The sequence below is a fragment of the Bradyrhizobium sp. 482_C4_N1_8 genome (assembly GCF_052075965.1).
GTDB lineage: Bacteria > Pseudomonadota > Alphaproteobacteria > Rhizobiales > Xanthobacteraceae > Bradyrhizobium > Bradyrhizobium barranii.
Window position 1 is genome coordinate 1,463,726 of record NZ_CP197231.1, and the last position, 55,037, is coordinate 1,518,762.

56 protein-coding genes (1 of these 56 cut by a window edge) are annotated in these 55,037 nt (G+C 63.9%); 28 read left to right on the forward strand and 28 right to left on the reverse strand.

The genetic code is table 11. From position 1 onward, the window contains the following. Window positions 1–120 precede the first annotated feature (120 nt). Window positions 121–1,797: a mucoidy inhibitor MuiA family protein gene (locus AB7Z56_RS06860; protein ID WP_063981147.1), complete on the forward strand. Its 1,677-nt coding sequence runs from the start codon at window positions 121–123 to the stop codon at window positions 1,795–1,797. A gap of 74 nt (window positions 1,798–1,871) precedes the next feature. Here AB7Z56_RS06860 and AB7Z56_RS06865 read toward each other — a convergent pair whose 3' ends face one another. Genes AB7Z56_RS06865 through AB7Z56_RS06880 form a run of 4 tightly spaced genes read right to left on the reverse strand, consistent with a single transcriptional unit; the run spans window position 1,872 to window position 4,938 of the window. Further along, window positions 1,872–2,687, reverse strand: a complete 816-nt coding sequence (locus tag AB7Z56_RS06865) for a heme ABC transporter ATP-binding protein (RefSeq protein WP_063981148.1) — start codon at window positions 2,685–2,687, stop codon at window positions 1,872–1,874. After that, entirely contained in the window at window positions 2,684–3,778 is a 1,095-nt protein-coding gene (locus AB7Z56_RS06870) for a FecCD family ABC transporter permease (RefSeq protein ID WP_063981149.1), read from the reverse strand. The genes AB7Z56_RS06865 and AB7Z56_RS06870 overlap by 4 nt, the downstream gene beginning before the upstream one ends. After that, the gene (locus AB7Z56_RS06875) at window positions 3,775–4,725 is read right to left on the reverse strand and encodes a heme/hemin ABC transporter substrate-binding protein (RefSeq protein WP_063981150.1); all 951 of its coding nucleotides are present in this window, start codon (window positions 4,723–4,725) and stop codon (window positions 3,775–3,777) included. The genes AB7Z56_RS06870 and AB7Z56_RS06875 overlap by 4 nt, the downstream gene beginning before the upstream one ends. Window positions 4,726–4,731: 6 nt before the next feature. Beyond that, complete coding sequence (locus AB7Z56_RS06880) at window positions 4,732–4,938, reverse strand: hemin uptake protein HemP (protein WP_063981151.1); 207 nt, start codon at window positions 4,936–4,938, stop codon at window positions 4,732–4,734. A gap of 249 nt (window positions 4,939–5,187) precedes the next feature. Here AB7Z56_RS06880 and AB7Z56_RS06885 point away from each other — a divergent pair, with 249 nt between their 5' ends. From AB7Z56_RS06885 to AB7Z56_RS06910, 6 genes are all read left to right on the forward strand, one after another. Then, entirely contained in the window at window positions 5,188–7,584 is a 2,397-nt protein-coding gene (locus AB7Z56_RS06885) for a TonB-dependent hemoglobin/transferrin/lactoferrin family receptor (protein ID WP_354098299.1), read from the forward strand. A gap of 135 nt (window positions 7,585–7,719) precedes the next feature. Further along, window positions 7,720–8,055, forward strand: coding sequence for an antibiotic biosynthesis monooxygenase family protein (locus tag AB7Z56_RS06890; RefSeq protein ID WP_063981154.1), 336 nt, complete (start codon window positions 7,720–7,722; stop codon window positions 8,053–8,055). A 30-nt stretch (window positions 8,056–8,085) separates the two neighbouring features. Beyond that, window positions 8,086–8,601, forward strand: a complete 516-nt coding sequence (hutX, locus tag AB7Z56_RS06895) for a heme utilization cystosolic carrier protein HutX (protein WP_063981155.1) — start codon at window positions 8,086–8,088, stop codon at window positions 8,599–8,601. A gap of 27 nt (window positions 8,602–8,628) precedes the next feature. Further along, complete coding sequence (gene exbB / locus AB7Z56_RS06900) at window positions 8,629–9,405, forward strand: tonB-system energizer ExbB (RefSeq protein WP_063981156.1); 777 nt, start codon at window positions 8,629–8,631, stop codon at window positions 9,403–9,405. 3 nt (window positions 9,406–9,408) lie between these two features. After that, window positions 9,409–9,855 carry a TonB system transport protein ExbD gene (exbD, locus tag AB7Z56_RS06905; protein WP_063981157.1) on the forward strand — a complete coding sequence of 149 codons (447 nt, stop codon included), beginning with the start codon at window positions 9,409–9,411 and terminating at the stop codon, window positions 9,853–9,855. Further along, complete coding sequence (locus AB7Z56_RS06910; RefSeq protein WP_063981158.1) at window positions 9,855–10,682, forward strand: TonB family protein; 828 nt, start codon at window positions 9,855–9,857, stop codon at window positions 10,680–10,682. Before exbD ends, AB7Z56_RS06910 begins: the two co-directional genes overlap by 1 nt. 251 nt (window positions 10,683–10,933) lie before the next feature. On the opposite strand, the gene AB7Z56_RS06915 is transcribed toward AB7Z56_RS06910, so the two are convergent. The 4 genes from AB7Z56_RS06915 to AB7Z56_RS06930 form a co-directional block, all read right to left on the reverse strand. Beyond that, a complete protein-coding gene (locus AB7Z56_RS06915) occupies window positions 10,934–12,289 on the reverse strand; it encodes an esterase-like activity of phytase family protein (RefSeq protein WP_283017552.1) in 1,356 nt (451 codons plus the stop codon). 80 nt (window positions 12,290–12,369) lie between these two features. Then, entirely contained in the window at window positions 12,370–12,828 is a 459-nt protein-coding gene (locus AB7Z56_RS06920; RefSeq protein ID WP_063981160.1) for a DUF6130 family protein, read from the reverse strand. A 19-nt stretch (window positions 12,829–12,847) separates the two neighbouring features. Then, window positions 12,848–13,855, reverse strand: coding sequence for an alpha/beta fold hydrolase (locus AB7Z56_RS06925; protein ID WP_283017551.1), 1,008 nt, complete (start codon window positions 13,853–13,855; stop codon window positions 12,848–12,850). A 52-nt stretch (window positions 13,856–13,907) separates the two neighbouring features. Further along, window positions 13,908–14,879 carry an MBL fold metallo-hydrolase gene (locus AB7Z56_RS06930; RefSeq protein WP_063981162.1) on the reverse strand — a complete coding sequence of 324 codons (972 nt, stop codon included), beginning with the start codon at window positions 14,877–14,879 and terminating at the stop codon, window positions 13,908–13,910. Window positions 14,880–15,020: 141 nt separating this feature from the next. Between AB7Z56_RS06930 and AB7Z56_RS06935 the strand changes: the two genes are divergently transcribed. Then, window positions 15,021–15,914, forward strand: a complete 894-nt coding sequence (locus AB7Z56_RS06935) for a LysR family transcriptional regulator (RefSeq protein ID WP_063986097.1) — start codon at window positions 15,021–15,023, stop codon at window positions 15,912–15,914. A 6-nt stretch (window positions 15,915–15,920) separates the two neighbouring features. Here AB7Z56_RS06935 and AB7Z56_RS06940 read toward each other — a convergent pair whose 3' ends face one another. From AB7Z56_RS06940 to AB7Z56_RS06955, 4 genes are all read right to left on the reverse strand, one after another. Next, window positions 15,921–16,820 carry a carbohydrate ABC transporter permease gene (locus AB7Z56_RS06940; RefSeq protein ID WP_063981163.1) on the reverse strand — a complete coding sequence of 300 codons (900 nt, stop codon included), beginning with the start codon at window positions 16,818–16,820 and terminating at the stop codon, window positions 15,921–15,923. Then, entirely contained in the window at window positions 16,813–17,769 is a 957-nt protein-coding gene (locus tag AB7Z56_RS06945) for a carbohydrate ABC transporter permease (protein WP_063981164.1), read from the reverse strand. Before AB7Z56_RS06945 ends, AB7Z56_RS06940 begins: the two co-directional genes overlap by 8 nt. A gap of 169 nt (window positions 17,770–17,938) precedes the next feature. Then, complete coding sequence (locus AB7Z56_RS06950) at window positions 17,939–19,282, reverse strand: ABC transporter substrate-binding protein (RefSeq protein ID WP_063981165.1); 1,344 nt, start codon at window positions 19,280–19,282, stop codon at window positions 17,939–17,941. An 87-nt stretch (window positions 19,283–19,369) separates the two neighbouring features. After that, the gene (locus tag AB7Z56_RS06955) at window positions 19,370–20,413 is read right to left on the reverse strand and encodes a C-terminal binding protein (RefSeq protein WP_028151051.1); all 1,044 of its coding nucleotides are present in this window, start codon (window positions 20,411–20,413) and stop codon (window positions 19,370–19,372) included. Window positions 20,414–20,674: 261 nt separating this feature from the next. On the opposite strand from AB7Z56_RS06955, the gene AB7Z56_RS06960 reads away from it, so the two are divergent. Then, complete coding sequence (locus tag AB7Z56_RS06960) at window positions 20,675–22,360, forward strand: methyl-accepting chemotaxis protein (protein ID WP_063981166.1); 1,686 nt, start codon at window positions 20,675–20,677, stop codon at window positions 22,358–22,360. Between the two features lie 215 nt (window positions 22,361–22,575). On the opposite strand, the gene AB7Z56_RS06965 is transcribed toward AB7Z56_RS06960, so the two are convergent. Together AB7Z56_RS06965 and AB7Z56_RS06970 are read right to left on the reverse strand one after the other, a co-directional pair. After that, a complete protein-coding gene (locus AB7Z56_RS06965) occupies window positions 22,576–23,553 on the reverse strand; it encodes a Bug family tripartite tricarboxylate transporter substrate binding protein (RefSeq protein ID WP_063981167.1) in 978 nt (325 codons plus the stop codon). Window positions 23,554–23,643: 90 nt separating this feature from the next. Next, complete coding sequence (locus AB7Z56_RS06970) at window positions 23,644–24,579, reverse strand: DMT family transporter (RefSeq protein ID WP_063981168.1); 936 nt, start codon at window positions 24,577–24,579, stop codon at window positions 23,644–23,646. 105 nt (window positions 24,580–24,684) lie between these two features. On the opposite strand from AB7Z56_RS06970, the gene AB7Z56_RS06975 reads away from it, so the two are divergent. Continuing rightward, window positions 24,685–25,074, forward strand: coding sequence for a DUF1330 domain-containing protein (locus tag AB7Z56_RS06975; RefSeq protein WP_187388043.1), 390 nt, complete (start codon window positions 24,685–24,687; stop codon window positions 25,072–25,074). A gap of 178 nt (window positions 25,075–25,252) precedes the next feature. Here AB7Z56_RS06975 and AB7Z56_RS06980 read toward each other — a convergent pair whose 3' ends face one another. Continuing rightward, the gene (locus AB7Z56_RS06980; RefSeq protein WP_063981169.1) at window positions 25,253–26,185 is read right to left on the reverse strand and encodes a DMT family transporter; all 933 of its coding nucleotides are present in this window, start codon (window positions 26,183–26,185) and stop codon (window positions 25,253–25,255) included. A 366-nt stretch (window positions 26,186–26,551) separates the two neighbouring features. Here AB7Z56_RS06980 and AB7Z56_RS06985 point away from each other — a divergent pair, with 366 nt between their 5' ends. After that, the gene (locus tag AB7Z56_RS06985) at window positions 26,552–27,844 is read left to right on the forward strand and encodes an adenylosuccinate synthase (RefSeq protein ID WP_283017550.1); all 1,293 of its coding nucleotides are present in this window, start codon (window positions 26,552–26,554) and stop codon (window positions 27,842–27,844) included. 36 nt (window positions 27,845–27,880) lie between these two features. Continuing rightward, entirely contained in the window at window positions 27,881–29,506 is a 1,626-nt protein-coding gene (locus AB7Z56_RS06990; protein WP_283017549.1) for a hypothetical protein, read from the forward strand. Window positions 29,507–29,692: 186 nt separating this feature from the next. Here the strand turns inward: AB7Z56_RS06990 and AB7Z56_RS06995 are convergent, their stop codons facing one another. The 3 genes from AB7Z56_RS06995 to AB7Z56_RS07005 form a co-directional block, all read right to left on the reverse strand. Further along, window positions 29,693–29,959 carry a hypothetical protein gene (locus AB7Z56_RS06995; protein ID WP_028151045.1) on the reverse strand — a complete coding sequence of 89 codons (267 nt, stop codon included), beginning with the start codon at window positions 29,957–29,959 and terminating at the stop codon, window positions 29,693–29,695. 256 nt (window positions 29,960–30,215) lie between these two features. Further along, window positions 30,216–30,437: a hypothetical protein gene (locus AB7Z56_RS07000; RefSeq protein WP_283017548.1), complete on the reverse strand. Its 222-nt coding sequence runs from the start codon at window positions 30,435–30,437 to the stop codon at window positions 30,216–30,218. 37 nt (window positions 30,438–30,474) lie between these two features. Further along, window positions 30,475–30,699: a cysteine rich repeat-containing protein gene (locus AB7Z56_RS07005; RefSeq protein WP_371498100.1), complete on the reverse strand. Its 225-nt coding sequence runs from the start codon at window positions 30,697–30,699 to the stop codon at window positions 30,475–30,477. Window positions 30,700–30,869: 170 nt separating this feature from the next. On the opposite strand from AB7Z56_RS07005, the gene AB7Z56_RS07010 reads away from it, so the two are divergent. Both AB7Z56_RS07010 and AB7Z56_RS07015 read left to right on the forward strand, forming a co-directional pair. Then, the gene (locus tag AB7Z56_RS07010) at window positions 30,870–31,289 is read left to right on the forward strand and encodes a DUF5413 family protein (RefSeq protein ID WP_063981174.1); all 420 of its coding nucleotides are present in this window, start codon (window positions 30,870–30,872) and stop codon (window positions 31,287–31,289) included. Between the two features lie 67 nt (window positions 31,290–31,356). Further along, entirely contained in the window at window positions 31,357–31,899 is a 543-nt protein-coding gene (locus AB7Z56_RS07015) for a DUF4112 domain-containing protein (RefSeq protein WP_084794968.1), read from the forward strand. 132 nt (window positions 31,900–32,031) lie between these two features. Here the strand turns inward: AB7Z56_RS07015 and AB7Z56_RS07020 are convergent, their stop codons facing one another. The 4 genes from AB7Z56_RS07020 to msrA form a co-directional block, all read right to left on the reverse strand. Beyond that, window positions 32,032–32,325: a hypothetical protein gene (locus tag AB7Z56_RS07020; protein WP_063981175.1), complete on the reverse strand. Its 294-nt coding sequence runs from the start codon at window positions 32,323–32,325 to the stop codon at window positions 32,032–32,034. A 214-nt stretch (window positions 32,326–32,539) separates the two neighbouring features. Further along, the gene (locus AB7Z56_RS07025) at window positions 32,540–32,704 is read right to left on the reverse strand and encodes a DUF3309 family protein (RefSeq protein WP_014492503.1); all 165 of its coding nucleotides are present in this window, start codon (window positions 32,702–32,704) and stop codon (window positions 32,540–32,542) included. Between the two features lie 107 nt (window positions 32,705–32,811). After that, a complete protein-coding gene (gene msrB / locus AB7Z56_RS07030) occupies window positions 32,812–33,231 on the reverse strand; it encodes a peptide-methionine (R)-S-oxide reductase MsrB (protein ID WP_063981176.1) in 420 nt (139 codons plus the stop codon). Between the two features lie 45 nt (window positions 33,232–33,276). Further along, a complete protein-coding gene (msrA, locus tag AB7Z56_RS07035) occupies window positions 33,277–33,981 on the reverse strand; it encodes a peptide-methionine (S)-S-oxide reductase MsrA (protein WP_063981177.1) in 705 nt (234 codons plus the stop codon). A 244-nt stretch (window positions 33,982–34,225) separates the two neighbouring features. On the opposite strand from msrA, the gene AB7Z56_RS07040 reads away from it, so the two are divergent. Further along, entirely contained in the window at window positions 34,226–35,911 is a 1,686-nt protein-coding gene (locus AB7Z56_RS07040) for a caspase family protein (protein ID WP_283017547.1), read from the forward strand. 239 nt (window positions 35,912–36,150) lie between these two features. Here AB7Z56_RS07040 and AB7Z56_RS07045 read toward each other — a convergent pair whose 3' ends face one another. From AB7Z56_RS07045 to napE, 6 genes are all read right to left on the reverse strand, one after another. Continuing rightward, window positions 36,151–37,266 (reverse strand): ATP-dependent DNA helicase, encoded by a 1,116-nt coding sequence (locus AB7Z56_RS07045; RefSeq protein WP_063981179.1) that lies wholly within the window; start codon window positions 37,264–37,266, stop codon window positions 36,151–36,153. A gap of 89 nt (window positions 37,267–37,355) precedes the next feature. Further along, window positions 37,356–38,009, reverse strand: coding sequence for a NapC/NirT family cytochrome c (locus AB7Z56_RS07050; protein WP_063981180.1), 654 nt, complete (start codon window positions 38,007–38,009; stop codon window positions 37,356–37,358). Then, window positions 38,006–38,476, reverse strand: coding sequence for a nitrate reductase cytochrome c-type subunit (locus tag AB7Z56_RS07055; protein ID WP_028151035.1), 471 nt, complete (start codon window positions 38,474–38,476; stop codon window positions 38,006–38,008). Before AB7Z56_RS07055 ends, AB7Z56_RS07050 begins: the two co-directional genes overlap by 4 nt. Continuing rightward, entirely contained in the window at window positions 38,473–40,986 is a 2,514-nt protein-coding gene (gene napA / locus AB7Z56_RS07060) for a nitrate reductase catalytic subunit NapA (protein WP_063981181.1), read from the reverse strand. Before napA ends, AB7Z56_RS07055 begins: the two co-directional genes overlap by 4 nt. A gap of 17 nt (window positions 40,987–41,003) precedes the next feature. Next, the gene (locus AB7Z56_RS07065; RefSeq protein ID WP_063981182.1) at window positions 41,004–41,318 is read right to left on the reverse strand and encodes a chaperone NapD; all 315 of its coding nucleotides are present in this window, start codon (window positions 41,316–41,318) and stop codon (window positions 41,004–41,006) included. Between the two features lie 26 nt (window positions 41,319–41,344). Then, window positions 41,345–41,530 carry a periplasmic nitrate reductase, NapE protein gene (gene napE / locus AB7Z56_RS07070; protein WP_027532529.1) on the reverse strand — a complete coding sequence of 62 codons (186 nt, stop codon included), beginning with the start codon at window positions 41,528–41,530 and terminating at the stop codon, window positions 41,345–41,347. A gap of 329 nt (window positions 41,531–41,859) precedes the next feature. Here napE and AB7Z56_RS07075 point away from each other — a divergent pair, with 329 nt between their 5' ends. The 13 genes from AB7Z56_RS07075 to AB7Z56_RS07135 form a co-directional block, all read left to right on the forward strand. Then, a complete protein-coding gene (locus AB7Z56_RS07075) occupies window positions 41,860–42,723 on the forward strand; it encodes a transglutaminase family protein (RefSeq protein WP_063981184.1) in 864 nt (287 codons plus the stop codon). A 121-nt stretch (window positions 42,724–42,844) separates the two neighbouring features. Continuing rightward, complete coding sequence (locus AB7Z56_RS07080; RefSeq protein ID WP_063981185.1) at window positions 42,845–43,093, forward strand: hypothetical protein; 249 nt, start codon at window positions 42,845–42,847, stop codon at window positions 43,091–43,093. Window positions 43,094–43,162: 69 nt separating this feature from the next. After that, complete coding sequence (locus AB7Z56_RS07085; RefSeq protein WP_283017546.1) at window positions 43,163–43,825, forward strand: SLC13 family permease; 663 nt, start codon at window positions 43,163–43,165, stop codon at window positions 43,823–43,825. Between the two features lie 165 nt (window positions 43,826–43,990). Continuing rightward, the gene (locus tag AB7Z56_RS07090; protein ID WP_187387925.1) at window positions 43,991–45,130 is read left to right on the forward strand and encodes an AraC family transcriptional regulator; all 1,140 of its coding nucleotides are present in this window, start codon (window positions 43,991–43,993) and stop codon (window positions 45,128–45,130) included. Window positions 45,131–45,216: 86 nt separating this feature from the next. Next, window positions 45,217–46,464 carry an acyltransferase family protein gene (locus AB7Z56_RS07095; protein ID WP_283017545.1) on the forward strand — a complete coding sequence of 416 codons (1,248 nt, stop codon included), beginning with the start codon at window positions 45,217–45,219 and terminating at the stop codon, window positions 46,462–46,464. 105 nt (window positions 46,465–46,569) lie between these two features. Next, window positions 46,570–47,775, forward strand: coding sequence for an LLM class flavin-dependent oxidoreductase (locus AB7Z56_RS07100; protein WP_063981188.1), 1,206 nt, complete (start codon window positions 46,570–46,572; stop codon window positions 47,773–47,775). A gap of 269 nt (window positions 47,776–48,044) precedes the next feature. Further along, window positions 48,045–48,833, forward strand: a complete 789-nt coding sequence (locus AB7Z56_RS07105) for a helix-turn-helix transcriptional regulator (RefSeq protein ID WP_063981189.1) — start codon at window positions 48,045–48,047, stop codon at window positions 48,831–48,833. A gap of 332 nt (window positions 48,834–49,165) precedes the next feature. Next, window positions 49,166–49,906 (forward strand): dienelactone hydrolase family protein, encoded by a 741-nt coding sequence (locus tag AB7Z56_RS07110; protein WP_354265722.1) that lies wholly within the window; start codon window positions 49,166–49,168, stop codon window positions 49,904–49,906. A 346-nt stretch (window positions 49,907–50,252) separates the two neighbouring features. After that, the gene (locus AB7Z56_RS07115; protein WP_063981191.1) at window positions 50,253–51,128 is read left to right on the forward strand and encodes a L,D-transpeptidase; all 876 of its coding nucleotides are present in this window, start codon (window positions 50,253–50,255) and stop codon (window positions 51,126–51,128) included. A 337-nt stretch (window positions 51,129–51,465) separates the two neighbouring features. Further along, a complete protein-coding gene (locus AB7Z56_RS07120) occupies window positions 51,466–52,704 on the forward strand; it encodes a hypothetical protein (RefSeq protein WP_063981192.1) in 1,239 nt (412 codons plus the stop codon). A 220-nt stretch (window positions 52,705–52,924) separates the two neighbouring features. Continuing rightward, window positions 52,925–54,091, forward strand: coding sequence for a cytochrome P450 (locus tag AB7Z56_RS07125; protein WP_063981193.1), 1,167 nt, complete (start codon window positions 52,925–52,927; stop codon window positions 54,089–54,091). 81 nt (window positions 54,092–54,172) lie between these two features. Continuing rightward, a complete protein-coding gene (locus AB7Z56_RS07130) occupies window positions 54,173–54,616 on the forward strand; it encodes a hypothetical protein (protein ID WP_283017543.1) in 444 nt (147 codons plus the stop codon). 377 nt (window positions 54,617–54,993) lie between these two features. Next, on the forward strand, window positions 54,994–55,037 hold the beginning of the coding sequence (locus AB7Z56_RS07135) for a sulfonate ABC transporter substrate-binding protein (protein ID WP_063981194.1). Its footprint extends 907 nt past the window's final position; the window shows 44 of its 951 coding nt (coding positions 1–44); it begins with the start codon at window positions 54,994–54,996; its stop codon lies beyond the right edge, outside the window.

A 55,037-nucleotide genomic window follows, 5' to 3' on the forward strand; every position in this document is an offset into this window, starting at 1 on the left:
CGGCGCCCCACGGAAACCCCAATCGAACCAGTTCCTTCCCTGCCGCGTCCAACCATGTTGGCGAGGCATTTGATCGCACGCGTCCGGCTGGCGGCGCGGCGATACGGCAGGAGGGACTTTATGCGCATCACCGCAAGATGTCTGGCAACGACGAGCCTGGTTCTGGTGACCATGGCGACGGCGTCGCCATCATGGGCCGCCGATGTGGACGCCACATCGGCCATCGACACCGTCACCGTCTATCCGGATGGCGCCACCGTCACCCGTGTCATCGCGCTGGACCTCGCCTCCGGCGACAGCACGCTGGTCGCCAAGGACTTTCCGCTCTCGCTCGATCCGTCCTCCCTCCGTGTCGAGGGCGAGGCGGGCGCAAAACTGACCATCGGGACCATCGACGCGCGGCCGCCGCGCGCGGCACAACCCGCCAATCTGCCCGAGCTCGATAAGCGCATCGAGGCGTTGAAGGATCAGCGCGCCGATGTGCAAGGCGATATCGACGCGGCCAACGCCCGGCGCAAATTCGCGCAGCACTTTGCGGAGGCTTCTCCCGCCGGCCTTGGCGAGAAGGGCGAGGCTCGGCCGATCACCGAATGGCGCGCGGCCTTTACCGCGGTCGCCGAGGAGATCGCGACCGCCGATACCGCGATCCGCGACGCCACGCGAAAGCAGCGCGAGATCGATCGGCAGCTCGCGCAACTTGAAGCGGAGCGTTCGGCCAAGCCGCCGAGCAAGCTTGAGGTTCGCATCGATGTTGCCGCCGCCGCCGCGACGAAGGCGACGTTGCGGGTGACTTATGCAGTCCGCAATGCGCGCTGGCTGCCGCTGTATGATGCCCGGCTCGACACCGGTGCCAAGGACCGCAAGCCGCAGCTCGAGCTGGTTCGCCGCGCCGAGGTGACGCAGTCGACCGGCGAAGACTGGTCGAACGTCAACCTCGGTGTTTCCACCGTTCGCGTCAGCCGCGGCGGTAGCGCACCGGAGCTGAATTCGCTGGTTGTGAGGTATCCGCAACTGCCGAAGCCGCTGGCAATGGGCACGGCGTCGGACATGGCGGTGCCCGCGCAGCCGATGACGCGGCAGGCGCAATCTCCGGCGATGGCGAAAGCTGCGGAGCCCGAGCTGCGTGAGCGCGCGGACGAGCAGCAGGCCAACGCCGAGATCGGCGATTTTCAGGCCGTGTATCAGATCAGCGGCCGCGTCAGCCTCGGTGCCAATGAGGGCGCCAAGAGCCTGCTCATCTCCTCCATGACGGTGACGCCCGACCTCGCCATCCGTGCCGCCCCGGTCGCGGATCCCACCGCTTACCTCGAGGCGTCATTCAAGCTTGCCGAGGATACCAATCTGCTGCCCGGCAAGGTCGCGATCTTCCGCGACGGCACGTTCGTCGGTCGCAGCAAATTCTCGACCGCCGCGCGGAACGACGCGATCCGGCTCGGCTTCGGTGCCGACGACAAGATCAAGATCGAGCGCACCGTCATCAGGCAGAACGAAGGCACGGCCGGGGTGATCGCGTCCTCCAAGACCGACACGCGTTCGTTCCGCACCGTCGTTCGCAACGGGCACGACTTCCCGATCCGCATCGCGATCGAGGATCAGCTTCCGGTCAGCGAGAACGAGGATATTGGCGTCGAGATGCTGTCCTCGACCACGCCGCCCACGACCACCAATCTGCGCGAAAGGCGCGGCGTGCTGGAATGGGCGTTCGACGCAAAACCCGGCGAGATCAAGGAGATCAAGTTCGCCTGGCGCGTCCGCTGGCCCAAGGACAAGGGCATGGTGATCGTGCCGGCGGGGTAATGCGCCCGGTCTGAACCGAGGCGCGGCGCCGTCTTCGTTACCTCTCTCCGCAAGCGGGGCGAGGGAGTGCATCTTCACCGCGGCGGCAGTTCGGCTCGCGCCGCCGCCCGCATCGATTGCGGCAGCACGTAGGGCACGCCGTCGTCGGCCTGATGAACGACGGCGTCGATTTCGAAGATGTCGCGAATGGTCTCGCGCGTGACGATTTCCGCGCGCGGGCCGTCGGCAGCGAGCTTGCCGCCGTTCAGGACGATGAGCCGGTCGGCGAAGCGGATCGCGAGGTTGAGGTCGTGCAGGATCGCGATGACAGCGGTGCCGCCTGCCGCGCGGCGGCGCGCGGCTTCGACGAGGTCGATCTGGTGGCGCAGGTCGAGGCTCGATGTCGGCTCGTCCAGCAGCAGGAGCCCCGGCCCATGCTCGGCCTCGCCGCAGGCGAGCTGCACCAGCACGCGGGCGAAATGGGTGCGCTGCTGCTCGCCGCCCGATAGCGTCGGCAATTGCCGTTCGCGGAAATGTGCGAGGCCAACCTCGTCCAGCGCGGCGTCGACGAGCGACACGGCATCGCGCAGGCTGCGGTCGCCCGCGCCCATCAGCACGATCTCCTCGACCGTGAAGGGGAAGGTGACGTTGATGTGCTGGGACAGCATCGCGCGGCGCGCGGCAAGCTCGCGCGGCGTATAACTGCTTATGTCGCGCTGCTTCAGGTGCACCTCGCCCTCGCTCGGGCGGAGATCGCCGGAGAGCAGCCGCAGCAGCGTCGACTTGCCGGCGCCGTTCGGGCCGATGATCGCGACCATCTCGCCGGCTTCAACCGATAGGCCGACACCATCGAGCAGCGTGGCGCGGCCGGCGCGCTTGCTTAAGCGTCGCGCCTCGATCACGGCGCTCATAGCGAGGCGAGCCCGCGCTGGCGCAGCAGGATGCCGAGGAAGACAGGCGCGCCGACCGCTGCCGTCAAGATGCCGATCGGCATCTCCGCGGGCGCCACGATCGTGCGCGCCAGCGTGTCGGCGCCGACCATCAGGATCGCGCCAAGCAGCACCGAGGCCGGCAGCAGCAGGCGATGCGCAGGTCCAATAACGAGACGGAGCAGATGCGGCACGACGATGCCGACGAAGCCGATGACGCCACTGATCGACACCGCGACCCCTGTCATGGCGGAGACCATGACGATCGAGATCCGCTTGAGACGCTCGACGTCGACGCCGCCGTGAAACGCGTCGGCCTCGCCGAGCACCAGCAGATCGAGGCCGCGGGCAATATACGCGCAGGCGCCGAGCCCGATGATGAGGATCGGCGCGAGCACGGCGGCCTTGGTCCAGGTCGCGCCGCTCATCGAGCCCAGCAGCCAGAATGTGATGTCGCGAAGCTGGCGGTCGTCGGCGATGAACACCAGAAGCCCGATGCCGGCATTGGTGATGGCAGTGATGGCGACGCCGGCGAGCAGGAAGATCGCGATCGAGGTCCGCCCCGCGCGGCTGGAGATGCCGTAAAGGATCGCGGTCGTGGCCAGCGAGCCCGCAAAGGCCGCGAGCGGCAACAGCTCGGTCTGAAGGAAGCGCAGCGTCTCGCCGAAGCGCGAATCGGTGAAGACGATTGCGCTTGCGGCCGCCAGCGCACCGCCGCTGGAGACGCCGACCAGCGCGGGATCGGCGAGCGGGTTGCGAAACAGTCCTTGCATGATGGCGCCCGCCGCGGCGAGCAGGCCGCCGACCATCGCGGTCGCCGCGATCCGGGGAATGCGGATCGACCACAACACGAGCTGGTCGCGCGTCGTCACGGCGTCGGCGGTGGTGTTGCCTGCGAGACCGAGCGCAGCAGGCAGCCGGGAGAGGGGAATGCCGGCCGCGCCCACGGTCAGCGCGACGATGGCGGTGGCCGCGAGGATCACCAGGAGCAGGGGAATGGCAATCGACGTAAATCGCCGTCCTGCGCCCGCACGTCGCGGGCTCCGCGAGTCCGTCCCGATCGCCACGCTCATTGCCGGCAATTCGCCGCCGACAGAGCCGACGTGAAGGCGCCGCCCTCGGCCAATGCCGGATAGAGCTTGACGGAGAGATCACGGGCCGCCGCGGCCGTGCGCGGGCCGAAGCCGAGCAGATAGAGCCCGTCCATCGTGATGAAGCTCTTGTTGGCCGCGACCGGCGTCAAGGCGAAGCCGGGATGGGCGTAGACCGCGTCGGCCTGCAGTGAATCCTTGCCGCGCTCGATCGACAGCACGACGTCGGGTTTTGCCGCGACGATCGCCTCGTCGCCGATGTTCTTGTAGCCGTCGTAATCCTCGACCGCGTTGGTGGCGCCTGCAAGCTGGATGATCTCGTCGGCGGCGGTCTTGTGACCGGCGACCATCGCCCGTCCGTTCAGGAGCGACATCACGAACATCACGCGGACCGGCTTCGTGACCTTGGCACGCAGTGCGCGCAGCTGCGCAAGATCCGTAGCCACTGCGGTGCTCAGGCATTCGGCGCGCGCATCGACGCCCATGGCATGGCCGACCAGCTTGATCTTCTCGATCAGGCCTTCCTCCGAGAAGGTCTCGGGCACCAGCACCAGCGGCACCTTCGCCGTCTCCAGGAGGTCCATGGTCTCGCGCGGGCCCGATCCCTGGATCGCCAGGATCAGGGTCGGGTTGAGGCCCAGCACGCCCTCGGCCGAAATCTGGCGCATGTAGCCGACATTGGGTTTGTCGTGCAGCGCCGCTGCCGGATAGAGGCTCGTGGTGTCGACGCCGACCAGGCGGCTCTCCAGCCCGAGCGCATAGAGGATCTCGGTAATGGCGCCGCCGATCGAGACCGTGCGGGCGAAGTCGGCAACGGCGACATCGCGATTGCGCGCATCATGCACCGTGATACCGGCGGCGTGCGCGGTCGAGGCGAGCGCGATGGTGCCGGTGAGCAGGAGGTTTGCGAGGGTGCGACAAAATGTCATTGCAGGTTACTTCGTCAGGATCAGCTTGTTCTGCGAGGTCAGGCGAAGGCGATAGGCGTCCTCGCCATGCGCGATGATGATCTCGCGCTCCGCCGCAAACAGCTCGCGGCTGTCGATCCGGCTCCCGCGTATGGTCAAACTTCTCGTTGTTGCAGAAGGGCTTTGTGTCGGCCCTGCCGCATCGCCGCTATTGTCTCCGGACGTTGCTGACATGGTAGGTGTGATGCGCTTTCGAAATTTCAGATGCGTCTTGTTTGTATAAGCGGCATCAGGCGCATTCCAACGGCGGCAATTTACAATCGATATAAACTGCAACCCGATGACATTGACCGTCAGGGTGTTGCCACGTAACCAAATGGAACAATGCGGGCCGGGGGGCCTGCACCAGAGAATAGCCAGCCAGTCGCTCGCCGCGCGAGCGCACGCCAGCCAAACAAGACATATCATGATTGGGTTGGGTGTATGGCTGACGGGGCTAGGTATTCGCGCGCGCTGATTTTGGGCGCGTCGGTGGTTTCAATTGCGGCGGTGTCGCCGGTGAGCAGCTTTGCGCAGACCGCGGATCAAACCGCGCAATCATCCAAGCCGGCGAAGCCCAAGCAGGCCAAGCGCAACCCGGCCAAGCCGCAAGCTGTTCAGCAGCAGCAGGCCAGCACCAGCGTGTGGGATGCACGCGCGCAGGCGATCGTCGGTGTTCAGGCGCTCGACACCATCACGGCTGCCGCCTCCAAGACCGACGAGCGCGCGGTCGACGCGCTCGCACCGGTCAGCGTCGTGACTTCGGCGCAGATCGAAAGCCGCCAGGCCAGCACGGTCGGCGATCTCATCTATAATGTGCCGGGCGTATGGGTTCAGAACCGCGGCGACGAGCCGTCGACCTCGATCAATATCCGCGGCTTGCAGGATTTCGGCCGCGTCGCCGTCGTCGTCGACGGCGCGCGGCAGAATTATCAGCGCACGGGCCATTTCGCCAACGGCTCGTTCTTCCTCAACCCCGAACTGATCAGCGGCATCGACATCGTTCGTGGTCCGACCGCCAACATCTACGGTTCCGGTGCGATCGGCGGCGTGGCGTCGTTCCGCACCAAGGATATCGAGGACGTCGTGCGTGCCGGCGAACGTTGGGGTGTTGACGTCAAGACCATTCTTGGCAGCAATTACGGGCGAGCGCTCGGTTCGGCCTTCGGCGGTGTTCACGTCAATCCAAATGTGGACGTGTTCGCGGGCGGCACCTATTCGACGCAGGAGAGCTACAAAGACGGCACCGGCTTCGAGGTCGCCAACACCGGCAACCGGCTCACCAGCGGCATCGCCAAGCTGACGGTGCGCCCGGCCGATGGGCACGAGATCAAGCTCGGCACCATCTTCCAGGAGGACATCTACAGCGTGGGTCAGCCGCCACGCCGTGCCGGCGATCCCAACTCGACCAATGCGAACGGCGCCAACAACCTGAGCGGCACGTCGATCTACAGGTCCGACGTCAAGAACTACACCACGACGCTCGGCTGGAAATATTCGCAGCCGGATGACCAGTGGTTCGACTGGGATGCGAAGGTCTACTGGAATCGCACCGAGAACGACCAGGTCAAGACCGCGCATACCAGCACGACGCCGTCGGTCTTCTGCAGCGGCGTGCCCGGCAATGCCGTGTCCGGCTGTATCGGCAGCAACCGTGGATATCTGCTCGATACGGTCGGCGTCGACGTGTACAACACCACGCGCTTCGATACCGGCAGCTGGCGTCACGCGGTGACCTACGGACTGGACGCGTTCCAGGACAAGGTGTCGACGCAGGACAGGACCGGCACGTCGGAAGTGACGACGCCCGGCGGTCAGCGTACGGTCTCCGGCGGTTTCGTGCAGTGGAAGGCCAATTACACCTCCATGCTCGAGGTGATCGGCGCGCTTCGTTACGACAATTATCAGCTCTCCTCGGCATCCTCGTCGTCCGGCGGCGACCGTTTGTCGCCGAAGATCACCGTCGGGCTCGTTCCCACGGCGGTCGTGACGCCCTATGTCAGCTACGCCGAAGGTTATCGCGCGCCGTCGATCACGGAAACGCTGGTCAGCGGTCCGCATTCGGGTGCGACGGTCAACGACTCGTTCTTCCGCTGTCCGTCGGGCACGCCGGGTCCGGGAGCGGATTCGACCTTCTGCTTCGTCCCGAATCCGAATCTGCGGCCCGAGGTCGGCAAGAACAAGGAGATCGGCTTCAACATCAAGAAGAACGATCTGTTCACGGCGGGCGATACGCTGCGCGGCAAGATCAACGTGTTCCGCAACGACATCTCCGACTTCATCGATCAGGTCGCCTATGGAAATCCGCTGGTGGTCCCCACCGGCCCGCCGCCGGCGCCCTCCATCACCGTGCTTCCGTTCCTGCAATATCAGAACGTCGCGTCCGCCCGCATCCAGGGTTTCGAGGCCGAGGCGATGTACGACGCGAACACCTGGTTCTTCGGCCTCTCCGGCAGTTACCAGAACGGCAAAAACCTCCAGACGGGATTTGGCCTGTACAGCGTTCCGCCGCAGAAGGTCACGACGACCGCCGGCGTGCGGTTGCTGGACCGGACCCTGATCCTCTCGGTGATGTGGACGTCGGTGATTGCGAACACCGACATCCCGCCGACCTATACGCCGGCGACGTCGTACGATCTCGTCAACCTCTACGCCCAGTATCAGCCGCGGCCCGATCTCACGCTCAACTTCTCGGTCGAAAATCTTCTCAACCAGTACTACCGGCCCTACGCCATTCCGGTCGGCAGTACGGGCGATACGCAAAACGACGTGAAATGGGCGAGCGCCGGCCCCGGGCTCGTGGTCAAGGGAGGCCTGAAGTACCACTTCGGCGGCATCTAAGGAGTACGCCGACGACAGCAAACGGGACGCCGTATTCACCGCCAGAGCCACGCTGATGTCCCAGCGTGGCTTCGGCACGTTCTGAAACATCCGCTCGGCATTCGCCGATCAACAAGACTGACAGGAGAAAATCTGATGTTCATCGCCATGAATCGTTTCCAGGTGAAGCTCGGCTCGGAGGCTGCTTTCGAGACCGTCTGGCGCACCCGCGAATCCTATCTCGGCAGCATGGCCGGCTTCGTTGAATTCCACCTGCTGAAGGGGCCGGCGCTCGAGGACCACACGCTGTATTCTTCGCACACGGTCTGGGTCGACAAGGCGGCGTTCGAGGCCTGGACGCGGTCGGACGAATTCCGCCGCGCCCACGCGCGCGCCGACAACAAGACCGGCGAAAGCCTCTATCTCGGCCATCCCAAGTTCGAAGGGTTCGAGGTCATCATGACCGAGCGCAAGACGAACGCGGCCGCCTAGATCGCGGCGGATCAGGAAAGGGAGCCGGACATGCTGAGCACCGATCTCGCCGATCTCAAGGCGTACATGGCTGACAATCCCGGTGCGGTGATCGAGGACGTTGCGCGCGAGCGCAAGGTCACTCCGCGGGCGGTGATCGAGGCGCTGCCGTCGTCCATGGTGCGCGTTGGTGGCGGCGAGCATTTCGCCGCCGCCATGCAGGACATCGCCGCGTGGGGCGAGGTCACGCTCATCGTGCACACGGATGACGCGATCTTCGAGTTCACGGGCGCGGTCCCGGCGGGCGAGGTCGGCCGCGGCTATTTCAACCTGATGCAGCCGAAGGGATTGCACGGCCATCTCCGCCACGAGCGCTGCGCGGCCTTGGCCTTCGTCGAACGCCCCTTCATGGGCAAGACCTCGGCCTTCGTTGCGTTCGTCAATGCCGACGGCGGCATCATGTTCAAGGTCTTCGTCGGCCGCGACGAGACCCGGGCGCTGCGGGCGGACCAGCTCGTGCGATTCCGGCAGCTGGCGGACCGGGTCGCGGCGCAAGGCGTGGCATAATTTCCTTCTGTCTGTCGGGAGATCAGGATGCAGAGCAATTTTGGGCTTCGGCATGTGATCCTAACAATTGGGCTGGTGCTTGCGCCGGCCCCGGCCTTCGCGATCGACGAAGCGCTGTTGCCGCGCAATCTGTCGCCCTGGGGCATGTTCCTCGGTGCCGACATCATCGTGAAGACGGTGATGGTCGGGCTCGCCATCGCCTCGCTGGTGACGTGGACGGTGTGGCTCGCTAAGACCATCGAGCTGCGCCGCAAGAGCGCGCTCGCCGTGCAGCGGACGCGTGCGCTCGAGGGCAGGATGAAGCTGGCCGAGGCGGCGGAGCGGACCGGCGACGCGCATGATGCGGTCGCCCAGCTCATCCAGTCCTGCGCCAAGGAGGCGGAGCTCTCCGGCGGCATTGTCGATGACGGCCTCCAGGAGCGCGTCGCGCTGCGGTTGGAACGGGTCGAGGCCGCGATGTCCAGGCAGATCGCGCGCGGCACCGGCGTGCTCGCGACCATCGGCGCCACCGCGCCGTTCGTCGGCCTGTTCGGCACGGTCTGGGGCATCATGAATTCCTTCATCGGCATCTCCGAGAGCCACACCACGAGCCTTGCGGTGGTCGCGCCCGGCATCGCCGAGGCGCTGCTTGCGACTGCGCTCGGACTCGTCGCCGCGATCCCGGCCGTGGTGATCTACAATCAGCTTGTCCGCGGCATCGCAAATTACCGGGCGTTGCTCGGCGACGCTTCGGCGCAGCTCATGCTGCTGGTCAGCCGCCAGCGCGACCACAGAGAGTTCCGCCTGGCGCGGGCGGCGGAGTAGGCCATGGCCGCGAAGCTCGGCGCACGCGGGGGATCGCCGCTGAGGCGCGGCGACCCCGGCGATCTCGACGTCACCCATGAGATCAACGTCACGCCGTTCATCGACGTGATGCTGGTGCTGCTGATCATCTTCATGGTGGCGGCCCCGCTCGCCACCGTTGACATCGGCGTCGAGCTGCCGGCCACCGCCGCCGAGCCGGCGCCGCGGCCGGACAAGCCCACCTTCGTGACGGTGAAGCCGGATCTCACCGTCGCCGTCGGCGAGGAGACAATGGCACGCGAAGGCCTCGTCACGGCGCTCGATGCCGCCACCAAGGGCCGCAAGGACGAGCGCATCTATCTCCGCGCCGACAAGGCTGTCTCTTATGGCGACCTGATGGAGGTGATGAACACCTTGCGCAATGGCGGCTATCTCAAGGTCGCCCTGGTCGGCCTCGACGGACGCAGCTGATGTCGGCGAGCGCTTTTGCCCTGCATGAACCGCTCGGCGAGCGCGAAACGGCGCGTTGGGGCGTTTCGGCCGCGGTGATCGTGGCGTTGCATGTCATCGCTGCGGTGATCGCGATGAATTGGGTGCGGTCGCAACCGGAGCAGGGCGTCACCCTGCCTGCGGTCATGATCGATATGGCGCCGATCACGTCGGCGCCTCAGGCGACGCCGGATGACGTGGTGCCGGGGCCGGTGATGAAGGAGGCCGATGCCTCACCGCCGGAGCCGATGCAGCGGCAGGCGGTCGAGGAGACCATCGCGCCGACACCGCCGCAGGAGAAGCCCGACGTGGTGGCGCCGCCGGAGCAGAAGCTCGAGCCGACACCGGCCAAGCCGGAGCCCGCGAAAATCGTGCCGCAGGAAAAGCCGGCGCCCGAAAAGCCGAAAGTAGTTCGTCCGGAGGCAAAGAAGCCGTCGAACGCGACGCCCGCGCCTCGCAACAGCGCGCCGCCGCGCGCCGAGCGGGAGGCGCCTGCAGCGTCCGCCATGAGCGCGGGCGCGGTCGCATCGCTGGTTGCGACCTACAATCAGCGCGTCCGTGCGCACCTGATGCGCCTTCACTCCTATCCGTCCGGCGGCAACGGTCAGCGCGGGCTGGTCCGGGTGAGTTTCACGATCGGCCGTAACGGCCAGGTCACGTCCAGCCGCATCGCTTCGTCCGGCGTTGCCGCGTTCGATGCCAAGGCCACGTCGATGATCCACCAGGCCTCGCCGTTCCCGCCGATCCCGGCGGAGATCAAGAACAGCTCGATGAGCTTTACCGTTCCGGTGGACTTTATCGTGCGGTAGCCCGCTCTTTCTACCTCGCCCCGCGTGCGGGGAGAGGGTGGGGTGAGGGGCGGTCTCCGCGCACTCATCGAGAGTGTGGGAATGGAGTTCTATCCTCGTCATTGCGAGCGCAGCGAAGCAATCCAGACTGCCTCTGCGGAGAGACTCTGGATTGCTTCGCTGCGCTCGCAATGACGGAGGGTGAGGCGCCACTGTCGGTTCCTTCCCTCTCCCCGTAAGAACGGGGGAGAGGGAGAGGAGAGAGCGTCGGCTTACTTCGCCTTCAGGAAATCCGCGACCTCGAGCAGCATGAACTCGTCGTCGTCGGCCTTGTTGGGATCGCGGCTGGACGAGAACGGCAGATTGTTGTCGTTGCCGACGATGATGTGGGTCTCGTCGACGCGATCGACGTTCTCGATGGTGAAGAACGGGAAGGTGTAGACGCCGTCATTGAGCGGCTTGCGGGCCTTCTTGTCGGGGTCCTGGATCTTCATCAGGTCGATATAGCCGATCTTGCGCACGGGCTTGCCGACATTGGCGTCGGTCAGCTCGATCTTGTAGACGCGCTTGAACTTGGCGATGTCGGGGAAGCAGTTCTCGCCGCGGGTGCCTTGCGGGCAGGCCTTGTCGGCGGTGCCTTCGCCGTTGTCGCGCTCGATGATCAGGCCGCCGGTCGGGTCGATCATGTTGAAGTCGCCGATGGCGTTGCCGTTCTGCTCGAACACATACTGCCAGTAGCGGCCGGTGAATTTTTCGGCAGCGACGTCGAATTCGAGGATGCGGCAGGCTTCCTTGCCGTCGACCTTCTCCCAGTCCTTCTTGTCGGCGTCCCAGATCGGGCCCTCGAGTAGGCCGTAGAGGAACTTGCCGTCCTTCGAGGACGCAAAGCCCTCATAGCCCTTGGAGCGACGGAGGTTGACGTTGGTGTAGGTCGCGCCGGGTGCGCCGGGTGTCGCCACGGCCCAGTTGTCCGGCGAGCGCACCGGCTTGCCGTCGGTAACCGTCTCGAACACGCCGAGGATCTTGCCTGATTTGTCGGCCTTCAGGATATAGGGGCCGAACTCGTCGCCGATCCAGAAGGTGTCGCCGATGATCTGGAAACCCTCGGTGTCGAAATCGGAGCCGGTGAGATAGCGCTTCTGCGTATCCTCATGCACGATGCGGAACGGCACCTTCTTGTCGGGATCGTGCAGGAAGATGGTTTCCTGGCGCTCGATCTTGCCGCTCGCCCAATCCATCTTGTAGCGGTTCAGGTACAGCATCGAATCCGGCGAGTTGGCGCGCGCGCCCATGCCGTTGTCGGTGATGACCCAGTAGCTGCCGTCGGGCATGTGCTTGATGCCGGAATGGCCCTGCAGCGGCTGGCCCTTGAACGGCAGCGACACGCCGGTCGCACGCTCATAGGACTTGCCCATCACGGTGCCGAGCGCGTCGACGCGCTTGCCGGTGGTGTATTTGCCCGAGGTCTTGAGATCGGCAGGCGCGTCGGCCGGCGCGTCGATGAAGGTCGCGGCCGGCATCACCACGTGGCCGGCGAGCTTCGCCGGGAATTCGCCCTCGTTCTGTGCAAGCGCGGTGCTCGCGGTGAGAATGATCGTTGCGACGGTGCTGAGAAAAGTCGCGCGCATGTGCGTCTCCTGTTAGTGGACGACGCCTTATGCGGATCGCATGTTGCAGTTTTGTGAAACCGGGCGAAACGCCGCAGCAGCTATTGTTTCGGCGGTGTCGGAGAGGGCGCCGGAATCTCGAAGCTGACGGTCTTGCTATCGATCACGCGGTGCGTGGGATCGGCCAACTCGAACAGTACCTTGTGCGGGCCCGGAGGCAGTCCGACCACGATCACGGTCTCGCCACTGGCATCGACAAAATGCCAGGGCGCATCATCGACCGTGATGTGGATGTGACCGATGCGCGGCGACACGTCGAGCGCGCCCTTGCCGAACACCGGTACGATCCGGAGATTTTCCGTGGTGTACTGGATGAAGACGAGGCCCTGCGCCAGTTGTTCGGCCAGCGGTGGATCGACGATCAGGCGGGCGGGCGCCTGCTTGTCGATGGCAACCAGCGGAGAGGGCCCGCGCACGTCGCGGGCGCTTTGGGCGACGGCGGCTGCCGCAAACATTGTGGAGACCGCCAGAGCGGCCACGACGTCGAGGGCCGCGTTCATGTTCGTTCCTTCCAGGTTATCAGGCGATCTTGCGGCCGAGGAAGTCGCGGATCAGCGGAACCATCTCGTCGAATCTGTCCTCGAGCGCGAAATGACCGGTGTTGATCAGGTGAAACTCTACTTGCGGCAGGTCGCGCTTGTAGGGATGGGCGCCGTCGGCCGGGAAGATGAAATCGTTCTTGCCCCAGACGATCAGCGTCGGCGGCTTGTGCTTGCGGAAGTAGGCTTGCACCGCGGGATACAGCGGCAGATTGGTCCGGTAATCGTAGAACAGGTCCATCTGGATATCGCTGTTGCCGGGCCGGTCGAGCAGCGCCTGATCTTGTACCCAATTGTCGGGTGAAATCCGACTTACGTCCGACATGCCGTCGGTGTACTGGAATCTCGTCGTTTCCAGCGTGACCAGCTTCATCAATGCCTGTCGGCTGGTATCAGACCCGTCGGCCCAGTATTGCTTGATCGGATTCCAGAACTCCTTCAGCCCTTCGTCATAGGCGTTGCCGTTCTGCACGATCAGGCCGCTGACGCGCTCGGGATGCTTGAGCGCCAGCCGCCAGCCGACCGGGGCGCCGTAATCCATCACGTACATCGCATAGCGGGTGACACCAAGTTGGCCGAGCAGGCCGTCAACGAGTTCGCCGAAGCGATCGAAGGTGTATTTGAACGACGTGCGCGGCGGCATGTCGCTCTGGCCGTAGCCGGGATAGTCGGGAGCGATCACGTGATAGCGGTCCGCCAAAGCCGGGATCAGGTTGCGAAACATGTGCGAGGAGGTCGGAAAGCCGTGCAGCAGCAGCACCACCGGTGCATCCTTGGGCCCCGCTTCGCGGTAGAAGATCTTGATCCCGTCGACGGATTTGGTTCGATAGTAGACGACCGGATAAGAACCGGTGGCGCCGCGGCTGTCGCGCTGCGGTTTCGCCGATGCATCCGGTGAAGCGGTGGCAACGGCCATTCCGGATAGTCCGGCGACCAGGCGACGACGATCAATGTGGCTCTGTGGCGGCGGGACGTCTGCACTTTTCATGTCGATCTCCTGTCAAGAATCGATAGCTCGCAGACGTCCTTCGTCCGCCGCTTCAAACGCCTTCGTAGACCAGCCGGGTGAAGAAGCCGGGATCGATCACGAACTGCCCCCATATCGCATCGAAGGCCGCGGTCGGTTTGGCGGCCACGGCTTCGTCCCGCGTTCGTCCCTGGCTCTTGAGACGGGCGACGTTGTCTCGGATTGTGATCAGCATGTCGCGAAACGCCTGGAGTTCGGCTCTGTTGCCGACCGGCTTGCCGTGACCGGAGATCACGATCGTATCCTGTCCGGTCGCTGCGAGATTGGCTTCGGAAGCCGCGATCATCCCGTTGATGCTGCCGCCGGTCGAGTAGTCGATGAACGGATAGATGCCGTTCCAGAAGGTATCGCCGACATGAACGACGTTGGCTTCTGCAAAAGTGATGGAGATGTCGCTATCGGTATGCGCGGGCCCGTAATATTTCAGGTCGATCGAGCTTCCATTGAGCCTGAGCTTGTGGTTGCCGGCAAAGACTTCACTGGGGATTCCGCCCGCGCCGAGCGGAAGGAAATTGTAGTCCCAGTCCTCTACGCGCTGAACTTCGAGGAGGTACTTTCGCGTGTTCTCCTGCGCGATGATCCTGGCGCCAGCGGAATGGAGCCATTCGTTGCCATCGGCGTGATCGAAATGCCAGTGGGTGTTGACGAGATGGGTGACGGGATCGGCGCCGAGATCGGCCATCGCTTTGGTGAGCTGGGGACGCGAGACGCGGATGCCGGCATCGACTAAAACCTTGCCGTCGGGACCGGTCAGGACCGCGACATTTCCGCCGGAGCCTTCGAGCACGGCTATGTTGCCTCGGAGTTTGTGCGTGGTGATCGGCGATGTCGCCGCACTGTCCTTGATCAGGCTGACAAGGCCTCGCGCTTCAGCGTAGGCCTGCCGCGGCGAAAGCCAACCGTTAGTAGCGGCAATCGTCGCGCCGCTCAGGCAGCAGAGACAGAAATTGCGGCGCGACAGCAGGGCTCTGGTCTCTAACTCCATAGCGTCCTCGATTGACGGCCGGGCGACGGCATTCAAAACGCACGGCGGCTTTGCGCATATCCACCGCGTAGCCGATTGTCGCTGTAGGGAGCAGACGGTATGCTTGAGAAGCACCTTCTCAAGATATGGAAAGCGTATCCGATGGACCGGTTGGAGGCAATGTCGGTGATCGTCGCGGTCACTGAGACAGGAAGCTTTTCAGCCGCTTCGCGGCGCCTCAACACGCCGGTCGCGACAGTCAGCCGCACGGTCGCCGAGCTGGAGGCGCGGTTGAAGGCCCAACTATTTCAGCGATCCTCGCGCCAGATGAAGCTGACCGATGTCGGACGATCCTACATCGAAGCCTGCAAGCGCATTATCGGGCAGGTAGACGACGCGGAGCGCGAGGTCTCCGGCGAGTACAGGATTCCGAAAGGAGATCTCGCGGTCACGTCGCCCTGGGGGCTCGGACACATGCACCTGTTGCCGATCGCGCTCGAATTCATGGATGCCTTTCCAGACATCGCGCTACGGCTCGTCCTGACCGACCGCATTGTCAACACGGCCGAGGAGAATATCGACATTTCGGTCCGCATCGGCAACCTCCCGGACAGCAACCTGATCGCGACCCGAGTCGGCTCGGTCCGGTTCGTGCTCTGTGCGAGTCCCAGTTATGTTGCCAAGCACGGCCAACCGAAGGTGCCTGCCGATCTGGCTGCTCATGACTGTATCAGTATCGACAGCCTCGCGGCTCAGCGGAACTGGAAGTTCGTCATCGACGGCCGCGAAGTAGCGGTGCCGATCCGGTCGAGATTGACTTTGAGCGACTCCGAGGCTGCGGTCGAAGCCGCGATCGCGGGTGCCGGCATCACCCGCGTCATGTCGTACAAGATGGAAGCCGCACGGCGCGCCGGAAAGCTCGCTTTGATGCTGGAACCATTCGAACAGGCGCCATGGCCGGTGCATATCGTCTACGCGGAGCGCAAGCCCGAGCCACTCAAGCTCAGATCTTTTCTCGACTGGGCCACGCCGCGCCTTAAGGAGCGGCTCGCTTAGCTCGTGTTACTCCTTCACCGCGCCGGTCAACGAGGAGACGTAATAATCCACGAACAGCGAATAGAAGATCGCAACCGGCAGCGAGCCGAGCAGCGAGCCGGCCATCAGCGCGCCCCACTGGTAGACGTCGCCGGTGACGAGCTCGGTCAGGATCGCGACCGGCACGGTCTTGTTGGCGCCGCTCTGGATGAAGGCGAGCGCGTAGATGAACTCGTTCCAGGACAGCGTGAAGGAGAAGATGCCGGCCGAGATCAGCCCGGGCACCGCCAGCGGCAGCGTGATCCGCCGCAGGATCTGCAGGCGCGTGGCGCCGTCGACCAGCGCGCATTCCTCGAGCTCGTAGGGGATCGACTTGAAATAACCGATCAGGAGCCAGGTGCAGAACGGCACCAGGAAGGTCGGATAGACCAGGATCAGCGCCAGCGGTGAGTCGAACAGGCCGAACTGCACCACGACGGTGGCGAGCGGGATGAACAGGATCGAGGGCGGAACGAGATAGGCGAGATAGATGCCGAGGCCGACATAGGGGCTGCCGCGGAAGCGCAGCCGCTCGATGGCATAGGCGGCGAGCGTGCTCGCGATCAGCGACAGCGTGGTCGACCCGATCGCCACAATCATCGTTGTCCACAGCCAGCGCGGATAGGCGGTGTCGAACAGCAGGTGCTTGACGTGAGCCAGCGTCGGCGAGGTGATCCAGAACGGGTTGTGATCCTTGAAGTTCATCAGCTCGGCGTTCGGCTTGAACGACGTGATCGCCATCCAGTAGAACGGAAACAGCAGGATCAGCACGAAGCAGCCGAGCGGCAGGTAGATCATCATCAGCCGCCGCAGCCCGGAATCCCAGGCCATGGTATCGGGCGCCGCCTTCGCGTCGGCCACGGCAGGTTGGGCGACGGTATCAGTCATTGCTCTCTCCCTGCTGCCATTTGCGGCGCGCCAGGCCGAAATATGAGAACAGCGTCGCGAACACCAGGAACGGGATCATCGACACCGCGATCGCGGCACCTTCGCCGAGCTCGCCGCCGGCAATGCCGCGCTGGAAGGCCAGTGTCGCCAGCAGATGGGTCGAATTGACCGGCCCGCCGCGGGTGATGGCATAGACGAGCTGGAAGTCGGTGAAGGTGAAGATGATCGAGAAGGTCATGACGATGGCGAGGATCGGCATCATCATCGGGAAGGTGATGTAGCGGAAGCGCTGCCAGGCGCTGGCGCCGTCGAGCATCGCGGCCTCGTAGAGCGAAGGCGAGATGGTCTGCAGGCCCGCCAGCAGCGAGATCGCGACGAAGGGAATGCCGCGCCAGATATTGGCGGCGATCAGCGAGAAGCGCGCCGGCCAGGGCGCGCCGAGGAAGTCGATATTGGTGGTGCGCCAATGCAGCACGTCCACCAGCAGGTAGGAGATGATCGAGAATTGCGGATCGTAGATCCACCAGAACGCCAGCGCCGAGAGCACCGTCGGCACGATCCAGGGCAGCAGCACGATGGCGCGGAGCAGGCTCTTGAACGGAAAATGGTTGTTGAGCAGCAGCGCGAGCCAGAAGCCGAGCGCGAACTTTCCGAAGGTCGCGACCGCCGTATAGAACACGCTGTAGAACACCGCGCCCCACCAGAGGGGATCGGTGAGCAGATACTGGAAATTCTCAAGGCCCACGAAGACGCCACGTCGGCCGATCGTGGTGTCGGTGAAGGCGAGCCAGATGCCGAGACCGAGCGGATAGGTCAGAAACACCGCGAGGAGCCCGATCGCGGGCGCCAGGCACATCACGATCAGGAACGGCTTGTAGTCGAACAGCCGCACCAGCCAGGATTGCTGCCGGTGCGCCAGTACGGGGGAGGAGAGGGTGGTCACGGACATCGGGTCGTTGTCCTGTTCTAGGCTGTTACCACACCGCCATTGCGAGCGAAGCGACTTGTCCGCCGTAGCTTTGGCGAAGGCAGAAGCAATCCAGTCTGTCTCCGCAGTTGCAGTCCGGATTGCTTCGTCGCGTCGCTCCTCGCAATGACGGCCGCGTTGTCGTCGGCCGCTACCTCTGTCTGCGGAAGTACCGCTTGCAGCGCTGTTCCGCTTCCGCAGCCGCGGCTTCGGGCGTCGCCGCACCGGTCGCGACCGAGGCGAACATCTGCACCGTCACATAGTCCGCGCGAACAGCACCGGTGGCGGTCGAAATCGGACCCTTGAAGCCGGCGTAATACGTGCTGTTCATGGTGTCCCTGAAGATCGCGACCTTGGGATCGCCCTTCCACACCGCCGCATCGGCGTAGGCCGCAAGCGGTTGCGACCAGTAACCGCTGTTGGCGTTGAGCCACGGCTCGTACTGGTCCTTCTCCAGCATGAACTGCAGGAAGGCCTTCGCCGCGTTCGGATACTGGCTGTGCTTGAACACCATGGCGTTCAGCGTCAGTCCCGACATCGGCGAGATCGGTGCAAGGCCCTTCGGCAGCAGCTGATGTTCGGAATCCTCGGCGATCGCCGCGGTCGCCGGATCGTTCTTCAGCGAAAAATACAGCGAGACGCCGTTCGCCGTCAGCCCGATTTCCTGCGAGGAATAGGCGCGATTGTTGCTGACGTCGTTCCAGGACGGCGTACCGGCGATGAAGGTCGGGTAGAGCTCCTTCACGAAATTCAGCGCCGCGATGGTCTCCTTGCTGTTGATGGTGACATTGCCTTCCTCATCCAGCAGCGAGGCATTGTGCGACCACATCATCCAGTCCGCAAAGCCGTTGCCGTCGCCGACGGCATTGCCCAGCGCAAAGCCCGCGGGCTTGCCGGCTTTCTGCAGCTTCTTGCAGAGGTCGAGGAGTCCGGCATGGTCCTCCGGCGCCTTGTCGAACCCGACGGATTTGAGGATGGACTTGCGATAGATCAGGGGACCGGCGGTGGCCCCGAACGGGAGCCCGATCCAGGTATCGCTCTTGGCCTTTTTGCCGTAGGCCTTCGCAAGGTTCTGCCAGCCGCCATACTTCTTGCCGAGATAGTCGGCGACGTCGGTCAGCTCGATCAGCTTGTCGACATAGATGTGCGGCGCGTCGGAGAAGCCGATGATGATGTCGGGGCCGGCGCCGGAATTCGAGGTCACCGCGGTCTGCTGGTTGATGTCCTCCCAGCCGACGAAGTCGACCTTGACCTCGACCCCGGTCTCCTTGGTGAATTTTGCCGCATTGGCGCGGAACACGTCTTCGTCGGCCTGGACGAAGCGCACCGGCCGCAGCATGCGCAGGGTTGCGCCTTTTTCGATCGGCAATTTCGGTGCGGGGACGTCCGCGGCCTTGATCGCGGATTGAGCGTGCGCTGCAACACCGGTTGCCGCGAGCGCCGTAGCGGACAGGCCCAGAGCCAAGGCATCACGACGGGTGATGTCGTTCCTCATCAGTTCCTCCCTATGATGTCTCCCTTCCCGGCGTTGATCGCCGGTGAAGGGCCGTTCCGATTCCCGGCGCGTTTTGCGGCCGGCCGCCTAGCTGTTCGGTCCGCGATCCATGCTGACGGGCTGCCAGCGGCGGAGCGCGGTGTTCTGCAGCACCGACGGATTGACGCAGCTTACCGGCCACATGCCCTGAAGCACCAGTGACAATTCGTAGCCCACGCGGCGCTTGCGCGCCTCGTCGAACCGTGCCGAGGCCGAGGCGACATGGGCGGTCAGCGTCACGTTCTCCATGCTGAGGATGGGATTGTTGTGCGAGGGGGGCTCCTTCTCCAGCACGTCGAGGGCGGCGTGGGCAATCCAGCCCTCCTGGAGCGCCTTGATCAGGCTTTCCTCGTCGACGGTGGCGCCGCGGCCGGTATTGATGAAAACCGATCCCTTCTTCATCTGCCGGAAGTGCTTCTCGGTCAGCATGTGATGCACCTCGGGCCTTGCAGGGGCGTGCATCGAGACGAAGTCGGATTGCGACAGCACCTCGTTCAGCGTCGCCGGGATCACGCCATGGTCGTACATCAGCGTTTCCTGGATGAAGGGATCGTAGGCCATCATGCGCAGGCCGAACGGGGCGGCGCGCTTCGCAACTGCACGCGCGACGCGGCCGAACGAGATGAAGCCGAGCGTCTGGCCCATCAGCCGCGGGATCTTCAGCAGCGCTGGCCGGCCTTCGGCCCAGCGCCCGTCGCGTACCATCCTGTCCTGCTCGACCAGGCGGCGGAAGCCGGCGAGCAGCAGCATCATGGCGTGGTCGGCGACCTCCTCGATGAAGGTATCGGGAATGTTGGTAACGGGAATGCCGCGGGCGGTCGCGGCCTTCACGTCGACGCTGTCGACGCCGACCGAGCCGAGCGTGATCACCTTGCAGCTATCAAGTGCGTCGATGATCGACTTGGTGATGGGGATGCCCTTGGCGTAGATGGCATCGGCGTTTTTCGCGGCGGCGATGAACTCGGCCTCATTGGCGGGGGCTTCGACGATCTCGGCATCGATCGGATCGAGCGCCTCTCGCTCGAAGGAATAGTCGCTGCCTGCGACCGTGAAGCTCGCGCCCTTCGGCGTCACCACCCTGTATTTCGGCATTTCCTGCTCCCGATTTGGTCTGTCGGTTCTTGTTGTGACCCGCACCTTGTGGGCGGGCCTTTGCGTCTTTTACGCGAAATCGGAGCGGTCGCGTACAATCGTCGGTTGCCGCTGCGGCGATTTATTCGACTGTTTCGGCCTTCCGTCCGGGCTTCTACGGAGCCGCCCGTAACAGGTTGATAAGAGGTCACACACTAAAAGTTGAATCAAATTTATCGATTCCCTTGCGCGCCCGTATCCCATTATTGCCGGAGCTGTCCCGTGAAGTTGAGCAATCTGAAGATCGCCCCGAAGCTCGGTATCCTTGTCGGCGTCACCCTGTTGGGCCTTTGCGTCTCCGGTGTTCTCGCCGGCTATCTGATGAAGCGCGAGATGGTCAATGCGCGCATCGACCAGGCCAAATCGATCGTCGACCTCGGTCGCAACTACGCCGCGGCGCTGAAGAAACGCGTCGATGCCGGCGAGCTGACGAAGGATGCGGCGATGGCCGACCTTCGCCGCTACGGCAACGCGATGACCTACGACAACGGCTCGGGCTACCTGTTCGGCACGTCCTATGACGGCATCACCCAGCTCGCGCCCGATCCGAAGCAGATCGGTAGCAACCGCATGGATGTCGTGACCAACGGCCGCAAGCTCTCCGTCGAGCTGATGGACGGCGTCAAGGCCAACGGCTCGATCCTGCTCTATTATGATTACGTGAAGCCCGGCCAGGAGACGCCGATCAGCAAGATCGGTTACGCCGTCGCGGTGCCCGGTTTCGACATGTATCTCGGCACCGGCGCCTATCTCAGCGACATCGACGCCAAGATGGGCCCGGTCTACTGGCTGCTAGGTCTTGCCATGCTCGGCATCGTCATCGTCGCCGGCGGCGTTGCCTGGCTGATCAGCCGCGGCATCAGCCGTCCGCTGGAGCTGCTCGGCGCCCGCATGAAGGATCTCGCCGACGGCAAGCTCGAGGGTGAGATTCCCGGGGTTGGTCGCGGCGACGAGGTCGGCGCGATGGCTTCGACCGTCCAGATCTTCAAGGACAACGCGGTCCGCATCCGCGGCCTCGAGAAGACCGAGGCCGATGCCAAGGAGCGTGCCGCGGCGGAACGTCGCAGCGCGATGGAGGGCATCGCCAGCGATTTCGAGCGCAGCGTCAACGGCATCGTCCGCTCGGTCTCCTCGGCCGCCGCCGGCATGCAGAGCACCGCGCAGTCGATGACCGCGACGGCCAGCGACGCCTCGTCGCGTGCGGCGACGGTCGGCGCCGCCTCGCAAAAAGCCTCCGGCAATGTCGGCACGGTTGCCGCGGCCGCCGAAGAATTGTCGAGCTCGGTTGCGGAGATCTCCCGCCAGGTCACGCGTTCGACCGAAGTCGCGAGCCGGGCCGTCAGCGATGCCGAGCGCACCAACGCCACCGTACAGGTGCTCTCGACCGGCGCCGAGAAGATCGGCGAGGTCGTCAAGCTGATCCACTCGATCGCGGCGCAGACCAACCTGCTCGCGCTCAACGCCACCATCGAAGCGGCGCGCGCCGGCGAGTCCGGCCGGGGCTTCGCGGTCGTGGCCTCCGAGGTCAAGGCGCTGGCGAACCAGACCGCGAAGGCGACCGAGGAAATCTCCGCCCAGGTCGCGGCGATGCAGACCTCGACCAGCGACGCGGTCACGGCGATCTCCGGCATCACCCAGACCATCGCCGAAATGAGCGAGATCACCGCCGGCATTTCTGCCTCGATCGAGCAGCAGGGCGAAGCGACCCGCGAGATCGCCCGCAACATCCAGTCGGTCGCGGCCGGCTCGAACGAGATCAACGCCAATATCGGCAGCGTCACCTCGGCCGCGGAAGCGACCGGCACTGCCGCGACCGACGTACTCACCAACGCCCGCGAGCTGGACAGCCAGTCCGGCGCGCTGCGCAGCGCGGTCGACGGCTTCCTCGCCAAGGTCCGTGCGGCGTAAGGCCGAACGCACGGAATTCGTAGGGTGGGCAAAGGCGCGCAAGCGCCGTGCCCACCTTTTTTCATTTTCAACTTTTCGGCTGTCATGCCCCGCGAAGGCGGGGCATCCAGTACGCCGCGGCCCATCGGGTCAATCACCAACGTCTCGGAATACTGGATCGCCCGCCCCAGTGCGCAATTGCGCACAAGGCGGGCGATGACACCTTCCTAGACCCCCTACTGCTTCTCGATCTTCGCGTTCGTGATCAGCTTCTCCCACAGCACCAGCTGCTCGTTCACGAACGTGCCGAGCTGCTCCGGCGTGCCGGAGAAGGCGTCCATGCCGAGCGTGGCGAGCTGGGCCTTGATCTCCGGCTTCTCGACGATCTTCCTGATCTCGGCGTTAAGTCTGGTCACGATCTCCTTGGGCATGCCGGCGGGGCCGAAATAGCCCTGCCACGACGAGATGTCGAAATCCGGCACGCCGGCCTCCTGCATCGAGGGCAGGTTCGGCACCAGCGGCGAGCGGTCCTTGGTGGTGACGGCGAGCGCGCGCAGCGCGTTGCCGTTGACGTGCGGCAGGCCGGTCAGGATGTCGACGAACATCATCGAGACGCGGCCGCCCATGACGTCGTTGAGCGCCGGCGGCGAGCTCTTGTAGGGCACGTGCAGGAGGTCGAGCCCGGCATTGTGCGCAAAGGTCGCACCCGACACGATCGCCGAGGACGAGCCCGACGCGTAGCTCAGCTTGCCCGGATTGGCCTTGCCGTAGGCGACGAGCTCGCCGACGGTCTTGGCCGGCACCTCCGGGTGAATCACCAGCATGAAGGGCAGGTCGCCGGTCCGCGCGATCGGGGTGAAATCCTTGACGGGATCGTAGGTCAGGCTCTTGAGCAGGTAGGGATTGGCCGAATGCGTGGTGTTGGTCGTCACCAGCAGCGTGTAGCCGTCGGGGGCGGCGCGCGCCACATAGGTCGCGGCGATCATGCCGTTGGCGCCCGCCTTGTTCTCGATCACGATGCCGACGCCGAGTGCCTGCGACAAATGCTGCGAGATCAGCCGCGTCGTGGTGTCGGTGCCGCTGCCGGCCGCGAACGGCAGCACCAGCGTGATGTTGCGGCTCGGATAATTGTCGGCCTGCGCGGCGGATGCGGCGGCGAGACAAAGTGCGGCTGCGCCGGCTGTGCGCAGAGCGCGGATCAGTGATGACAGCATGTCTGGACGTTCCCTCTTTTTCGTTGGCGGGGAACCTAGCTTCTCTTCGCAAAAATCGGAAGACGGGAGTTTGCTGCCCACCTCGCGGAATTATTTCACCGCAGAACCCTGGCGAGAGGCGAACACGACGCCGGCGAGCACGAGCGTATAGCCGATCAAATGAAACGGCTGGAGTTTTTCGCCGAGCAGGACGATCGCCATCGCCGAGCCGAACACCGGGACCAGATGGAAGAACGGCGCGGCGCGGTTGGGGCCGATCAGCGCCACGCCGCGGTTGAAGAAGAGATAGGCCAGCGTCGAGGGAAAGATCAGGATGTAACCCAGCGTCGCCAGCGTCACCCCGTCGAGTTGCAGGACACGGCCGCTTAGGGCTTCCCAGATCGCGGCGGGCAGCAACATCGTCGCGCCGCAAAAGGTGGTGAAGGAGAGAAACGAGAGCTGGTGGATCTTCGGCCGTCGCGGGATGAAGGCGGAGTAGAGCCCGAACGCCACGAGCGAAGAGGCGAACATGATGTCGCCCCTGTTGAAGCTGATGCTCGCGAGCGCGGCGAGATCGCCGCGCAGGATGATGATCAACACGCCGAGAAGCGAGATCGCGATGCCGGCGAGCTGCGCGCCCGTCAGCCGCACGCCGAACAGCACCAGCGACCACAGCGCCACGAACAGCGGTCCGGCCGACTGGATCAGCAGCGCGTTCAGCGCCTCCGTGTATTGCATCGCCCAGTACGAGATCGCGTTGTTGAAGGCAAAGCCGACCAGCGACAGGAACAGCATCAGCGGCAGGCTCTTGCGCAAATTCGGCCAGTCGCGCTTCAGATGCGGCCATGAGAACGGCAGCAGGATCAGGAACACGCCGAACCAGCGGATGGTGGTCACCGTCAGCGGCGGCACATGCGCGCCGACATGGCGCGCGAGCACGATGTTGCCGGCCCAGAACAGCGAGCTCAGGCTGAGCAGCAGGTAAGGCTGGTTGTTGAGCCAACTGGCCGGATTCGAGGCCTTTGGCGCGGGCGAAACAATCGTCATTGGCGTTGGATGCGACCTTGCGCCGGATTCTTGTTGTGACACAAGTCTCGCGGCCGCAAGGCTACAATGCAGGCATGGCTTGAGGAGGTGTCATTGGCGGTTAATATGTTGAACATCGAGGGCCTGGAGCGGCTCGATGCAAATGCACCGGTGGTGATGCTGAACCTGATGCGTTTTCACGCGCACTCGCGCGATGGCGACGGTTCGGGCTGGGACGCATATCTTCGTTACAGCGCGATCACGGTGCCCATGATCAGGGCACGCGGCGGCACGCTGCTGTGGACCGGCGAAGCCAAGGCGGTCGCGCTCGGCCCGCAAGATGGCGACGACTGGGATTTCGTTGCGCTGGTCTATTACCCAACGGTTGCGGCTTTCATCGACATGATGACGTCGGAGGCTTACGAGACGCAGGCCGACCCGCATCGCGTCAACGGCTGCGCCGAGCACGTGATCATCGCGACGAACGAAGCGTACAGCAAGTTCAGGACGAAGTAGCGCTGTCGCGCGGCACGCTCTTCTCCTCTCCCCTTGTGGGAGAGGGTGGCTCGCCGCGTAGCGGCGAGACGGGTGAGGGGTCTCTCTCCGCGAGTCCGCCTCTCGATTTGAGTCTGCGGAAGCAACCCCTCATCCGGCGCTTCGCGCCACCTTCTCCCACAAGGGGAGAAGGAAGAAGCTACGTCGCCTGCTTCCTTGACGCCACGAATACGCCGGCCAGCACCAGCGCAAAGCCGATGAAATGGAACGCCTGCGGGTGTTCGCCGAGGAACGCCATCGCCATGATCGAGCCGAACACCGGCACGACGTGAAAGAACGGCGCGGCGCGGTTGGCGCCGATCAGGCGCACGCCGCGATTGAAGCAGAGATAGGCGAGCGTCGAGGGGAACACCGCGACATAGAACAGCGTCAGCAGGTTCGGCCCGTCGAGCTTCATCACCGGACGCGCTGACAGCTCCCAGATCTCCAACGGAATCAGGCAGGCGGCGCCGGCGCCGAAGGTGAAGGCGAGGAATGACAGGCCGTGCATCGGCGGCCGCTTCAGGGTCAGCACCGAATACAGCGCGAAGATGATCAGCGCGACAATGAAGATGAGGTCGCCCTTGTTGAACGCGATGTTCGACAACGTGGTGAAATCGCCATGCAGCAGGATCGTCAGCACGCCGCACATCGAGAGAGCCACGCCGAACGCCTGTGCCGCGGTGAGGCGGACGCCGAGGATCGCCAGCGACCACAGCGCCACGACCAGCGGCGCGGCCGACTGCAGCAGCAGCGTGTTGAGCGCCTGGGTATGTTCCAGCGCCCAATATTGCAGCGTGTTGAAGGCGCCGATGCCGGTGATCGACAGCACGATCATCAGGCCGAGCCTGCTGCGGATCGCGGGCCAGTCCTGGGCGAGATGTTTCCAGGCGAACGGCAGCACCAGCAGGAAGGCGAAGGTCCAGCGCAGGAACGACAGCGTCACCGGCGGGATGTGGCCGGCGGCCAGCCGCCCGACAATGGCGTTGCCGGCCCAGCACATCGCGGTGATGCTGAGCAGGAGATATGGCTGGTTGGCGATCCAGCCGTGACTGGATGATTCGGTGCTCGTGGTCTGGCCGGTGGCGGACATTGTGGTTGTTATGGCCCCCGCGTGGAGTACGCCGAGGCACCGGCCCGGCAAGCTCGGGCCGGCTGATAGCCCGGCATGCCCAAAGACACGGAAATCGAAGTGGCATCAACGGGGGGCGGACGCATCGCGACCATGCAGCGGCGGATCAGCCTCGCGCTTTGGCCGAAGCTTACGAAATGGCCATGGAAGGCTTCTGGATTTTACGGGGATATCAAAGGGTTAAAGTGCGTCTTGAGCCCCGAAAAAGCCCCGTTCTTGCTTGCCTAGAGAGGCTGCTTCCTTTATCCGGTTGGCTGCCTCGCGTGCGAACGGCTCCGGCCGTCAGCTGGGCTGGCGCATCTAAAATCTTCAGAGGATTACCCGCGAATGGCCAACGTTGTCGTCGTCGGAGCCCAGTGGGGCGACGAAGGGAAGGGCAAGATCGTCGACTGGTTGTCGGAGCAGGCGGACATCGTCGTCCGCTTCCAGGGCGGTCATAACGCCGGCCACACGCTGGTCATCAACGGCAAGACCTACAAGCTCGCGCTGCTACCCTCCGGCGTGCTGCGCGACCAGAAGCTGTCGGTGATCGGCAACGGCGTGGTGTTCGATCCGCAGGCCTTCCTCGACGAGGTCACCAAGCTGCGCTCGCAGGGCGTCGCGATCTCTCCGGACAATCTGCGCGTCGCCGAGAACGTCACCCTGATCCTGCCGCTGCACCGTGAGCTCGACGCGCACCGCGAATCCGCCAATGCGGCAACCGCGATCGGCACCACCCGCCGCGGCATCGGACCGGCCTATGAAGACAAGGTCGGCCGCCGCGCCATCCGCCTGATGGACCTCGCCGATCTCGACACCCTCCCGCACAAGATCGACCGGCTGCTGGCGCATCACAATGCGCTGCGCCGCGGCTTCAACCTGCCGGAGTTCGACGGCAAGGTGATCCTGAAGGAATTGACCGCGCTGGCGCCTGAACTGCTGCCTTATGCCGAGACGGTGTGGCGGCTGCTCGACATCAAGCGGCGCGAAGGCAAGCGCATGCTGTTCGAGGGCGCACAGGGCGCGCTGCTCGACGTCGACCACGGCACCTATCCCTACGTCACCTCGTCCAACACGGTGGCGGCGCAGGCCGCGACCGGCTCGGGCCTAGGCCCCGGTGCGGTCGGCTATGTGCTCGGCCTGTGCAAGGCCTATACGACCCGCGTCGGCCAGGGCCCGTTCCCGACCGAGCAGGACAACGAGATCGGCCGCAAGATCGGCGAGCGTGGCCGCGAGTTCGGCACCAACACCGGCCGTCCGCGCCGCTGCGGCTGGTTCGACGCCGTGCTGGTCCGCCAGGCGGTCCGGACCTGCGGCATCAACGGCCTGGCGCTGACCAAGCTCGACATCCTCGACGGCTTCGACACGATCGAGGTCTGCACCGGCTACAGACTGGACGGCAAGGAGATCGACCACTTCCCGGCCGGCGAGGGCGCCCAGGCCCGGGTCGAGCCGATCTACGAGACCATCGAGGGCTGGAAGGAGCCGACCGCCAATGCCCGTTCCTGGGCGGACCTGCCGGCCCAGGCCATCAAATATGTCCGCCGGATCGAGGAATTGGTGGGGTGCCCGGTCGCACTGCTTTCCACCAGCCCGGAACGCGAGGATACTATTCTGGTGCAAAATCCGTTTGAGGCTTAACGATATCTTACCGGGACGTGCGCTAGTTGAGTTGAAATGGCTGATTACTATCCGCTGATCGCCCGCGCTATTTCCGCCCTGGACCCCAACGCTCCCGGCGAAAGCCGTCGCGCGCTCTATGAGCGTGCGCGCACGGCCCTGATCGCGCAGCTCCGCAGCGTGCAGCCGCCGCTCTCCGAATCCGAGATCACCCGCGAACGGCTGTCGCTGGAAGAGGCCGTCCGCAAGGTCGAATCGGAGGCCGCCCAGCGCGCCCGGGAGGCCTCGCGCCCCGGTCCCGGTGGCGGCGCCCGCAGCGGCGGCAGCGGGGACGCCTTCCGCCGGGCCAGCACCCGCGCCGCCGAGGGCAACCCGCCGCCGTCTCAGCCGGCCGCTCCGCGCACCCGTCCGGCTCCGCCGCCGCCGCGTGCCGACCGACCGTCCTTCAATGTCGATGACCAGGGCGACGCCCCGCGTGCGCCGCGGGCCCCGCGTTTCGACGCGCCGCGCCAGCCGGGTCCCCCGGCAGCGCCGCCGATGCCGGAGCCGCCGGCTGCTCCCCCGGCCGGACGCGATCGCCCGCCCGGGCGCCGTCCGCCCGACATCGGGCCGCCACCGCCTCAGCCGCCGGCACCGGGCGTACGCGGTTTTCGCGACATCACCGCCGACGTGAACGATCTCGGCAGCGCTGCCGCGCAGGCCAACCGCGCCGCGCGTCGCACCTACGCCAATGTGCCCTCGCCCTCGCCGGAGTTCGACCGGCTGGAGCCGAGCCTGGAAAATCGCGCCGGCGAGCAGGACGCGCCCTATTCATACGACGAGTCGATCGAGGAGGCCGAGCGCTACACGCCGCAGCCGCCATCGTCGCGCCCGCGCGTCGCGCCCGAGCGCGAAGCCAAAAAGCGCGCCCGCACCGGCTCCGCCTTCCCGTTCAAGAGCGCGATCGCCGTCGGCATCGTGCTGATCCTGGTCGGCGCCGGGATCCTCTGGGGCAAGCCCCTGATCCAGACCGTGAGCGGCCTGTTCAAGTCCTCGCCGACCCAGGTGGTGGAGGCGCCGAAGGATCCGGCCCAGCCGCAGAGCAAGCCCAAGATTCCGGATCGCGTCGGCCAGCCTTCGGCCAGCGACCAGCCGGTCGCGCCGGTGGCGCAGAAGGTCGTGCTCTATGACGAGGATCCGTCCGACCCGAAGGGCAAGCAATATGTCGGCTCGGTGGTGTGGCGGCTCGAGCCGATCAAGGCCTCGGGCAACCAGAAGGCCGACGTCGCCGTGCGCGCCGACATCGAGATCCCCGACCGCAAGTTCAAGATGACGATGTCGTTCCGCCGCAACACCGACTCGTCGCTGCCGGCGAGCCACACCGCGGAATTGACCTTCATCCTGCCGCCGGACTTTCCGGGCGGCAGCATCTCCAACGTGCCGGGCATCCTGATGAAGTCGAACGAACAGGCGCGCGGCACGCCGCTCGCGGGCCTCGCGGTCAAGGTCACCGACGGCTTCTTCCTGGTCGGCCTCTCCAATGTCGACGCCGACCGCGCCCGCAACGTCCAGCTCCTGAAGGAGCGCTCATGGTTCGACGTGCCGCTGGTCTACGCCAACCAGCGCCGCGCCATCATCGCCATCGAGAAGGGCGCACCCGGCGAGCGCGCCTTCAACGATGCGTTCGCGCAGTGGGGCGACTAGAGCGTTTTCGAGCGAAGTGGATACCGGTTCGCGTCAAGAAAACGCGTCAAAACAAGAATCTAGAGCCCCGTTCCGATTCCATAGGAACGGGAAAGGCTCTAGGGCCGGCGCGTGACCGATCTTCACCTCTCCAGACGAGAGAGGTGAATCGAACTCTCAAACGATCCGATCGGGATTGAACCGGCGCTACTGCGCCGCCGCCTCCCGCTTGCGCGCGGCCGCGTGCTCGCGGTCCATCACGGCGCGGCAGCCAGGGCTGACCTGCGCCTTCTTCTGCACCATGCAGGCCCTGACGCGCGAGATGTCGGGAATCTCACTGGAGCACAGCCGCATCGCATCACCTGTGCACATCTGCTGTGCTTCGGACGAGAAGGCGAGGCCGGGCGATGTCTGGAGTACGATGGCGGTGGTTGCGAAAGCGAAGAGCGAAACGATGGTCGTGTAGCGTGTCATGACGAATGCGTCCCCGAGTTCCGTGGTTTGAACCACTTGGTTTTGGGGCGCCGCACGCGGCTTGATCTGCCGCATGTCACAGCCTTCACGCCGGGAACTTTGGTCCCGCATGTGGTCGCTCGATCTCTCGTGGTGTTCGAATCGAAAAGTGCTGCGCCGCCCGATTCGAGTATGCGCGATTGTCACACGGCCGCAATGGTCCGCTCGAATGAATTCGCAATTGTTGCGTGTCCGTCACGCAGCATGCGGCGCGAAATCAGATCAACCGATCGGACGACGCGTTCGCTTCTTCCGCATCGCTCGCTGCGGGGTGTTCCTCGACGGCCGTGACGCCTTTCGCAGTGAGCTCGAACAGATCGCCGTCCTTCATCACGTAGCCGTCGGCGATCAACTCGCCGATCTTGCCGTGCCGGTCGTCGGCAAAGGCGACCGACTGGCTGATGTCCCGCAGGATCGAGAGCTGTTCCTCGCGCAACATGGCTTCACTCTCCGTGCGCCGGGGATCGTTCCCGGCCTTACATGCCGTGGCTCTGAAACACCTTGCTGCAGGACTTCGACAGCTTGGCCCGGTTGGCCTGCAGGCACGCCTGCACAGCGCCGTCATTGCCGAGGTCCTTCCGGCAGAACCGCGAGGCGTCACGCGAGCAGGCGTTCTGCTCCTGCGGCGTACCCATGTGGCCCTGCGCGAGAGCAGGCGTGATCGACATGCCGCTCAGGGCTGTCAGGGCCAGCGTCGCCATAAGGACGGATTTCGGGGACATCGACAAACTCCAATCTGACTGCAGGTATGAATTTCAGTCCTGTCTGAACTCGTCGCCTTGCCGCTTGTTCCCGTCAGGACGGGCCGGCGCCCCGCTATTCAAGGTTCCCGCGTCGCTGCTATAACAGCGGCGAAGGATGAGGATACTTGATGAAACGCTATCTGGTGTTTGCGCTGGTCGGTCCGTTCGTCGGCGGGTTCCTGCTGCTGCTGACGACGACCTATCAGTCCGGTTATTGGGCCCAGACCAATCTCGGCGAGGTCGGAAAGCTGTTCGCGGTGTTCTTCAAATCGCTGCAATACAGCTATCTGTTCGGCTTCCTGCCCTCGCTGATGATCGGTGCGGTCGACGACATCCTGATCCATGTCCGCCGGATCGGCCCGGTGCTGCGGATGCTCCTGGTCGGCCTGTTCGCCTTCGTGCTGGCGTCGCTGACCTACAGCTCGCGCGGGCCGGATTCGGGCACGGTGCAATTCATCCTGTACGGCCTCGTCGGATTCGTGCCGGCGGTGCTTTCATCCTGGCTCGTGCATAGATATGTCGAGGAGCCGCAGCCGGCTGCGGCTTAGACCTGAACGCGCGACGTTCGGGCGCGGCGCGGCAACTTCCGCCACGCCAGTGCGTTCTCCAAAGGCCATGACCATGTCCGATGACGACATTCTTGCTCCGCACAGACCCCGTTCCGGGTCCCGCGCGCGCGGGAGTTTTTCGGACACCGAAGCGCGCGGGCCGATCATCGACCAGGACGGCCACGAGATCCGTCCCGAAACACTGGAGCAGGGGTTTCGCGAGTTTCGCTTCGAATTCGGCCAGGGAAACCCGTTCGGCAATCTGACGCGGGAGCAGCGGGTGGCGCGGATCGAGGCGATCGCAAAGCTGCTCGATGTCGCCTTCATCCTGCCCGGCACGAATATCCGCTATGGCATCGACGGCCTGATCGGGCTGATCCCGATCGTCGGCGACATCATCACCACCGCGATCTCGCTGTGGCTGGTGCGCGAGGCCCGCGCGCTGGGCGCGCCGTGGTATCTCACCGCGCGCATGCTCGGGAATGTCGCGGTCGACGGCGTGGTCGGCATGGTGCCGTTCGCGGGCGATGCCTTCGACGTCATGTTCCGCGCCAACATGCGCAACGTCCGCCTGCTGCGCCGCTGGCTCGACAAGCAGCCGCGGATTTAATGGGGCGCTTCTTGCGTCGCTTCTCCCCGTAAGAACGGGGAGAGGGAGGAGAGAGAGCACCGCTCCAAACGCAAAAAGCGCGACGGCCTTTCGGCCATCGCGCTTTCAGCGCAAATCGGGTTGAGCGAAAACTTACGCCGCGTCGGCGTCGGTCTCGGGGGCTGGCGCCGGCCGGGGGCGGCGCGGCAGCGGGAAGGCTTCGCTCTCGTAGAGCGAGCGGATGCCGTTCTGGTCGAAGCGCGCTTCCTCGACCTGGAGATAGGCGCCGTTCAGCGAATCCGTCGGCAACTGCTCCATCGCGAACTGCACGGCTTCGGCCGCGGTGCCGAACCGGCGATAGGTGAAGCCTGCACGCTTCTTCTTGCGGATCGCGGCGGGGAAGAGCTCGGCAGAAGTGTTGAAGTTGAACGGACGCAGTGGACGCATGGTCAAAGACCTCGTGATCTTGTCTGGGGCTTTAAGCGCGTGGGGTTTTGAAAGGCAGGGGCCACCATCGAGTGGGCCCGCCGCACATGTCATTTTCGCCCTCTAATATAGGCTGTTTTGACAGAAATGCGACCCCCGCGATGGGAGATGATGAATCCGCGCATGGCAGCTCCGCGAGCGCCGTAAACCAAATAATTTCAATATGTTAGATGGTTTACAGTTTGCCAAGCAGCAGCAGCACGACCAGGACCACCAGCACGACGCCGCCGATCCCCATGCCGGAATGGCCCATGCCATAGCCGTAACCACCGAACCGGCCGGACATGCCGCCCAGCAGATAGATGATCACCAGGATGATCAGGATGGTCCCAAGCGTCATGGCATCCTCCCTGGCGGCTGCCGGATTGCGCGCATCGGCCGCACCGCCGGAAGAGAAAAGCACATCGCGCCGCCGGGTTCCATGACGGAACCGGGCGGCGCGCAATGTTATTTGGGCTCGAGCTTCAGCGCGGCCGAGTTGATGCAGTAGCGCAGGCCGGTCGGGCCGGGCCCGTCGGGGAAGACGTGGCCGAGATGGCCGCTGCACTTGGAGCACAGCACCTCGGTGCGGACCATGCCGTGGCTGGCATCGTGCTCCTCGTCGACATGGCTCTCGACCGCGGGCTGGGTGAAGCTCGGCCACCCGCAGCCGGAATCGAACTTGGCATCGGACTCGAACAGCACATTGCCGCAGCCGGCGCAGACATAGGTGCCGGCGCGGTGGTCGTGCTCATATTCGCCGGAGAAGGGACGCTCGGTCGCCTTCTCGCGCAGCACCGCGTACTGCATCGGCGACAATTCGCTCCGCCACTGCTCTTCGCTCTTGATGACCTTGTCGTCGGTGGTTTTCGTCTTGGTGTCGGGCATGGGTCTCCCGTTTGTTTGGTGAACTTGTTTTCGGTGATCTTGCGATCAGTTGGTGGCCTTGCTGGCGCTCACCAGCGTCGGCTTTTCAATGTAGTTATCCGCGAACAGCTTTTTCAGGTTCTCGACCTTCGGAATGTCGTTGTAGGCGATGTAGGGCTGGTTCGGGTGCAGCGTCAGATAGTCCTGGTGATAGGCCTCCGCCGGGTAGAACGCTTCCAGCGCGCCGACCTTGGTCACGATCGGCTTGCTGAATACTTTGGCGCCGTTGAGCTGGGCGATATAGGCGTCCGCCACCTTCTTCTGCTCATCGGAGGTGGTGAAGATCGCCGAGCGATATTGCGTGCCGGAGTCGGGGCCCTGCCGGTTGAGCTGGGTCGGGTCGTGCGCCACCGAGAAGTAGATCTGGAGGATCTTGCCGTAGGAGATCTTCTTCGGGTCGAACTTGATCTCGACCGACTCGGCATGGCCGGTCCGGCCGCTCGAGACCGTCTGGTAATCGGCGGTCGCCTTGGTGCCGCCGGCATAGCCGGAGACTGCATTGACGACGCCGGCGGTGTGCTGGAAGACGCCCTGGACGCCCCAGAAGCAGCCGCCCGCGATGACGGCGGTCTGGATCCCGGTTGCGGGCGACGCATCCACGGTGGGCGCGGGGATCACGACGGCATCCTCCGCGGCCCTGGACGGCACGGCGAAGGCCAGCGTCAGTGCGGTGGTGGCGGCGAGCAGCGAGGCGAGGGCGGTGCGGCGCATGGCGATCCTCTTCGGAAGGTCTGACAGTGTAGGGCGGCCGGGGACGGGCGAACAGCCTGTTTGGCCGCGTTTTCGGACATCTGAGATACGGGCGCAGACGGCGATTGTTACGGGGAAACGGACACGAGTCTGTGAAAAATAGCCTCAGACGGCGCGGCTTGGCGAGGCCGGGAACTCCGGGCTAGATGAACGCGCGCGATCGCGCTCGACTCAATCATGTGGTGGCTGGAGCTGACCTGACAACATGCTGCGTGTCATTCCCCTGACCCTCGCCATCCTGATCTCAAATGCCGCGATCGCCGCGGCCGAGCCGCAAGCCGGCGAGGACCTCGCCACCTGTCGCGACCGCCAGGCGGAGGCCCAGGCCCGCGCGACGGCCTGCGACAATCTGTTGAAGGCCGATAAGCTCGGCGGCAAGGACAAGTCGCTCGCGCTCGTCGTGCGTGGCAATGCGCTGATCAACAAGCGCGACTATGACCGCGCCATCGAGGCGCTGTCGTCCGCCATCGATCTCGATCCGGACAATGTCGGCGCCATCAACCTGCGCGGGCTCTCCCATGAGCGCAAGGGCGAGGACGATCTCGCCATGGTCGACTACAATCTCGCCATCCAGAAGCGCGCGAATTTCGGCTATGCCTACAACAATCGCGGCACCATCCATCTGCGCCGGGGCGCGCTGCAAAGCGCGCTCGACGACTTCAACCTGTCAATCAAATACACGCCCACGTTCCTGCTCGGCTGGACCAATCGGGCCCGCATGCGCACGCTGAACAAGGATTTCGACGGCGCGATTGCCGACTTTGCGGCAGCCGAGAAGATCGACCCGGCCGCGCCGCAGATCGCCGGCAACCGCTGCATCACCTACGGCATGATGGGCAAGTACGACCAGGCGTTCGCCGACTGCGACGGCCTGATCCAGAAGCAGCCCAGGAATACCTTCGCGATCAACAATCGCGCCGAGGTCAACGTGATGAAGGGCGACCTCGACGCCGCGCTGAAGGACTACAACACGGTCATCCAGCTCAATCCGAACAGTGTGCGCGCCCATTCCGGCCGCGGCCAGATCTACGAGCGCAGGAAAGATCTCGCCCAGGCCCGCGCCGACTACCGCGCGGCGGCCTATTCGCTGACGAGGTTCGACGAGCCCGACGTCGCGCGCGCCCGCGCCATCGCGCAGGCGCGCTTGGCCGCACTGACGCCGCAGGCGCCGGCCGGGTCCACCGGGCGCCGCGTGGCGCTCGTGATCGGCAACGGCGCCTACAAGAACGTCCACGCCCTGCCCAATCCGCCGCGCGACGCGAAAATGATTGCAAACGTGCTGCGCGATGTCGGCTTCCAGACCGTGATCTCCGTCAGCGACCTCTCCCGCGACAAGTTCTTCGAAGCGCTGCAGACGTTTGCCACTGAGGCGGAGAATGCGGATTGGGCGGTGGTCTATTACGCCGGCCACGGTTTCGAGATCGGCGGCGTGAACTATCTCGTCCCTGTGGACGCCAAACTTGCCGCCGACAGGGACGCCGAGACCCAGGCGGTCGCGCTGGAGCAGGTGATCGCAGCGGTGGGCGCCGCGAGAAAAGTGCGTCTGGTGATGCTGGATGCCTGCCGCGACAATCCCTTTGCGCCGGCCATGCAGCGCACGCTGTCGCTCAAGCTGGTGGACAAGGGCTTTTCCAACATCGAGCCCGGCGCCGGCTTCATGGTGGTCTACGCCGCCAAGCACGGCGAGACTGCGCTGGACGGCGATGGCGGCGCCGACAGCCCCTTCGCCACCGCGCTCGCCCGCGAGATCAAGGTGCCGAAGGTCGAGATCCGGAAACTGTTCGACATCGTCCGCGATGACGTCTGGTCCGCCACCAAGCACGAGCAGCAGCCGTTTTCATACGGCTCGCCGCCGGGACGCGAGGATTTTTATTTCGTGGCGGGGAAGTGAGGGGTTGCAGAGACCGTAGCCCGGATGGAGCGCAGCGAAATCCGGGAATCGCGAGCGCGGACCCGACCCCCGGATTACGCTTCGCTCCATCCGGGCTACAACAGTGCCGTAGGGTGGGCAAAGCGACTTGTCCGCCGTAGCTCGAAGAGCGAAGGCGGAAGCGTGTCCACCATTCTTATTGAATGTGTGGAGAGATGGTGGGCACGGCGCGTTGCGCCTTTGCCCACCCTACGGCAGCGTCACACAACGATACTCAACCGCTTCGCCGCCCGCGTAATCCCCGTGTACAGCCACCGCGCCCGGCTATCCTGGAACGCGAAGCTCTCGTCGAACAGCACGACGTCGTCCCATTGCGAGCCCTGCGATTTGTGCACGGTCAGCACGTAGCCGTAGTCGAACTCGTCATACGGCTTGCGCTGCTCCCAGGCGATCGCCTCGACGCCGCCCTCGAAGCAATCGGCGCGCACCGAGACCTTTGTCACCTTGTGACCGAAGTCTTCATCCGGCGACAGCCGCATGCTGAGGATGCGGGATTTCGAGCGCGAGGTGTTGCGTGATTTCACGCGCCACAGGCCGCCGTTGAACAGGCCCTTCTTGCGGTTGTTGCGCAGGCACACCAGCTTGTCGCCGGCGACCGGGAAGACATCCTCGATGTTCTGGCGCTGGCGCACCCGCATGTTGTAGGCGCGGCGCGTGTTGTTGCGGCCGACAAGCACCTGGTCGGCGCCCATGACGCGGTCCGGATCGAGCTCTTTCCGCGACACCACCTCGCTCTCGCCGTAACGGCCGATATCGAGCTCGCGGCCCTCGCGGACATCCATCGACATCCGCACGATCGGATCGTCCTGGGCCTGGCGATGCACTTCGGTCAGCATCGCGTCGGGCTCGGTGTTGGTGAAGAAGCCGCCACCCTGGATCGGCGGCAGCTGCGCGGGATCGCCGAGCACCAGCAGCGGGCAATCGAACGACATCAGGTCGCGGCCCAACTCGGCATCGACCATCGAGCATTCGTCGATCACGATCAGCTTGGCCTTGGAGGCCGGCGCGTCGTCCCACAGCTCGAAGCTCGGCTGCTCCTCGCCGGATTCGCGGGCGCGGTAGATCAGCGAGTGGATGGTGGAGGCCTCGTCGCAACCCTTGTTGCGCATGACCAGCGCGGCCTTGCCGGTGAAGGCGGCGAACTTCACCTCGCCGTCGACGCCTTCGGCGATGTGCCGCGCCAGCGTGGTCTTGCCGGTGCCGGCAAAGCCAAACAGGCGGAACACCGGCGGCGTGCCGTTGCGGCCGGGTTTTGCCTTGAGCCAGTCGGCAACGGCTTTGAGCGCGGCATCCTGATGCGGGGTGAAAGTGGCCATGTCTGTCTTGAGGAAGGGCAGAATCGAGGCGATTCGCCATCCCTCGAAACTAACCATTCGGCCCAAGGGTTCAAGCGGCCCAGCCGCCCCTATTGCCAGCCGGGAACGCCGCGCATGTCGGGCAGGTGGTGGGCGATGCCCTTGTGGCAGTCGATGCAGGTCTTTTCCTTCGTGAACAGGAAGCGCTGGTGCGCCACCGAGGCCCGTGGCGACTGTTTCGTGATGTCCATGGAATCGGCGCTGTGGCAGTTGCGGCACTCCAGGGAATCGTTGGCCTTGAAACGCGCCCATTCGTGTGCGGCGAGCTCGAGCCGGTGGTCCAAGAATTTCTCGCGGGTGTCGATCGTGCCGAAGATCTTGCCCCAGACCTCCTTGGAGGCCTGCATCTTGCGCGCGATCTTGTCGGTCCAGTTGTGCGGGACGTGGCAGTCCGGGCAGGTCGCGCGCACGCCGGAGCGGTTGGTGAAGTGGATGGTCGACTTCAGCTCGGCGAAGACGTTTTCGCGCATCTCGTGACAGCCGGTGCAGAATTTTTCGGTGTTGGTCAGCTCCAGCGCGGTGTTGAAACCGCCCCAGAAGATCACGCCCGCCGCAAAGCCCGCGAGCACCAGCACGCCGAGCCCGAACACCGAGCTCGGCCGGATCAGCACCTGCCAGAGCTCGCGCGCGAAGTCCCAGCAGCGCAGGATAAAGCTACGCTTGGCTTCCACCTTTCCCTTGGGCTCGTCAGCAGCCGTCGTCATCGGCGGCCACCGGGGCTGGCGCGCGAGAGCAGCGTGTCGATGTCGATGAAATCGTTGCTCACCGGCGGCGTCGCGGTGTTCTGCGGCACGTGGCATTCCGTGCAGAAGAAGCGCCGCGGCGAGATCGAGGCCAGGAACTGGCCGTCGCGGTCCATGAAATGCGTGATCGAAACCATCGGCGCCTGCGATTCCGCGATGCGTGCCCGCGCATGGCAGGACAGGCATTTGTTGCCGTTGAGGTCGATCTGGTAGCCGTCGATGGTGTGCGGGATCACCGGCGGCTGCTCCGGGTAGTTGCGCACCTCTCTCTCGGACGTATTGCGGTTCGGCAGCATCGGTGGCGCCGCGCCCTCGTCATTGAGGGGGGCCGGGCCCCGCAGGCCTGACGTCACCGTCTGCGCGGTGAGAGAGCTCGCGCCCGCGGCGATCGCGACCGCGAGCAGGGCTATGCCAAATCGTTTCATCATGACAGGTTCACCCGCTCGATGCGCACGGCGCATTTCTTGTAGTCGGTCTGCAGCGAGATCGGATCGGTGGCGTCCAGCGTCACCTTGTTGATCATCTTGGATTCGTCGAACCACGGCACGAACACGAGGCCACGCGGCGGCCGGTCGCGGCCGCGCGTCTCGACGCGGGCGCGGATGAAACCGCGGCGGGATTCCACCTTCACCTCGTCGCCGCGCCGGAGTTTTGCTTCCGACGCATCGTCGGGATGCATGAAGCAGACGGCCTCGGGGAACGCCTTGTAGAGCTCGGGCACGCGGCGCGTCATGGTGCCGGAATGCCAGTGCTCCAGCACGCGGCCAGTCGAGAGCCAGAACGGATATTCGTTGTCGGGTGATTCCGCCGGCGGCTCGTAGGGCAGGGCGAAGATGCGCGCCCTGCCGTCGGGATAGCCGTAGAACTGCACGTCGGTGCCCTGCTTGACGTAGGGATCGCTGCCCTCGCGGAAACGCCATTTGGTTTCCTGGCCGTTGACGACGGGCCAGCGCAGGCCGCGCTCGCGGTGATAGGCCTCGAACGGCGCGAGGTCGTGACCGTGGCCGCGGCCGAACGAGGCGTACTCTTCAAAGAGCCCCTTCTGCACGTAGAAGCCGAACGCCTTGGATTCCGTGTTGGCGTAGCCTTCCTCTATCTCCGAGGTCGGAAACTTGTCGACCTGGCCATTCTTGTAGAGCACGTCGAACAGCGTCTTGCCGCGAACCTCCGGCTTCTTGGCGATCAACTCCTCCGGCCAGACTTCCTCGATCTTGAAGCGCTTGGAGAACTCCATCAGCTGCCAGAGATCGGACTTGGCCTCGCCGGGCGCGTTGACGAGCTGGTGCCAGAACTGCGTGCGCCGCTCGGCATTGCCGTAGGCGCCTTCCTTCTCCACCCACATTGCGGTCGGCAGGATCAGGTCGGCGGCCAGCGCCGTCACCGACGGATAGGCGTCCGAGACCACGATGAAATTGTCGGGGTTGCGGAAGCCCGGATAGGTCTCCTCGTTGGCGTTGGGACCGGCCTGGAGGTTGTTGTTGACCTGCACCCAATAGGCGTTGATCAGGCCGTCCTTCAGCATCCGGCTCTGCAGCACGGCGTGGGCGCCGTTCTTGTCGGGAATGGTGCCTTCCGGCAGCAGCCAGAGATGCTCGGCCTTGTCGCGATGCTCCTTGTTGGTGACGACCATGTCGGCGGGCAGGCGGTGCGAGAAGGTGCCGACCTCGCGCGCGGTGCCGCAGGCCGAAGGCTGGCCGGTGAGCGAGAACGGGCTGTTGCCGGGCGAGGAGATCTTTCCGGTCAGGAGATGGATGTTGTAGACGAGGTTGTTGCACCAGACACCGCGGGTGTGCTGGTTGAAGCCCATGGTCCAGAACGAGACCACCTTTGTCTTGGGATCGGCATAGAGCTCGGCGAGCGCTTCGAGCCGGTTCATCGGCACGCCGGACATCTCGGCAGCTTTCTCCAGCGTGTAGTCCGAGACGAATTTTACGAATTCGTCATAGCTCATGTCGGTGGAGTCGTTGGCCTTGGCCGCACCGGTTGCTTTTTTCTGCAGCGGATGCTCGGGCCGCAATCCATAGCCAATGTCGGTCTGCCCGCGCCGGAAGATCGTATGCGCAGCGACGAAATCCTTGTTGACGCGTCCGGTCTTGATGATGTGGTTGGCGATGGCGTTGAGGATGTAGAGATCGGTCTGCGGCTTGAACACCATGCCGATGTCGGCGAGGTCGAACGAGCGGTGCTCAAAGGTGGACAGCACGGCGACGCGGACATGCGGCGCGGACAGCCGGCGGTCGGCGAGGCGCGTCCACAAAATGGGATGCATCTCCGCCATGTTGGAGCCCCACAGCACGAAGGCGTCGGTCGCCTCGATGTCGTCATAGCAGCCGGCCGGCTCGTCGATGCCGAAGGTGCGCATCATGCCGGCGACGGCAGAGGCCATGCAGTGCCGCGCGTTGGGGTCGATGTTGTTGGTGCGGAAGCCGGCCTTGTAGAGCTTCGAGGCGGCGTAACCTTCCCAGATCGTCCACTGGCCGGAGCCGAACATGGCGAGACCGTTGGGCCCGCGCTTCTTCAGCGTTTCCTTCCACTTCACCTCCATGATGTCGAAGGCTTCGGTCCAGCTGATTGGCGTGAACTCGCCGTTCTTGTCGTACTTGCCGCCGGTCTTGCGCAGCATCGGCTGCGTCAGCCGGTCGTGGCCGTACATGATCTTGGAAAGGAAATAGCCCTTGACGCAATTGAGGCCGCGATTGACCTCGGCCTTGATGTCGCCATGGGTGGCGACGACGCGGTTGTCCTTGGTCGCGACCATCACGGAGCAGCCGGTGCCGCAGAAGCGGCAGGCGGCCTTGTCCCATTTCAATTCGCTGTTGTCGCGCTCGGAGACGAGATTGGCGGCGAGCGCCGGTGCCGGCATGCCTGCTGCGGCAGCCGCAATCGCGGCGGCCTCGAGCTTCAGCATCTGGCGGCGGTCGAGCTTTGGCGATGTCATGATGGCTCTCCCGGCCGTTAGGCGGTTTCGATGGCGTGGAAGACCAGCGCCGCGGAATAGACGTTGGGCAGCGACTGGATGGTGTTGAGCAGGGTGCCGAGGCTGCCGGCATCCGGCGCTTCGGTCACGACGACGAGTTTTCCGCGCGGGTCTCGTCCGTGAATTTCGCAGCCGGGAAGTGCTGCGATCTCGGCTTCCAGTTCGTCCAGGCGCTCGGGGCGGGCCTGCACGATGATGCTGGCGATCTCGCAACCTGGCGGCGCGACGACGCGGTCGGCGGTGAGCACCCGGCCGGTGATCAATGCGCGGCGGTTGAGTGTGGATTGGGCCATGATGCCTGTCTTTCGCTGTTCGGAGGTCAATGCGGGGAGGGTGGCGGGCCGGGAGGGCCGGCGAACATCTGGTAGATCCAGACGCCGAGCCCGTATGAGCCGACCGTTCCGACCGCGAGGACGGGCATCACGACCGCGGTCAGGAACAGGAAAGCGAAAATCTCCATGCGCTTACGGCGCACGCGCGAAGTCGTGTCGTCAGGGGCCGACATATTCGGTCTCTCTGAAATGGTGCTGGAATCGGGACGGCATCCGGGCCGTTGCCTTACTGCACTTTAGATGCAGCAGGGCCGCTGCCGCGTTGATCTGGATCAACCCGTCGACTTGACCGGATGTCGCGGCGCGGCCAACGGACCGAGCCGCGGCGCTCCGTGCGCGCGAGAGAAGCAAGCGGCAACGATCGTTACCCAAAAGCGAAGATGCTTTGCGGCTCGGGGGTCAGGCCGCATACATCTTCTCTTGCCTCGGAAATGCCCGCGACCTACTACCAGTGGTAGCGGGCGCCGCAACATCCATCGCTGCTACGTGGCGGGAGCTACATATGAGGCGAATCCGAATCATTCATAAGACCGAATATTTTTACAATCAGCCGGTCACCTTCGGCACTCATCGAGCCATGATGCGGCCTCGCGAGGGACATGACGTCCACATCGTGAGAGGGTCGATCGATATCGAGCCGAACGCGGAAGTTCGCTGGTTGCGCGACAATTACGACAATGCCATCGCAGTCGTGACCTTTTTGGAATTATCCGACACGCTCAGGATCGCAAGCGAGGTCGACGTCGACCTTTACCACGACGACCCCATTGAATGGCGGATTGCGCCATTCGCCAGTTCATTTCCCTTCCAATATCCCCCGGAGGAGCAGCTTGAGCTGACGGTGTATCGTCTCCCGAGCTATCTCTACGACGCCACCGCCCTGCTCGAATGGTTGCGCGATCTCTACAAACCCGGTCAGTTGATCGGCACGCTGGACCTTCTGAACAATTTGAATACTCACATCTACCGATCGTTCAAATACGTTTCCCGCGAGGCTCTCGGGGTTCAATCACCCAACGAAACGCTGCGGCTCGGCAGCGGGACCTGTCGCGACTATGCGGTGTTCATGATGGAAGCTGCCCGCTACTGGGGATTTGGTGCGCGCTTTGTCACCGGCTACATCCAGATGGCCGAGGGACAACACGGCGCCACGCACGCCTGGACCGAGATCTATATCCCCGGAGCCGGGTGGCGCGGCTATGATCCCACCAACAACAAGATCGTCGGCAGTGAACACATACCCGTCGCCGTGACGCGCGAACAGGAAAGGGCCTCTCCGCTTTCCGGGACGTGGGATGGTCCGGCGGATGCATTCAGCCGGATGAACGTCTCGGTGCAAGTCATATCAATTCCAGCATCGCCATGATCGTAGTCCACGGTCGATCACGGCAAGCGCGGGTTGGCGGCCAGTCGGTGTGTCCCTGATCCCTCGCCCGTCTTGTCATCATCATTTGAATTGAAGTCGGCGACTTCCATGGCAGGCATCCATGTTTGATCCGACGATTGTCTTGGTCCTTCTCGGGGCTGCGATCCTGATGTTCGCGATCAACAGGCCGCGCCTGGATGTGGTCGCACTGATCATGCTCCTTGCGCTCCCCTTCACCGGTGTCCTCACCATGAGCGAAGCATTGGCAGATTTCAGCGATCCGAACATTGTGCTAACGCCGGCAACCCGAACCTCTCGGTCTGGATCGATGAGTACAAACTCGCGGACCGCGAATAACGGCTGCGCGTGACGGAACAATCGTCTCTCGCCGGCATGACCATTGAAGCCCCGGACCTTCGCGGCTCGGCCGGAGCAAGCATTGTGGCCGTGGAACGCAGCCGCAGATTTGGTCACCATCAGCCTGCCCCGCCGAGTCCAAGCAGGTTCTCCAGGTGCCGGGCAAGGCGCCGCAGGCGGTGATTTGCCTGGCGCCCGTCGTTTGATGGTCAGCGGCCTGATCCCGAATGTGCAGGCCGCCCTGATCGAATGCATGCTGATGAGCGCACTGGGCTGTATCGACATTACCAGCGCTTACCGTTCGGTCGACTGGAAGACCATTGTCCTCATTGTTGGAATGTTGCCGTTTTCAGTCGCCCTGGAGAGAACCGGCGGGGTTGAACTTGCGGCTGATGGGCTAAGAGCCATCACCAGCGGTGCCGGCCATCACGTCATGCTCGCCACGCTCTTTGCCATGACGGCGCTGCTTGGGATGTTTATCTCGAATACCGCGACGGCAGTATTGATGGCCCCCGTCGCTATCGCTGTCGCGAAGGAAATGCATGCCTCGCCTTATCCGTTTGCAATGACGGTGGGCCTGGCTGCTTCGACTGCTTTCATGACGCCTGTGTCGTCGCCGGTTAAGACGTTGGTGGTCGCCCCCGGACATTACACGTTCGGTGACTTTGTGCGCATCGGCGTACCGTTTTCCCGGGTCGTCTTGATCGTCTGCACCTTGCTCGTGCCCTGGCTGTTGCCGCTCTGAACCGGGCAACGTCCTGAATTTGCTAAACGTGATTTGCTTCGCGATCTCGTCGGTCACCGCGGGGAGATTGGCGGGCCGGGACCACCGCCGCAATTTTGGATTGTGCCCGCGCAAGGGCGGTGCGAGAGTCTGATCTCGAACGGGGAAACGCGGATTGTGAACGCGATGGGGCTCACGGCCATCGATCTCGGGCTTCGCGGCGCGGCGAGCGGCGTGTTCCTGATGATCGTTCTCATGGTGCTGCAGCGTCGTGCCACCAATCAGCTGGCCTTGCTGGGCACGGCCATGGCCGCCGGCGGTGCGTTCTATGCGATCGTCACCGCGCCGGTCTTTCCCAAATCGTCATTGTGGTGGACGTTGCCGATCCTGTCCTCGCTGCCCGCCGTCTTCTGGTTGTGGGCGCGCGCGTCGTTCGACGACGATTTCGTGCTCCGGCGACGGCATGGCGTCCTGTGGCTGACCATCTTGGCCGTCGGATTTGCGGTGTCGCTTGGCTGGACGACCTGGCCCAACTTGGCCAGGGGTGGCAGCAAAGTCCTGTCGGCCGTGGCCGTGCTGCTGGCGCTCGCGGCCGCGGTCCAGACGGTCAAGACTTGGCGTGTCGATCTGGTCGCGCGGCGGCGCCGGCTGCGGCTGGCTGTGCTCGCGATCAATGTCGTGTTCATCGGGGTCGTGGCCGGAGCGGGCGTCGCCGCGGTCCCCGTCGCGGTTCCCGGCGAGCCCGGCAGTCTTCCGACCGCGATCAGCCTGTTCGTGTTGGCGATGCTCGCCGGCCTCGGCGTTTTGGACCTGCGGGCGATTGTCACCGTCAATGATGCCGCGGCGGCGATCAGACCCGGCGACACGGCCGGGCGACCGGTGACCGATCGTGCACCCACAGGGCGGGGCACGGCCGACCCCGTTCTGTTGCGGCGCCTCGACCATCTGATGACCGTGGAGCGAATCTACCGGCAGGAAGGTCTTGCGATCGGCGCGCTCGCGGCGCGGCTCGATGTTCCCGAGCACCGACTTCGCCAGGCCATCAACGAAGGGCTGGGTTATCGCAACTTCAACGCGTTCCTCAATCACTATCGCATCGAGGATGCCAAGCTGGCGCTGTCCGATGTGACGCAACGGGAGGTGCCGGTGCTGACCATCGCCATGGATGCAGGCTTCCAGTCGATCGGGCCTTTCAATCGCGCCTTCAAGGCCGAAACCGGCGTAACTCCGACCGAATTCCGGCGCGAGGCGCTGATCCGGCCGCAAACGGCGCCGGATGCCGACCGCCATTTCAAAATCGGCCAGCCGCGCCGAGAAATCGGCTAGCCGATTATGGGATTGGGCAAGAGAGCCCTGACATGATCGGGCAGATTGCCGGAAACAAGCCTTTCACCAGCAAGCCGAGTCCGTCCATGTCCCGATCGACCGCCATCGCCCCCGCATCGGAACGGTTGCACGCGCTCGACGCGGTCAGGGGTTTTGCCCTGCTGCTCGGCATCGTCCTGCACGCAACCCTGTCGTTCGTGCCGGCCCCGACCAGGATCTGGATCATACAGGATACCCATCAAAGCCTGGCCCTGGGCCTGCTGTTCTTCGTCATCCACGTCTTCCGGATGACGACCTTCTTCCTGATGGCGGGTTTCTTCGCTCGCATGAGCTTTCATCGCCGGGGAATCTGGGGCTTCGTCACGGACAGGTTGCAGAGGATCGGACTGCCGCTAGTGGTCGGCTGGCCGATCGTGTTTACGCCGATGGCCCTGGTGGTCATATGGGCCGCGGGCTTTCCGAACGGCGGCCCGATCCCCGGCGCACCTCGCTGGCCGCCGGTGCTGCCGAATTTCCCGCTGACCCATCTCTGGTTTCTCTATGTGCTGCTGGAGCTATATGTCGCCATGCTCCTGCTGCGCGGCGCAATTGTCTGGCTCGATGTATCAGGCACGCTGCGAACGGTTGTCGACCGCCTCTTTGCGCAGATTATGCAAAATCCGCTGGCGCCCCTGGTTCTGGCGATCCCGATCGGCATCGCTTTCTGCCTCGATCAAAGATGGATCAATGTGATGGGCGTGAGGACGCCGGATCAATCGCTCGTCACGAACCTCCAGGCGTGGGTCGGCTTCGGCACTGCCTTCGGCTTCGGTTGGTTGCTGCATCGGCAGACCGATCTACTGCGGATTTTGGAGCGACGCTGGCTGTGGAATCTCTTGCCGGCGCTCGGCCTCATTCTGATCAGTTTCGTGCTTGTCGGGGTGATGATGTCCGTGCCGGGTGCGCCGAAATTGCCGGTTAGTTTCGCCACGCTCAGGCTTGTCTCCGCCATCCTATATGCGCCGGCGATATGGATCTCGACCTTCGCTGTCCTCGGCCTCGCGCTCCGCTTCATGTCCGGCCTCAGCCCGACCCGGCGCTACCTCGCCGATGCCTCCTACTGGCTCTATCTGATCCACACGCCGATCGTGATGGCGCTGCAGGTCGCGCTGTCGCAGCTCGACTGGCCCGGGCCGGTCAAGTTCGCCATCATTCTCGTCGTCGCGATTCTCCCGATGTTGGCGAGCTATCATCTGCTGGTGCGCTTCACCTTCATCGGTGCGCTCCTGAATGGCCGCCGCGCACGGCGCGAAGCGGCGCCTGCCGCCGCGGTCACAGGCCCCGCCGTGCCATAACGCGAAGTGTCGGGTCATTCTCCCGCACGGCGGAATTGCGGCTCCATAGACAGCGCCTCCCCGCTCACTAAGATGAGTGCAACAAGAATAAGCGGGAGAGGCGTCATGAAGTTCGGCATCTTCTATGAGCTGCAGCTGCCACGGCCCTGGGTGGCCGGCGACGAGCTGAAGCTCTACCAGAACGCGCTCTCGCAGATGGAACTTGCCGACAAGCTCGGTTACGACCACGCCTGGGTCGTCGAGCATCACTTCCTCGAAGAGTACTCGCACTCGCCCTCGCCGGAATCATTCCTCGCCGCCGCGAGCCAGCGCACCAAGAACATCAGGCTCGGCCACGGCATCCTCCAGCTCACGACGAACCACCCGGCGCGCGTCGCCGAGCGCGTCGCGGTGCTCGACCTGCTCTCCAACGGCCGCTGCGAATTCGGCATGGGCGAAAGTGCCTCGATCACCGAGCTGACGCCGTTCGGCCGCGACATGGAGACCAAGAAGGAGGTCTTTGAGGAGGCGGTGCAGGCGATCTTCCCGATGTTCAAGGATGCGGGGAGCGAGCACCACGGCAAGTATTTCGACATTCCCTTGCGCAATGTCGTGCCGAAGCCGGTGCAGAAGCCGCACCCGCCGCTGTGGATGGCCTGCTCGCAGCTGCCGACCATCGAGCGCGCCGGCCGCCACGGCTTTGGCGCGCTGGGCTTCCAGTTCGTCAGCGCCGACGCGGCGCACGCCTGGGTGCACGCCTATTACAACGCGATGACCAAGCGATTGCACAAGCTCGCCGACTACGAGATCAACCCGAACATGGCGCTGGTCTCGTTCTTCATGTGCGCCAAGACGGATGAGGAGGCGCGTGCGCGCGCCGACGGCGCCACCTTCTTCCAGTTCGCGCTGCGGTTCTACGGCGCCTCGCAGAACCGCCAGCGTCCCGCGCCCTACACCGTCAACATGTGGGACGAGTACAACAAGTGGAAGCGCGACTATCCGGAAGCGCAGGAGGCGGCGCTGCGCGGCGGCCTGATCGGCTCGCCCGAGACCATCCGCAGGAAGCTGAAGCGCTTCCAGTCGTCGCATATCGACCAGGTCATCCTGCTCAACCAGGCCGGCAAGAACAGCCACGAGCACATCTGCGAATCGCTCGAGCTGTTCGGCCGCGAGGTGATGCCGGAGTTCCAGAACGATCCGGCCCAGGCGGCGTGGAAGCAGGGCGTCATGAGCGGCGAGATCAAGCTGGAAGAGATCGACACCGAGGCGTTTACGGATCGCTACGGCAAGCTCGCGATCAACGTCGCGCCGGCGAAGGCCGCCGCGGGGTAGGGGCGCTGCATCCGGCATGGGCCCCGGCTTAGCAGCGCCATAGCGCGTCGAAGACGCGCGTAATCGCGCTTATGTCACGCTGCGCTGCGTCCGGGGCACGAGACCTTTTCCGCATCGGCCAGCAAGACTCTCGTGTCCCGGACGCGCTGCAACGCGTAGCGTTGCTGCGCAGAGCCGGGACCCAGAAGCGGCATAAGCCGCCGTCTCCGACTTTCGGTCAAACCCGGCTGCTGATATCGTCCGCCAAAAGAACTTTTGCGGAGGAACCAATGCGGCCCCACGGCATGGCCTCAACTCCAGCGGCGAACGACATCGCGCCGGCGGTGCTCGCCATCGGCCGACCTGATTTCCCGAATGTCCTGATCGACACGTTGCGCCGGCAGGCCGGCGTCGGCCATTGCATGGTGTTCGCGCTGACACGCACCGGCGCGGCGAGCTGTCTGCTCGACGCCGGCAACATCCCGATCGGCAGCGATCTCGGCGCGGCCTATGCCGGTCAGTTCCACGAATCCGATCCCAATCGTGATGCGCTGTTCGAAGGCGAGGGCAGCGCGCCGATCATGCTGCCGTCGTTCGCGCCGCGCATGTATGGCGCGCGCTACCGGAAAATCTTCTTCAACGACTCTGATATCGTCGACAAATATGCGACGGCGATCTGGGTCGGCGACACCTGCTTTTATGTCAATTTCTACCGCATCACCGCCCAGGGCTGCTTTGGCGACGTCGAGCGTGCGCGGCTCCAGGTTATTGCGCCTGCGATCGGCGCCAGCGTTGCGCGTCATTTCCAGCAGGCGGCCACCGCGACGCCCGACCAGAACCTCGCCGCGTTGTTCGCAACGCGCGCGCCCCTCTCCGCACTGACGCCGCGCGAGCAGGACGTCTGCCGCCGCATCCTGCTCGGTTTCAGCTCCGAGGCGATCTCGCAAGCGCTGGGCATCAGCCTGCATTCGACCCTGACCTACCGCAAGCGCGCCTATGAGCGGCTCGGCATCTCCTCGCAGAACGAGTTGTTTGCGATCGTGCTGGGCTTGCTCTCGGGGCCGGGCCACCTGAACTAAAGGGGACTCTAGATCCGCGATATCTGCTTCCGAGAGCAAAGCCGACGCGCAGCCGGCCCTCCGGGGTCGTCGCCTTTTGACCCAAGGCCGACATCCGCGGCGCGAATCCTCTTCAAGGATACTTACGCTTTCCCAAGTCGGATATGGTGTTGACCAGAATCAAGGGGGCAAAGGTGCAATTTCCAATGAGGCAAATCATACTCTCAATAGTCGCTGTTTTGTCGTTCTCATCTGCGCGTGCTGAGATGGTCAAGATACCTTGGCATACTTCAGCGCAGTCCCTGCCTTGGATTCCCGGCAACGAATACATCGACGGCAGGTCGAAAAACTTCATGGATGGCACCGTCGAGGAAAAGGGTAAGGTAAAGGCCGAGGGCGAACTGTCGGCGGACATTATACGGCCGCAGGGCGCCAAGGGACCAGACCCCTTCGTGATCATGCTGCACGGCTGCGACGGGTTCGGCCGGGTCGAGAGGAAATGGGGGCGTGACTACGGCGGCAGATTAGTCGGAGCAGGCTATGGTGTTCTCCTGCTCGACAGCTTCGGCAGCCGGGGATTGGGACCCGACGGCGTCTGCTCGGATCCCAGCCAGTTGACTTGGGCGCGGCGCCGGGCTGACGATGCGTATGCGGCGCTGGACTGGCTAATCGGACAGAAGATCGCCGATCCCAAGCGGGTCTACGTCCTTGGCCGCAGCAACGGTGCGACCACGACCTTGATCATCATGAACCGGGCGATCGGCGACCTGCACGAGCACATGTTCGCGGGCGGCTTCGCGATGCAGCCGTCCTGTTATTTGATGAAGAACGTCGAGTTCTACGCCCCGGTCCATCTCTTCCTAGCAGAGAAGGACGAGGCGACCAGCCCCATCCTCTGCGGCCAGATGGCCGAGAGCAAGCGGTCGATTCCCGTGAAGACGGTGCTGTGGAAGGGGGCGAACCACAGCTTCGAAGATCACGAGCCAATCCACGTTTTCCATGGCTACCATGTCGGATACAATGCCGCGGCTGCGGAAGGCACCATCAAGGCAATCATTAGTGCGTTGAACGAGGCCAAGAAAGCGGAAAACTGACCGCGCGGAGTCGCACAGCCTGTAGGTATGCGACGACGGCCGAATGGCGGCGGATAGATGCGGGAAGTCCGCCTGAACGACTTCCGCTCGTGGCCCGAAGCCGCCGTCAATGAAGGAGCGGAGCGCGTTCGCTCCGCCCGGCGATTTAGACCCCGACTCGTTCCGCGATGAGAAGCGCGTCGTCCGCATCGCAACCTCAATATCAAGCGGTACGCCCAATTTTCACGTCGCCGAACAAGAGTTGGGCGTTAACCATCGCCAACGGTTCCCCTCTGAGCGACATCGCTTCGAAGTTTCTTAAATCTTGCCGGGTACCTCTTCCAGGCATGGTGACCTGGGGAAAGACATGAGTAAGCGGGCCAAACGTAAGAAGGCAGAGGCCCTCGCAATACCCATGGCCGCGAGAGTCGCAATTGGCGCCGTGGCCGTCGCCGTCGTGGGGTATAGCTTGCTGTCTAGCCCGGCGGACGTGCAACCGATACGAAAACCGTCAGCACAACAGGCCCAGGCGTCGTCAACTCCGGTTTACGTGTCGACTCCAGTTCGTGCATCAGCGCCAGCTCCGGCTGCGATTCCGGTTCCGGCTCCGATCCCGGCCCCTCTGGTCGAACCACCCAAAGCCGACGCTGGCGTTCCCGGAGCACTTGTCCGGCAGGTGGTTGACTACGCCAGCCGTCAGGCGCCGGGCACCGTGATCATCGATACCGGAAACACATTCCTCTATTTCGTTCTGAACGACAGGCAGGCGATGCGCTACGGCATCGGTGTTGGCCGCGAAGGTTTCACATGGTCCGGTGAGCAGACTGTGGCCCGCAAAGCAGAATGGCCGGATTGGCATCCGCCTGTGGAAATGGTCTCGCGTCAGCCTTATCTGCCGCGGTTCATGGCGGGCGGTCCGGGCAATCCGCTCGGCGCCCGGGCGATGTATCTCGGCGAGACCGAATATCGCATTCACGGCACCAACAATCCCGATACGATCGGGAAGAAGGTTTCGTCCGGCTGTATCCGGCTGACCAATGACGACGTCGCGGACCTTTACGAGCGGGTGAAGATCGGAGCGAAAGTGATCGTGCTTCCGGCAACCGCAGCCCGCAGGCCCTCCCAGGGAGCGCCGGCCGACGCCGCTTTCCGGCTGCCGGACCCGGCATCGCCGTCGAAGCGGCCCCTGGCGGCTAACGCGCAGATGTTGTCATCCGGACCGAAGATCGCCGAAGCTCGGTAAGTCAGTCCTCGGTCCTCGGTCTGCAACCGAGGACAAGGAGGCAATTCAAGTCGTCGCGTTTAAGTCAGTTGCGGGCACTTAACGAACGTTCGCTCATGCGCTTGCCGATGTCCGCCGTCGGGGAATCGCGAATCGACTAAAGCGAGCGGTTTATCGCTTCGATGACTTGGGATAGCATCGTATCATCCCCGCCCTATCGAGGGGTGACGGGTAAGGCCGGCATTTGAATTGGAAGACTTAGGTTTCAAATGCCTCGCTTACGGCCCTCGGAATGTGAGGCATTTCGCAGACAGATCTACGCGCGCATTGTCAACTCCTGAGAGGAGCGAGTCCCGACATGAGACGTCGCGAGTTTGTCACGCAACTAGCCGGTGCGGTGGCGGCTTTGCCAATCGCGGCGCTTGTCCTTGCCCTTGCGAATTCCAAAAGCCTTGCACAGGCAGCCAAGAACGAGCCGAGTACTGAGGCCCTTCGGCTTGAACTCGACAAGGAAAAATGGCGCGACGAACGTGAGATGCGGGTGCGCGAGCTTGCTCTAAAGGAGCGGGAGCTTTCGCTTCGGGAAGGCGAGCAAGTCAGCTCTAAATGGTTCAATCCTCTCTTTGTCGCGATTTGCGCCGCCGCTCTGGCTGCATTGGGAAACCTCTTGGTCACCTTTTTCAACGGGAGGACCCAGCTAAAGCTTGAGACAAGCAAGGCGGAGTCCACGCGCATTCTTGAAATGATCAAGACCGGCGACACGGAAGCCGCGGCCAAGAACTTGGAATTCTTGCTCGGAGCAGGCTTGGTCGTTGAGAAGGACCAGGCAATCTCTCTTCGAGAATATCTTGATCGTCGGCAGCCGGGCAAAGGTCCGTCGCTACCATCGCCGGGACGATTTGCCTTTGAGGCTACAACTGATCTGACGGCCGACATTCAAACCGAGCTACAGGGAAAACTCGAGGCATACATTGCTTACCTCGACAAGATTGGTTCGCCGCCCGACTTGGTTCAGGCGAAGATCAAGATTGGTGCGGTGCCCGGGCAGTATGCCCGGTACCAAAACAACACGCTCGAAATTGACTCCAGGATCGCCCGCGATGTTTTTGTGGCCTTGCGAGAATATAGCCATCACGCTCTAACGTCCAAAACCAACAATCCATGGACGGGAAACTTCGCCGGGATCGAGTCGGGTCTTGCCGACTACTTTCCAGCAAGCTTCTTGAACAACCCACGGGTAGGTGAAATTTCCGCTGAGATCATCCGCCCGGGTCAGCCATATCTCCGTTGCCTCGACAACAGGCTGAAGTTCAAGACGACAAAGGCTTTGAAAGATGATCCCTGGACTACCGGCGAGATTTGGGGCGGTGCGTTCTGGGAAATGCGCAATCGACTAACTGGGGATGTGATCGATCCGATTCTTATGAAGGCATGGTGGTCTTTGTTGGACCACCCGTCCAAGACCAGCGCGCCAAAGGCGTTTGCAGCGGAGGTGCTTGCCGCCGCAAAGCTGAATCAGCACGACAAGACGATCCAAACGATTCTGCGAAATCGTGGATTTTCGCTTGATCAGGCAGCGTCCGTCCCTGGCCCTTAGACGCGATCGGTAGATGCTTTGCGTGGGCTTCGCGGATGGCGGCTCGATCCCCGGCCGTGAGAAGCTGTAGGCGCAGGCCATACAGACCGTCCTTACGGCGGCCCGATTCTTTCCCGATGCTTGGCTGAATCTTTGCCGGCTTGTCCCAATCGCTGGGGACAGACAGACGCCTCCGAAAACGGTAACTTGAGGGATCGAGGAAATTACAAGGGAGCAACGCTTGAGCACCGCGCCGCGCATCGACATCGACCCTGCCGCATTCTGGGCCGACCCCTATCCGATGCTCGCAAAAATGCGCAAGGAAGCGCCGATCGCCTTCGTGCCGCAGCTCGGCTCGACGCTGCTTGCGAGCCGCGACGACATCTCGATCTCCGAGAAGCAGATCGACGTGTTCTCCTCGCACCAGCCCGCCGGCCTGATGAACCGGCTGATGGGCCACAACATGATGCGCAAGGACGGCGAGGCGCATCAAATCGAGCGGCGCGCGATGTTTCCGACGGTGTCGCCGAGGACGGTGAAGGCACACTGGACCGCGCTGTTCCAGGCCCATGCCGACCGCATCATCGGTGCGATCGAGCCGGGGCGGATCGATTTCATGCGCGACTTCGCGCTGCCGTTTTCCGGCGAATGCCTGAAGTCGATCACCGGCCTCACCAATATCGGCTTCCAGGACATGGATTCGTGGTCGCAAGGCATGATCGAGGGCATCGCGAACTATGGCGGCGATCCCGCGGTCGAGGCGCGCTGTCATGCCGCGACATCAGGGATTGATGCTGCGATCGACGACATTCTGCCTTTGATGCGCAAGCATCCCGATCAAAGTATCCTCGGCGTACTCCTCGCTGCGGGCATGCCGATGGAGAGCGTGCGCGCAAATGTAAAACTCGCGATCTCTGGCGGCCAGAACGAGCCGCGCAAGGCGATCGCCGGCACGGTGTGGGCGCTGCTGAGCCATCCTGAGCAACTCGATCTCGTGCGCAAGGGTGAGGTGACCTGGCTCGAGGCGTTCGAGGAATATGCCCGCTGGATTTCGCCGATCGGCATGTCGCCGCGGCGCATCGCAAAACCGTGGAGCATCCGTGACGTCTCTTTCGAGCTGGATGAGCGCGTGTTCCTGATGTTCGGCTCCGCCAATCGCGACGAGAAGCATTTTGAGCGCGCCGACCAGTTCGACGTGCGGCGCGACACCTCCAAGAGCGTCGCCTTCGGCGCCGGCCCGCATTTCTGCGCCGGCGCCTGGGCCTCGCGTGCGATGATTGCCGACGTCGCGCTGCCGACGGTGTTCGCGAGGGCGAGTCGTCTCGAACTTGCCGACCATGAGCCAGTGCGGATCGGCGGCTGGGCGTTTCGCGGCCTGCAGAACCTGCCGGTGAGGTGGGTGCACTGACCAGACGACGGTCGCCGTGACGGCGAACTCGTGTCGTCGGACGATTGAACCGCATCGTTCCCCGGCGACACATATGGCGTCATGTCCATCCAGTTCTGGCCCAAGCCGTGGCTTGAATCGTCTCTGGCTGCCGCATCGGCGCTGATCGCGTTGCTGGTCGTCGTACCGGCGCGCGCCGCCGGACCGTCCTCCATTTCCGGCTGCTGGACGCAGACCTCGCTTGTGCCTTACGCCCAGACGCCGCCCGGCAAGGAGTGGGGTTCGCGGACCTGGTGCTTCAGGCCAGATGGGACGATGACCAGTGTCCACATCGCATGCGGCCGCGGCGGTTGCGACGGTTGGGATCGGGACGGACGTTACCGCTGGCGACGGCCGAACGTGTGGATCTCCGACGTCGATACGTCAGACGACGGCAAACATCAGACAATGGTGTGGCGTCGATGTCGCGTCAGTTTCCGCGCCAGGGATCGCATGGTGCTCGAGAATTGCTATTTCTCGTCCGATCCCTGGGTGCGCGACCACTGACCGCGCCTTGTCGGAGGCCCCGATCCACACACTGCCATGATGCCATCATGCTCCTGTTTTGCCCGACGTGTCAAACGAATTTCGGATAATACGTAAGTCATTGATCGGACTATTGTCGGCTACTGCGCATGGGGTTGTTTTCGACATTTCATGTTCTGGTGCTGGGAGCGTCGACCAGATTCCCGCGGCTCTCACATTCGCGTGCGGAAAAGAATCCCTCTGCATGAGCGCGCCCGCTTGAAAGATTAATCATGCGCTTCGCCACACGCGCAGTGCTCGCATCGCTATTTTCCCTGGCGTCTCGACACCTCCGCTGACCCGCACCATCATTCCTGCAACGCAAGGGAATGACGGCCGCAGGCGGCCGGGAGTGTGGAATGCAACGTCGTGACTTTCTCAAGCTCTCCGTTGGAACTGCGGC

Excerpts from the sequence above, each read along its gene's own strand:
- AB7Z56_RS06860 (WP_063981147.1), top strand. The coding sequence starts at position 121 with ATGCGCATCACCGCAAGATGTCTGGCAACGACGAGCCTGGTTCTGGTG.
- AB7Z56_RS06865 (WP_063981148.1), bottom strand. The coding sequence starts at position 2,687 with ATGAGCGCCGTGATCGAGGCGCGACGCTTAAGCAAGCGCGCCGGCCGC.
- AB7Z56_RS06870 (WP_063981149.1), bottom strand. The coding sequence starts at position 3,778 with ATGAGCGTGGCGATCGGGACGGACTCGCGGAGCCCGCGACGTGCGGGC.
- AB7Z56_RS06875 (WP_063981150.1), bottom strand. The coding sequence starts at position 4,725 with ATGACATTTTGTCGCACCCTCGCAAACCTCCTGCTCACCGGCACCATC.
- AB7Z56_RS06880 (WP_063981151.1), bottom strand. The coding sequence starts at position 4,938 with ATGTCAGCAACGTCCGGAGACAATAGCGGCGATGCGGCAGGGCCGACA.
- AB7Z56_RS06885 (WP_354098299.1), top strand. The coding sequence starts at position 5,188 with ATGGCTGACGGGGCTAGGTATTCGCGCGCGCTGATTTTGGGCGCGTCG.
- AB7Z56_RS06890 (WP_063981154.1), top strand. The coding sequence starts at position 7,720 with ATGTTCATCGCCATGAATCGTTTCCAGGTGAAGCTCGGCTCGGAGGCT.
- hutX (WP_063981155.1), top strand. The coding sequence starts at position 8,086 with ATGCTGAGCACCGATCTCGCCGATCTCAAGGCGTACATGGCTGACAAT.
- exbB (WP_063981156.1), top strand. The coding sequence starts at position 8,629 with ATGCAGAGCAATTTTGGGCTTCGGCATGTGATCCTAACAATTGGGCTG.
- exbD (WP_063981157.1), top strand. The coding sequence starts at position 9,409 with ATGGCCGCGAAGCTCGGCGCACGCGGGGGATCGCCGCTGAGGCGCGGC.
- AB7Z56_RS06910 (WP_063981158.1), top strand. The coding sequence starts at position 9,855 with ATGTCGGCGAGCGCTTTTGCCCTGCATGAACCGCTCGGCGAGCGCGAA.
- AB7Z56_RS06915 (WP_283017552.1), bottom strand. The coding sequence starts at position 12,289 with ATGCGCGCGACTTTTCTCAGCACCGTCGCAACGATCATTCTCACCGCG.
- AB7Z56_RS06920 (WP_063981160.1), bottom strand. The coding sequence starts at position 12,828 with ATGAACGCGGCCCTCGACGTCGTGGCCGCTCTGGCGGTCTCCACAATG.
- AB7Z56_RS06925 (WP_283017551.1), bottom strand. The coding sequence starts at position 13,855 with ATGAAAAGTGCAGACGTCCCGCCGCCACAGAGCCACATTGATCGTCGT.
- AB7Z56_RS06930 (WP_063981162.1), bottom strand. The coding sequence starts at position 14,879 with ATGGAGTTAGAGACCAGAGCCCTGCTGTCGCGCCGCAATTTCTGTCTC.
- AB7Z56_RS06935 (WP_063986097.1), top strand. The coding sequence starts at position 15,021 with ATGGACCGGTTGGAGGCAATGTCGGTGATCGTCGCGGTCACTGAGACA.
- AB7Z56_RS06940 (WP_063981163.1), bottom strand. The coding sequence starts at position 16,820 with ATGACTGATACCGTCGCCCAACCTGCCGTGGCCGACGCGAAGGCGGCG.
- AB7Z56_RS06945 (WP_063981164.1), bottom strand. The coding sequence starts at position 17,769 with ATGTCCGTGACCACCCTCTCCTCCCCCGTACTGGCGCACCGGCAGCAA.
- AB7Z56_RS06950 (WP_063981165.1), bottom strand. The coding sequence starts at position 19,282 with ATGAGGAACGACATCACCCGTCGTGATGCCTTGGCTCTGGGCCTGTCC.
- AB7Z56_RS06955 (WP_028151051.1), bottom strand. The coding sequence starts at position 20,413 with ATGCCGAAATACAGGGTGGTGACGCCGAAGGGCGCGAGCTTCACGGTC.
- AB7Z56_RS06965 (WP_063981167.1), bottom strand. The coding sequence starts at position 23,553 with ATGCTGTCATCACTGATCCGCGCTCTGCGCACAGCCGGCGCAGCCGCA.
- AB7Z56_RS06970 (WP_063981168.1), bottom strand. The coding sequence starts at position 24,579 with ATGACGATTGTTTCGCCCGCGCCAAAGGCCTCGAATCCGGCCAGTTGG.
- AB7Z56_RS06975 (WP_187388043.1), top strand. The coding sequence starts at position 24,685 with ATGTTGAACATCGAGGGCCTGGAGCGGCTCGATGCAAATGCACCGGTG.
- AB7Z56_RS06980 (WP_063981169.1), bottom strand. The coding sequence starts at position 26,185 with ATGTCCGCCACCGGCCAGACCACGAGCACCGAATCATCCAGTCACGGC.
- AB7Z56_RS06985 (WP_283017550.1), top strand. The coding sequence starts at position 26,552 with ATGGCCAACGTTGTCGTCGTCGGAGCCCAGTGGGGCGACGAAGGGAAG.
- AB7Z56_RS06990 (WP_283017549.1), top strand. The coding sequence starts at position 27,881 with ATGGCTGATTACTATCCGCTGATCGCCCGCGCTATTTCCGCCCTGGAC.
- AB7Z56_RS06995 (WP_028151045.1), bottom strand. The coding sequence starts at position 29,959 with ATGACACGCTACACGACCATCGTTTCGCTCTTCGCTTTCGCAACCACC.
- AB7Z56_RS07000 (WP_283017548.1), bottom strand. The coding sequence starts at position 30,437 with ATGTTGCGCGAGGAACAGCTCTCGATCCTGCGGGACATCAGCCAGTCG.
- AB7Z56_RS07005 (WP_371498100.1), bottom strand. The coding sequence starts at position 30,699 with ATGGCGACGCTGGCCCTGACAGCCCTGAGCGGCATGTCGATCACGCCT.
- AB7Z56_RS07010 (WP_063981174.1), top strand. The coding sequence starts at position 30,870 with ATGAAACGCTATCTGGTGTTTGCGCTGGTCGGTCCGTTCGTCGGCGGG.
- AB7Z56_RS07015 (WP_084794968.1), top strand. The coding sequence starts at position 31,357 with ATGACCATGTCCGATGACGACATTCTTGCTCCGCACAGACCCCGTTCC.
- AB7Z56_RS07020 (WP_063981175.1), bottom strand. The coding sequence starts at position 32,325 with ATGCGTCCACTGCGTCCGTTCAACTTCAACACTTCTGCCGAGCTCTTC.
- AB7Z56_RS07025 (WP_014492503.1), bottom strand. The coding sequence starts at position 32,704 with ATGACGCTTGGGACCATCCTGATCATCCTGGTGATCATCTATCTGCTG.
- msrB (WP_063981176.1), bottom strand. The coding sequence starts at position 33,231 with ATGCCCGACACCAAGACGAAAACCACCGACGACAAGGTCATCAAGAGC.
- msrA (WP_063981177.1), bottom strand. The coding sequence starts at position 33,981 with ATGCGCCGCACCGCCCTCGCCTCGCTGCTCGCCGCCACCACCGCACTG.
- AB7Z56_RS07040 (WP_283017547.1), top strand. The coding sequence starts at position 34,226 with ATGCTGCGTGTCATTCCCCTGACCCTCGCCATCCTGATCTCAAATGCC.
- AB7Z56_RS07045 (WP_063981179.1), bottom strand. The coding sequence starts at position 37,266 with ATGGCCACTTTCACCCCGCATCAGGATGCCGCGCTCAAAGCCGTTGCC.
- AB7Z56_RS07050 (WP_063981180.1), bottom strand. The coding sequence starts at position 38,009 with ATGACGACGGCTGCTGACGAGCCCAAGGGAAAGGTGGAAGCCAAGCGT.
- AB7Z56_RS07055 (WP_028151035.1), bottom strand. The coding sequence starts at position 38,476 with ATGATGAAACGATTTGGCATAGCCCTGCTCGCGGTCGCGATCGCCGCG.
- napA (WP_063981181.1), bottom strand. The coding sequence starts at position 40,986 with ATGACATCGCCAAAGCTCGACCGCCGCCAGATGCTGAAGCTCGAGGCC.
- AB7Z56_RS07065 (WP_063981182.1), bottom strand. The coding sequence starts at position 41,318 with ATGGCCCAATCCACACTCAACCGCCGCGCATTGATCACCGGCCGGGTG.
- napE (WP_027532529.1), bottom strand. The coding sequence starts at position 41,530 with ATGTCGGCCCCTGACGACACGACTTCGCGCGTGCGCCGTAAGCGCATG.
- AB7Z56_RS07075 (WP_063981184.1), top strand. The coding sequence starts at position 41,860 with ATGAGGCGAATCCGAATCATTCATAAGACCGAATATTTTTACAATCAG.
- AB7Z56_RS07080 (WP_063981185.1), top strand. The coding sequence starts at position 42,845 with ATGTTTGATCCGACGATTGTCTTGGTCCTTCTCGGGGCTGCGATCCTG.
- AB7Z56_RS07090 (WP_187387925.1), top strand. The coding sequence starts at position 43,991 with ATGGGGCTCACGGCCATCGATCTCGGGCTTCGCGGCGCGGCGAGCGGC.
- AB7Z56_RS07095 (WP_283017545.1), top strand. The coding sequence starts at position 45,217 with ATGTCCCGATCGACCGCCATCGCCCCCGCATCGGAACGGTTGCACGCG.
- AB7Z56_RS07100 (WP_063981188.1), top strand. The coding sequence starts at position 46,570 with ATGAAGTTCGGCATCTTCTATGAGCTGCAGCTGCCACGGCCCTGGGTG.
- AB7Z56_RS07105 (WP_063981189.1), top strand. The coding sequence starts at position 48,045 with ATGCGGCCCCACGGCATGGCCTCAACTCCAGCGGCGAACGACATCGCG.
- AB7Z56_RS07110 (WP_354265722.1), top strand. The coding sequence starts at position 49,166 with ATGGATGGCACCGTCGAGGAAAAGGGTAAGGTAAAGGCCGAGGGCGAA.
- AB7Z56_RS07115 (WP_063981191.1), top strand. The coding sequence starts at position 50,253 with ATGAGTAAGCGGGCCAAACGTAAGAAGGCAGAGGCCCTCGCAATACCC.
- AB7Z56_RS07120 (WP_063981192.1), top strand. The coding sequence starts at position 51,466 with ATGAGACGTCGCGAGTTTGTCACGCAACTAGCCGGTGCGGTGGCGGCT.
- AB7Z56_RS07130 (WP_283017543.1), top strand. The coding sequence starts at position 54,173 with ATGTCCATCCAGTTCTGGCCCAAGCCGTGGCTTGAATCGTCTCTGGCT.